The following is a 54576-nucleotide window of genomic DNA, read 5'->3' on the forward strand; positions in this document are numbered from 1 at the left end:
GCGTCGAGGTGATCGGCAGCGCGGCGCCGGAGTTCGCCGGGCTGCCCGCCAGCCGAAGATCGAGCTCACCCTGCCCCGCGGCGAGCCGCTGGCGGGCCACCGCCTTGAGCAGCTCGAGGTCAGCGTCGGTATGCGCCGACCCGACGTGCTCGATCTCGCGGGATCCCCGGTACTGGGAGTGCACGATCTGCACCGCCCGCGCACCAGACGCGGTCTTCACCGTCCGCACGTAGGGAGACACAACCCGACAGAGTAGGCCACCGCCACCACCCCGATTAGTGCGTGCCNCCCAGACCAAACCCGCAGGTCACCCGTCCGCGAACAGCGAGACGATCAGATCTTGGCCCAAGTCAGGTCAGGCGAGGCTCTTGGCCTGGGCCCAGGCCCGGACCGCCTTCGCGGCCCTGGCGTTCGCGCCCGTGTGGGTGCCGCCCGCCCAGGTGGCGACGGCGGACCACAGCGCCCTGTCCGCAGCGTCCACCGCCTGCGTCGGCGGGGTCGTCGGCGGCGGGGGCGGAGTCGTCGGAGGCGGGGGCGTCGGGCCGCCGACCGCGGTGAGCAGCTTCGTGCCGACCGGGCTGCCGAGGCCCGATGCCGGGTCCCACCCGGAGCGCGCCTGGTAGCCCTGGTTGTCGCCGGCGGTGACGTCGGTGAACGCGGCGGGATTGGCGTAGGCCACGGCGGCGAGGTCCGCGACGGGGGCGCCGGTAAGCTGCGCGAGCCGGGCGACGAGTCCGGCGAGCAGCGGCGCGACGGCGGAGGTGCCGCCGACGACCGCCGGCTGGCCGTCCACGACGATGCGGTAGCCCGTCTGCGGATCGGCGTTGCCGCTGATGTCGGGCAGGCCGCGGTAGCGGCCGACGGCGGCGGGCTGCCAGGCCGGCCGGGTGAACGTCGCCGAGTAGCCGCCGCCGGTCGCCGAGTCGGCGCCCTCGTTCCACACCACCTCGCTGGCCCGGGCGCCGGCGGCGTCGATGGTCAGCTTCGTGCCGCCGCAGGCGATCACGTTTGGCGAGCCGGCCGGAAAGTCGGCGACGAGCCGGTCGGTGGCGTCGTCGGCGCCGGCGTCCCCGGCGGCCGCGAGGACGGTGATGCCGGCGGCGCGGGCGGCGGCGAACGCCTGGTCGTAGGCGCGCATCGCCTGCGCGGTCCAGGACGACTCGGGGCCGCCCCAGCTAATGCTGATCGCCGCCGGGCGGGGGGTGGCGGCGGCGGCCGCGTTGATCGCCGCGAGGAAGCCGGCGTCGGTGTTCGGCGCGAAGTAGACCACCTGGGCGGCGCCGGGGGCGACGGCCCCGGCGACCTCGATGTCGAGCAGCACCTCGCCGTCGGCGCCGTCCGGATCGCCGCCGGGGACGTTGGCGGCGCCCTGCACGCCGACGGCGGACACCGTCGGGGTCCGCAGGCCCAGCCCGCCGAAGTAGGTGTCGAGGTCGGCCTGGCCGAACCCGCCGCCGAGCTCGATGACCGCGATGGTCTGGCCCTCGCCGGTCGCGGCGGGGAAGTCGTAGGCCCGCGCGACCTGCAGGGCGGTCAGGCCCTGCCGGGGGGAGGCCGCGGGCTGGAAGCGTGGCCGGGCGGCGGGACGCTCGTCCAGGCCGAGCACGGCCACGACCCGGTCGTCGAGCTCGTCGGGCAGGCCGAGGTCGCCCTCCCGGCCACGGATGGTCCGACCGCCGGAGTCGTAGAGGGCCAACGGGGTGTCGAAGGCCGTGCGCGCGCGGGCGGCCGGGCCCCGCAGGCGGACGGTGCGTGCGGGCTCGTCGACCTCGGCGACGTCCAGCCCGGCCCGCCCGGCGAACGCGCGCACCGCGGCGACGTCGTCCGGGGCGGCGCGGAAGTCGTCCGCGGTGGCGGGGCGCAGCACGACCGTGACGTCGATCGGCTGATCGTCGGGAACCGGCCCGACGGGCGTCCCCAACGATGGTCGGTACGAACCCTGAAGGCGGCCCATGAATCCTCCTGACCTGCGGTAATCGACCGGAGACCGACATTCGGCGCGCAGGCGTCATTCCCCTGCTTCGGCCCGTACACCGTCGTGCCGCCGATCGGGCCCCGAATGGCCCGAAGGTGCCCCCCGTCGGCCCCTTGCCGCCGCCCGGCCATCTCCGGAGGATGGGAGCGGACGCCGCTCCAGTCCGTTACGCACAGCGAGCGCGCACGCAGTCGGGAGAGACCGATGGAGAAGGTGTTCGAGATCTACATCCGCACCACGGCGTGCCGTCTCTGGGCCGCGATCACGGCGCCCGACACGAGCGTCACCCGTGACCTGGGCGCGCGGATGACCTCGGACTGGACCCCCGGTTCCGGCTTCGAGCTGCGCCACCCGGGAACCGGGGCGCGGCTCGGTTCCGGCGTCAATCTGGAGGTCGTACCGCCCCGGCGGCTGGTCCAGCGCACGGTCGCGCTGTGGAGTGACGACGTGCGCGACGCGGGCATCACCCGCGTGACCTGGGCCATCGAGACCGTGGGCGATGCCTGCCGGCTCACCGTCGTGCACGACCAGATCCGCGACGGCGCCGACCACGACCTCTACAGCGGGTGGCCCTCGACGCTGTCCAGCCTCAAGGCGCATCTGGAGACCTGCCGGTCGCGGGCCGGCCTGCCGGCGTCCGCGCGCTAGCTCTCCCGCGCGCTCGCTTCTCCCGCGCGCTAGTCCTCCCGCGCGCTGGATCTCCCGCGCTCTAGATCTCCCGCGCCCTAGATCTCCACGGCGGCCTCGGCGAACTGCGACTGGTAGAGCCGGGCGTACGCGCCGCCCGCGGCGAGCAGGCCGGTGTGATCGCCCTGTTCGACGATCGCCCCGTTCTCCATCACGAGGATCGTGTCGGCGTCGCGGATGGTCGACAGCCGGTGGGCGATGACGAAGGCGGTCCGGCCCGCCCGCAGCGTCGACATCGCCTGCTGGATGAGGACCTCCGTGCGGGTGTCCACCGAGCTCGTGGCCTCGTCGAGGACCAGGATCAGTGGTTCGACCAGGAACGCGCGGGCGATGGTGATGAGCTGCTTCTCGCCGCCGCTGACACCGGTCCCCTCGTCGTCGAGCACCGTGTCGTAACCGGCCGGCAGGGTGCGGACGAACCGGTCGACGTGGGCGGCCCGGGCCGCCGCCACGACCTGCTCACGGGTGACACCCTCGGCGCCGTAGGCGATGTTCTCGGCGATGGTGCCGCCGAACAGCCAGGTGTCCTGCAGCACCATGCCGATCTGGGCGCGCAGCTCGTCGCGGGTCATGGCCGCGATGTCGACGCCGTCGAGGGTGATCCGCCCCGCGGTCACGTCGTAGAAGCGCATCAGCAGGTTGATCAGCGTCGTCTTACCCGCTCCGGTGGGGCCCACGATCGCGATCGTGTGGCCCGGCTCGGCGATCAGGGACAGATCCTCGATCAGCGGCTTGTCCGGCTTGTAGCGGAACGCGACGTGCTCGAACGTGACCCGGCCGCGCAGCCGCTCGGGCCGTGCCGGCGCCTGCGGGTCGGGCTCCTGCTCGGCGGTGTCCAGCAGGTCGAACACCCGCTCGGCGGAGGCCACCCCGGACTGGACGAGATTCGCCATGCTGGCGGCCTGCGACAGCGGCTGGCTGAACTGGCGCGAGTACTGGATGAACGCCTGGACGCCGCCGATCGACAGCGCCCCCGAGGCCACCCGAAGCCCGCCGATCACGGCGACCAGGACATAGTTGAGGTTGCCGATGAACATCATGGCCGGCTGCATGAACCCGGAGATGGACTGGGCCCGCCAACTGGCGGTGTACAGCTGCTCGTTGTATTCCTGGAAGGTCCGCGCCGATTCCTCCTGACGGCCGAACGCGCGGACGAGGGTGTGCCCGGTGTACATCTCCTCGACGTGGGCGTTGAGCCGGCCGGTGATCTTCCACTGGGCGACGAACTGCGGCTGGGCGAGCTTGCCGACTCGCGTGGCCACCACGACCGACAGCGGCACCGTCACCAGCGCGATCAGGGCGAGCAGCCAGGAGATCCAGAACATCATCGCCAGCACGCCGAGGATGGTCAGCCCCGAGACGACGATCTGCGACACGCTCTGCTGGAGGCTCTGACCGAGGTTGTCGATGTCGTTGGTGACCCGGCTGAGCACCTCCCCGCGCGGCTGGCTGTCGAAGTAGCGGGTGGGCAGCCGCGAGATCTTCCGCTGCACGTCCTCGCGCAGCTCGCCGATCACCCGCTGGATCGCCAGGTTGGTCAGGCGGGCCTGCAGCACGCCGCAGATCCCGGCGAGGGCGTAGATGATGGCGACCCACAGCAGCACCGTGCCGATCGCGCCGAAGTCCATCCCGCGGCCGGGGGTGACGTCCAGCGAGGCGAGCAGGTCGGCCTGGGTGCCGTGCCCGGCGGCCCGCAGCGCGGCGACGTTCTGCTCCTTCGTCGTCCCGGCGGGCAGCCGCCGGCTGAAGATCCCCGCGAACACCAGGTCGGTGGCATGGCCGAGCAGCCGGGGTCCGGTCACGGTGAGCCCGACGCTCACCGTCGCCAACCCGACCGCGACCGTCAGCAGCAGCCGCTGTGGCCGCAGCAGGCGCAGCAGCCGCCGGCTCGAACCGGCGAAGTCCGCGGACTTCTCGGCGGCACCCTGACCGCCGAGGAAACGCGCCGGCCCGGCCATCGGGGCCGGGCCGCGGCGCGGTGCCGGGGTCGGAGCGGTCCCGCTCACGCCGCCTCCTGTTCGGTGAGCTGCGAGAGCACGATCTCGCGGTAGGTCGGGTTGTCGGCCATGAGCTGGTGATGGGTGCCCACCCCGACCACCTCGCCGCCTTCCAGCACGACGATCTGGTCGGCGTCGCGGATGGTGGCCACCCGCTGGGCGACGATCACGACGGTGGCGTCGGCCGTCTCCCGGGCGAGTGCCGCGCGCAGGCGGGCGTCGGTGGCGTAGTCGAGGGCCGAGAACGAGTCGTCGAACAGGTAGATCTCGGGGCGGTGGACCAGCAGCCGGGCGATGCAGAGCCGCTGGCGCTGCCCGCCGGAGACGTTCGTGCCGCCCTGCGCGATCGGGGCGTCGAGCCCGTCCGGCATCGCCTCGACGAACTCCTTCGCCTGCGCCGTCTCCAGGGCCCGCCAGAGCTCGTCGTCGGTGGCGTCGGGCTTGCCGTAGCGCAGGTTCGACGCGATGGTCCCGGAGAACAGGTAGGGCCGCTGCGGCACGACGCCGACGGTGCGCGCGAGCACGGCGGGATCGATGTCGCGCACGTCGACACCGTCGACCACCACGGCGCCCTCGGTCGCCTCGGCGAGCCGCGGGACGAGGCCGAGCAGGGTCGTCTTCCCGCTGCCCGTGCTGCCGATGACGGCGGTGGTCTGGCCGGGGCGGGCGGTGAGGCTGACGCCGCGCAGCACCGGATCCTCCGCCCCCGGGTAGTGGAAGCCCACCCCCCGCAGCTCCAGCAGCCCGTGGGCGCGCAGCTCGCGCACCGGGTTGTCCGGCGGCCGCAGCGAGGAGTCCGTCGCCAGGACCTCCTGGATGCGCTCGGCGCAGACCTCCGCGCGCGGGATCATCATGAACATGAACGTCGCCATCATGACCGACATGAGGATCTGCATGAGATAGCTGAGGAACGCGGTCAGCGCGCCGATCTGCATGTGGCCCGCGTCGATGCGGTGCGCCCCGAACCAGAGCACGGCGACGCTGGAGAAGTTCACGATCGTGAGCACGAGCGGGAACATCAGTGCCATCAGGCGGCCGAAACGCAGCGAGACGTCGGTCAGCTCGGCGTTGGCCACCCCGAACCGCTGCCGTTCGTGGTCGTCGCGGACGAAGGCCCGGATGACCCGCAGCCCCGTGATCTGCTCGCGCAGGATCCGGTTGACCGTGTCCAGACGTTCCTGCATGGCCCGTCCGAGCGGGCGCATCCGCCGCACGATCAGCGTGATGATGACCGCGAGGATCGGGACGATCACGACCAGGAGCAGGGACAGCCCGGCGTCCTGGTTCACCGCGAGGATGATCCCGCCGATGCACATGATCGGCGCGGAGACCATCAGCGTGAAGCTGAGCAGCACCAGCATCTGCACCTGCTGGACGTCGTTGGTCGCCCGGGTGATGAGCGAGGGAGCACCGAAGCGGCCGACCTCGCGGGCCGAGAACGCCTGCACCCGGTCGAACACCGCCCCCCGCAGGTCCCGCCCGATCGCCATCGCCGTGCGCGCGCCGAAGAAGACCGCCGCGGCCGCGCAGACGAGCTGCACGATGCTGACGCCGAGCATGAGTGCGCCGATGCGCAGGATGTAACCCGTGTCGCCGACCACCACCCCGTGATCGATGATGTCGGCGTTCAGGGTCGGCAGGTACAGCATGCCGATCGTCGAGACCAGTTGCAGGGTCACGAGGATCGCGATGGGCCGCCGGTAGCGGGCCAGATGCGCCCGCAGAAGTCGGATGAGCATGCGGTCCCTCTCGTGCGGCGGCGATACCCGGTAGACCATGGCGTCCCGCAGCCGTCACGGAGACGCCGAGCAGGCCTCCCACCGTCATGACGGCCACGGCGGGCGGCGACCCCCATGATCCACCGCCGGGTGCCTGGGTGACGGGACAGCGGTCGCACGCTCCGCCTGACGGCAGGTGACGCGTCATGGACGCGTGGCGACCTTACGGCCTCAACCCAACGTCAGGTCAAGGCGTTTCCGATCGAGCGCGACCGCCTCGCGATCACCGGCCGGCGGCCCGCCGGCCGACTGCCGGCCCCGCGTGCCACGCCCGGCCGCGACCAGGGCCCACCGAATTACCGCCGGCCGCCGGGCGGATTTCATTCCGGACCGGAATTCTTGGGCGGAAGGTGCTTCCCGGGGCCGCTTTGACGGCCGGCGATACCCCGAGTCCACCCAACCGCCCCGGAAGAGCGATGATGATCGCTGCCGGAGCCGGATCCTCCGCATGCCCACGGCAGGCAGGCCCGACGGTAGCGCACCGGGTCCGACGCCGGCCGCCGATACGCGACTTCGCCCCATGCCCCCCGACTCCGCCGGCAGAGTTGTCGATGCAACAGATTTCGGCGAAGTGGCTCAACGAGCCATATTATTCCGGCCCGGGAGCACCGGACCAGGACAGTTGACACCGGAGCATGGGCGCGCGTAGTCGTAGGTGCGCAACCACCGGTCCATGGCGGAAAGGAACCGATAGTGTCAGGGCGAGCTGCGCGTCGACCGATGCCCGGGGCGCCGCCCCCCGGGGGACCGGACACCGATGACCCGTAGTGACGTCGCAGGGGGAATGGAGGCCGACGCCAGTTCGCTCGCAGGCGCACCGTCACTACAATCGGATGGACTGTCGATGACTCTTTCCGGTGCTCGCCCTCGAGGACCAAGACCCGAACTCGAGAACAGCAGTCAGCTCACGCTGCTGCACCATCTTCATGAACTCAACCACCCTTACCGGGTGAGTTACGAGATGGTGGTGCGGAAAGTCTGGTCCGACAGCGAGGACATCAAGATCCGGCGCGCGCGGGCACGCGATCTCAGCCGCCAGTTCCGGGGCGAGAAGCAGATCGACTGGAACGTCATCGAGAACTACGTGGAGCTGCTGTATCCGGAGGATCAGTCGCAGCGGACGGCGCAGCTCGAGCGGTGCCGGCCGCTGCATCTTCAGGCGTTCGGGCCGCCGGGCGACTCGGACGCCGACCGGGTGTCGGACGGGGCCGTCGATCCGGCCTACGTCGCCGACCTCGAACGGCAGCTCGTCGAGGCCCGCATGCGAGCCGCCTTCGCCACCGCGCTCCTGGTGATCGTCCGTTCCGAGAACGCGGTGCTCCGCGGGAAGAACGCGCACTTCGGCTGGTTCCAGACCCGTGGGCCGGCCGAGGAGTCCGAGCGGATGCCGGGGGCGTCGACCGAGTCCGGGGATCCGGCCACGGCGCCGATCCAGCGGCGGCAGGGCCACCGCGGAGGTCATCACCACCGCCGGGACCGGCCGATCGTCGCGTTCAGCGACCTCGTCGCCGAGCAGCCGAGCCCCGCCGGCTGGAGCGCGCCGGGCCCGCTGCCCTACCCGGCGGAGAACGCCCTGCACTCGGCCCCGACCGGCCCCACCCCCGTGATCGAGGCGCGCCAGCGACGAGCCCCGGAGGCCACGCGCGCCGCCGCCGCCGCGGACAATGCCCGCGGGCGCCGGGTCGCCAAGGCGTCCGGCGCCGAGCCCGACATCCTCGCCGGGCCGGAACGCAAGCGCCGCGGCCGCGGCCGGTGACGGTGCGCCGGCTACCGGCGGCCCGGACCGGACCGGACCCGTCGGGGTTCCGGACCGGCCACGAGGTGCCGTGGAGGCATGACCGACCCGAGAACGGGCATCCCGCTCAGACCGCCCGGACGCGTCGTCCCGGCGGAGTACTTCAGACAGGGGAGGCCACAGGGCATGGATCGGGAGACCTTCGTCAAGCTGCTCAACGACGACCTCAGCTCCGAGTACCAGTCGATCGTCCAGTACATCCAGCACGGCGCGGTCATCACGGGCGCCGAGTACCTGAACGTCGCCGACGAGATCAAGCGGCACCTGCCGCAGGAGCTCAGCCACGCCCAGATCCTCGCCGAGCAGATCTCCTTCCTCGGCGGGACGCCGACCGTCGAGGTGTCCCAGGTCCACCCGTCGAGCGGGGCCCAGGAGGCGCTGCGGGACGATCTCCGGTTGGAGTCCGAGCAGCTCGACCGCTACCGCGAGCGTTTCGGCCAGGCCAACGAACTGGGGCTGGCCGACGTCGCCGAGGCGCTACGTCCCCTGCTCGAACAGACCCAGGAGCACGTCCGCGACCTGCAGGCGGCGCTGGGCCGCTGAGCGGGACGGCCGCGGCGACCGAGCCGGCGGCACCGGGCCGACGCACGCACCGGGCCGACGCACGCACCGGCCCGGTGCCCCGCCCCGCCGCCGGGCCACCGCCACGCCCCGCCGCGCCGCTCAGACGGGGACCGGGCTGTCCACGTCCACGATCTCCTTGCCCAGCGGCATCAGCGACACCGGGATCAGCTTGAAGTTCGCCAGGCCGAGTGGAATCCCGATCACGGTCAGACACAGCGCGATCCCGGTGGTGAGATGCCCGAGGGCCAGCCACCAGCCGGCGAAAATGATCCACAGAACGTTGCCCACCAGGGACGCCCCGCCGGCGTCCGGACGGTCGACGACCCGCCGACCGAACGGCCACAACGCGTAGTTGGCCATCCGCAGCGACGCGATGCCGAACGGAATGGTGATGATGAGAATGAAGCAGATCAGCGCCGCCAGGGCATAACCGATGGCCAGCCAGATACCGCAGAGCACAAGCCAGATGACGTTGAGCAGGACACGCATTCGCCCACCCGCACTCTCTCCCGGAATCGGGACCGGTCGTCGCCGAGGCCCGCGGGCGTCGGCCGCAACGCGGGCGGATGTCGCCTGGGGAACTTTACCCACGGGATGCCGACCTTTACCCCACGTGGCACGAGTTCACCAGCAGACCCCGGCGGATCCGGCGGGTGGCGGGCGGCGGCGGGTCCGACTCGCTACCGTCGACGGCAGTGGCCCGGGCACGGCAGGGTCCGGGCATCGCCCGACCGGCCCGGGCAACACACGACCGGCCCGCGCAGCACACGACCGGCCCGCGTTCCCGACCGCAGCGATAGGTGGATGACCGGTATGCAGGTGTACGACCACGTCGTCGACCTCGTCGGTGACACGCCCCTGGTCCGGTTGACGCCGGGGATCGCCGAGACCCCGGCGCCGGTGCTGGGCAAGCTCGAATATCTCAATCCGGGCGGCTCGGTGAAGGACCGGGTGGCGCTGACGATGGTCGCCGCCGCCGAGGAGGCGGGTCAGTTGCGTCCTGGCGGCACCATCATCGAACCGACCAGTGGTAACACCGGGGTCGGTCTGGCGCTGGTGGCGGCGCGGCGGGGCTACCGGTGCGTGTTCACGATGCCGGACAAGATCAGCGAGGAGAAACGGGCGGTCCTGCGCGCGTACGGCGCGGAGGTCGTCGTCTGCCCGACGGCGGTGTCTCCCGACGATCCCCGCTCCTACTACGAGGTGGCCCGTCGACTGGTCCGGGAGACCCCGGGGGGGTGGAGCCCGGACCAGTACTCCAACCCCCACAACCCGGCCGCGCACCAGGCCACCACCGGGCCGGAGATCTGGCGGGCGACCGACGGCCGCGTCACGCACTTCGTCGCCGGGATCGGCACGGGGGGCACGATCAGCGGCGTGGGGCGCTACCTCAAGGAGGTGTCCGGCGGCGCCGTGCAGATCATCGGTGCGGATCCGGAGGGGTCGGTCTACTCCGGCGGCAGCGGGCGGCCCTACCTGGTCGAGGGGGTCGGCGAGGACATCTGGCCGACGACCTACGACAAGACGGTCGTCGACCGGGTGGAGGCGGTCAGCGACCGCGACTCGTTCCTGATGACCCGGGAGCTCGCCCGGCGGTGCGGGCTGCTGGTCGGCGGGTCCTGCGGGCTGGCCGTGGTGGCGGCCCTGCGCGTCGCCGCCGGTCTCGGCCCCGACGACCTCGTCGTCGTCCTGCTCCCCGACTCGGGCCGCGGCTACCTGTCGAAGATCTTCAACGACGAGTGGATGTACGAGTACGGCTTTCTGGAGCCGCCGTCGAACGGCCCGACCGTCGCCGACGCCCTGCGGTACAAAAGCGAGCAGAGCCACCGGAGCGGGCAGGCCGGCGGCCCGCCCGACCTGGTGCACGTCCATCCGGACGAGACGGTCGGCGCGGCCATCTCCTACCTGCGCGAGTACAACGTCTCGCAGATGCCGGTGGTTCGTCACGAGCCGCCGCTGCGCGCGGCCGAGGTGGCGGGCTCGGTGATCGAGCGTCACCTGCTCGCCGCGGTCTTCGCCGACCGGTCCGCCGTCGACTCTCCCGTGAGCGATCACCTGTCCCCGCCGCTGCCGATGGTGGGGGTCGGCGAGCCGCTGTCCAGGATCGTCGCGGTCCTCGGCGACGACCCGGCGGTCCTGGTGCACGACGAGGGCAGCCCGGTCGGCATCCTCACTCGCGCCGACCTGCTCAGTTTCCTGGCCGTGGCGCCGTAGCGTGGCGTCATGAACACCGACGAGTTCGCCGACGGGTTCGCCGACGGGTTCGAGACGATCGCGATCCACGCCGGTCAGGAGCCCGATCCGGGCACCGGCGCGGTGGCCCCCCCGATCCACCTCTCCTCGACGTTCGCCCAGGACGGGGTGGGCGGCCTACGCGGCGGCTACGAGTACGCCCGCTCCGGGAACCCGACCCGCACGGCCCTGGAAACCTGCCTCGCCGCGCTGGAAGGCGGCCGCGTGGGCCTCGCCTTCTCCGCCGGCATGGCGGCGACCGACACGCTGCTACGGACGGTGTGCCGTCCCGGCGACCATGTGATCATCCCGGCCGACGCCTACGGCGGGACCTATCGGCTGATCGCCCGCGTCCTCGGCGAGTGGGGCGTCGAGCACAGCAGCGTCGACCTCACCGATCTGGAGGCGACCCGGGCCGCGGTCCGCCCGGGCGTGACCCGGCTGGTGTGGTGCGAGACGCCGACGAACCCAATGCTGACGATCGCAGACATCGCGGCGCTCGCGGCGCTCGCCCACGACGCCGGCGCACTGCTCGCCGTGGACAACACGTTCGCCTCGCCCTACCTTCAGCAGCCGCTGGCCCTCGGCGCCGACGCCGTGGTGCACTCCACCACGAAGTACCTCGGTGGCCACAGCGACGTCGTGGGCGGCGCCATCGTGGTGAGCGATCCGGAACTCGGCACGCGGCTACGTTTCCTCCAGAACGCGGCCGGCGCCGTCCCCGGACCGTTCGACTGCTGGCTCGTACTGCGCGGCATCAAGACGCTTCCCGTGCGGATGGACCGGCACTGCGCCAACGCCCGCCTTATCGCCACCCTGCTGGCGGCGCATCCGGCCGTCGCCACGGTGTACTACCCGGGCCTGCCCGGTCATATCGGGCACGGCATCGCCGCCAAACAGATGCGCGACTTCGGCGGGATGGTCTCGTTCACGCTGCGGGACGGCCAGCGGGCTGCGGTCGAGCTGTGCGGGCGGACTCGACTGTTCACACTTGCCGAGTCACTCGGCGGGGTGGAATCCCTGATCGAGCATCCGGCCAGCATGACCCATGCGTCGGTCGTGGACTCGCCGCTCGCCGTGCCGGCGGAGCTCGTGCGGCTCTCGGTCGGCATCGAATCGGCCGACGACCTCGCGGCCGATCTGCGGCAGGCCCTGGACGGACTTTCGGCCCGTTCCACTTAGCTCCACCGCGGGCAGGCGGGCGGCAAATCCGGTGCACAACAGCACCACGGTGGGGGAAAACGGCTGACGAAAGTCCCGAAGTGAGCGCCGAGCCGACATAGCGAACCTTAAACGGTTATCGTTGGCTTACTGAGTTGAGATCCTCGGGCGGAGAACATCATGGCTGCACGTGCAGGTATGCCGTACACGTGCCGGGTCCGCCAGGTCGCGACCGTCAGGAGTGCCGCATGGACGCCTCGACGGACCGCCGGACGCTCGTCACCTCGAGCGCGCTCGTCGTCGGTGCACTCATCGGTGTCGGTGCGGCCGACATGAGCTCCTCGGCGGCGGACAGCCGGGGGGCCCTGGAGCGGGTCGAGTCCACGCTGGAGACCCTCGCCCGCCGCTGGGAGACCACCCCGCCGGCGGAGCTCGTCGAACGGCTCGGCACCCTCGAGCACCACGCCCGCACCATCGGGCGCTGGCGGCTGGGCTCGGCCCTGCGCCAGGACTGGCTGCGGGCGCACGGCCGGATCCTCCTGATGACCTCGGTGGCCCAGGGCGACAGCGGACAACCGAGCCGGGCGACGATCGCGGCGCGGGCGGCGCTGGTCCTCGCGAAACACGTCGGGGACACCACCACCGCCGCCCACGCCGGAGTCGTGCTGGCCGAACTGGCGGCCTACTCCTTCGAGAGCACCTCCGACGGCCTGCGGCTCGCCCGGACTGCCCGGGCCGCGGCGCCGCACGCGCACACCGCGATCCTCGCGATCACCACTGAGGCGCACATCATGGCCGCCCGGCACATGCCGACGGACGGCATCGTGGCCGTGCTGCGCTCGGCGGACTCCATCGCCGCGAAGCTGCCTCAGGGTTCGTTGGGCTACAGCCTCGACGGCATTCATCCGGGTTATCTGCCGACATTCGGGGGTGCGGCGCTTGTCGCCGCGGGCGCTGTGGACGAGGGCCAACAGCGGCTGGGTGAGGCCGCCGATCTGTTCGGCCGCTCCCGGGCGTCCGGCGCGCTCGCCGCCGTGTGCCTCTACCAGGCGTCGGCGGCGATGCGGTCACGCGATCTGGACGAGGCGGAGATTCTGGCGACGAGGGCGCTGGCCGCCTCGGCGGTCCGGCCGAGCAGTTGGTTGTCGAACGGAATTCTTTCGCTCGCGAAGCGGGCCAGAGGCCAGGGAGCGGACTGGTCCGGACTGGTCGCGCAGGCAGCGGAATGGTCGCCGGTCTGACCGCCGACGGGCCGACCGGGCCGCCGCCGGGCCAGGCCGGTTCGCAGTCCACGGGCGACGACCAGGCCGGCCAGGACGACGACCAGAACGACCAGGAACGGAAATATGTCGGAATGAAGCATGACGTTCGACGGACCGAGGTGCACGGATTTTGATGGTGCAATGTTCGGGACGATCGGCAACGGTGGCGGGGTCGCCCGCGCGGCGACGAGATAGGGAATAGGCACGGCGGTACGTTATCGGGTGGCCGACAATGACGTGCAGGTCGGGGCACGACAAAAGTTCCGAGCGGTCCTGCGCATACTCACAAAAGGGTCCGACCGGGACAGGAGAGGGCCACGAAGAAGGCCGTACCAGCCCACACCCGGGTTACACCCCAGCTCGGGACGCCGGGCTCATCCGCGGTCTGAGTAGCCTCTACTCCCGGGGGCTTTCGCACCGACTGCACGGCATCTGCACGCCGTAGCCGGGGCCGGCCGGCTAACGTGAGCCCGGTGAGCGGGACGGGCGTGGTGGTCGTCGGCGGGTTCTGCCTCGACTGCATCGTCACCACGGACACGCTGCCGGCCTGGGGGGACGATCTTCGGGTCGACGCCGTGCGGACCCGGCCGGGCGGCAAGGGCCTGAACCAGGCGGTGGCGCTCGCCCGCCGCGGCGTGCCGGTCCGCGCCGTCGGCGTCGTCGGCGGGGACACGACCGGCCGTGAGCTGCTCGCGGCGCTGCGGGCCGAGGGGGTCGACCCGACCATGATGGCGGTCCGTCCCGCCGCGGCGACACCGGTCTGCGTGGTGCTCGCCCACCCGGACGGCCGCACCGCGTTCCTCTGCCGCTGGGCGGAGGCGGTCGAGCTCACCCCCGGCGACCTGGCCCCCGCCCGGGAGGCCATCCGCTCCGCCCGCGCGGTCATCGTGACCTTCGACCCGCCGCCCGCGACCGTGCGGGCGGCCATCGACCACGCCCTGGCGGCCGGCACGGCGCTGGTCGTCCATCCCGCGCCGCCCGAGCGGTCCGCCGCGGCTGCCCTCGTCGACCTGCCCTGGGACCGGGTGAGTGCCGTCACCCCGAACGAGCAGGAGGCCAGGCTGCTGCTGGCAGCGGCCGGCGATCCGGCGGCCACCGGCCCAGGGGCGGAGCTGGCGGCCGCGTTCGGCCGTCGGTTCGCGACGCCGCTGGTGTGCGTCACCCGGGCGGAACACGGGGTCGCCGTGTGGGACGGCACCCGGGGATGGGCCCGCCCGGCCCATCCGACGACCGTCGTCGACACCACCGCCGCCTCGGACGCGTTCACCGCCGCGCTCACCCACGTCCTGTTCGCCGGCGACGCCGCGGACACCGACGCCCGCTCCACGGACACCGACGCCGCGGACACCGACGCCGCGGACACCGACGCCGACGCAACCCAGCCCCGCGCGCCCGCCTCGGCCACCCGGCCACCCGGCCTCGTCGAGGCCGCCGTCGAGGCGGGCCTCGCCGCGGCGACCTGGACGGTCCGCCACCGGGGCGCGCTCGATGCGCTGCCCCGCCTCGCCGGTCCGCCCGGACGGGCGCCGGCCGGCCCGCTCCCCTGACCCCCGAAGGGGTATTCCGGCATAAAGCCTAACCGGACAGGTGCGTGTAGGTGGGCTGATAGCGGGTAATCCTGCGACAGTCAGGTATCACCCCCGTTGAAGGAGCAGTCATGGCCACCCGGGTTGGGACCCGAACCAGCAGCATCAGCCTCGGTACGCTTCTCTATCTCATCGTTGGAGTGGTCATCACCGCGAGCCAGGACTACTGGAACTTCACGGACTGGGACGGCCACGCGTTGAGCAGTTTCTTCACCGCCCTCGTCGCGACCCTGCTGTGGCCGCTCGCCATCTTCTACACTTTCGCCCTCCACACCCGCTGACCGCCGCGCGGCATTCGAGGGAGGCGGACGCGCTCTTCCCGCCTTCAACCAGCACCAAACCAGGCATTTCCTCACCCCCGCCACATCCGGCCCCGGCACCGATGCCCGGGCCGGATCGGCATGCCCGCCGCGCGGCCCGATCCGGCCGGTCCGCCGGGTGGCCCGAGGGCGCCACGAGTGACGCAACAAAGCGGCCATCATCGAGTAACTGTCCGGGTTGATGCAGGCCCGACTGTTGCCGTGTACCGATGAATCGCGGATAGACTGCGGCCGGCCGACACCGGGCACAGCCGCCGTCGGTTCCAGCGACTCGCGGGCAGGCCCGCAATCGGACAGGGAGGCAGCCCGATGGAACCGTGCCGGATCGTCAGCGTCGTGGGGAACCCGAAGGCGGCCTCCCGGACCAGGCAGGTCGCGGAGGCGGTGGCCGGCCGCGTCGCCACCTCGCTGGCCGCGAGCGGCTTCGAGACGTCCGCGGAGGTCATCGAGGTCGGCGAGCTGGGTGCCGGCCTGCTCGGCTGGGGCGACCCGACCGTCGGGGCGGCTCTGGCCACCATCCGGGCGGCCGACGTCCTCGTCATCGCCACGCCCACCTACAAGGCGACCTACACCGGGCTGCTCAAGCTGCTCCTCGACCAGATCGGCGGCGGTGAGCTCGCCGGCCTGCCGGCCATCCCGGTCCAGGTGGCCGCCGCGCCGCAGCATGCCCTGGCCGTGGAGGTGCATCTGCGCCCCGTGCTCGTCGAGATCGGCGCGGCCTGCCCGACCACCGGGCTGTTCGTTCTCGACTCGGCGCTCGCCGAGCTCCCCGCGCAGCTCGACGCCTGGGGCTCGGTGAACCTCCCGGCGGTGAGCGCCCTCGTCGCGGCCCGACGCGCGGTGGCGGCGCCGTCCGCCTGACCACCGGTCCCGGCCGGGCCGTCGATCAGCACCCTGCGGCGCCGATCATGACCAGCGACGCGGAAACGTCCGGGGAGCAGCCCGCACCGACTCCCGGGACCTCGGGGTCGACCCGCACCTGCGGCAGCGGCCCGATCACCTCGCCGGGCTGCGCCGACGCCCGACCGGCACCCGACGCCGCCGGACCCGCGGGCCGCGCTCCGGCACCGCTCCCGGCGGAGCCCCCGCGAGAGCCCGCTGCGCCCCGCCCATCGGGAACACCACTCCCATCGGGAACACCACTCCCATCGAGAACAGCAGGGTTGTCGAGAACAGCAGGGCTGTCGGAGACTGAGCCGGACCTCGCGGCGGATGTCGACCCGGGACCCGCGGTGGGCCGGCCCTGCCCCCGCGTGCGCGGGGTGACGCCGGCCGGATCGCTCGATGCGGTGCCCGCGCCCGCCGCCGACGCTCCCCCAGTCATGGCCGGGCCCCGAGACCCGGCGCGCGGCGCGGCTCCCTGCGCCGCGGTGCCGGCGGGGGCGCCGACACCGACCGGATAGGCCGCGGCGCCCGGATACCCGCCGGCTCCCGAATACCCGCCCGTTCCCGCGTACCCGCCCGTTCCCGAATACCCACCGACCTCCGAATACCCGCCCGTGCCGGGGTACTCGCCGTCCAGGCCCGCGGCGAAGCGCTCCCCGTCCTCGTCCTGGTCGGCGTACCCGCCCCGGCCAACGCGGGCGGGATCGCCGGCGGCCAGGCCGTTCCCGTCGGGCGCACCATCCCGAGACAAGGCGGGATACGTCGGTGCGGCCCGTCCGGAGCCGTCCGCGACGGCGGCACCGCCCGCGGTGTCGGGTGAACCGTAGATCGACGCGGGGAACGATGGCAGCGTCGGCAGGGGGGAGACCGGCGCACCGCCCGGCTGCCAGAGCGGGTTGTCGCGCTGCGGCTGGTGGCCGAGACCGAGNCGGGTGTCGGTGGCGCTGGTCGTCTGGAGCCGGACGTCGTCCCCGCCCGAACCGGCGGGGGCGGAGAAGCCGAAGGCGGTGACGGCGACCGTGAAGCCGCTGGCCGCGACGGTCAACCCGCGACGCCGGCCGGAGATGCGGGCCCAGCCCACCCGCCCGCGTAGGGTGCCGGCGATGCCGACGAGCATCACCGCGACAGCGAGCAGCGCCATGGCCATGGCGAACACCGACATCAGGCCCCCAGGTCGCATCGTCTCCACGAGAGCCCGAACCGTAACTCACCTAGAGTAGTACTACCGATACCATGAGCGTCGTGTCGGTGTGCCGGGGCACCAGCCGACGTCCTATGGACGCGANGCGGCGCGATCCGCACCCGCCAGGCCGCAGGATGCGTGGCGCGGTTCCGCGGTCAGGGAACACCTTGATCGGCGGAGCTGGAGTCGGAGCCGGGGTCGGCGGCGTGATGCGGTTCCGCGGAACACCATGATCAACAATGTCGGGCTCGGGCCGAGCATGCCGTACCTCACCGATCACGTACAGATATGAAGATCGGCCCGAGACAGGCACCGGCCAACACGGTGCTCCCGTACGCCAGTCCTTGATCACAAGTAGATACGCACCCTAACGTCGCACGATCAAGCCCGCGCGTTCGGAACCGGCGGATGCGCCGGCGGCCGTGCCGATTTCCCCGCCGGAGGAACCTCCGGTGCCTGTATCGGAGCCACCGCCAACACCACCGGACTCACCTGCGCCACCCGACCCACCTGCGCCACTTGCGCCACCTGACCAGCCGGACCCGCTTTCGCCGTCGCTCCCCGCGTCGGTCGGCGCAGGTGGGGGCGTCGGGCGGGCGGTGTAGGTGGGGCGGTTGCCGTCGCGACGGGAGGTTCCGCCCGAGGACCTCGTGGTGGACGGACCGTCGGTCTCGTCATCGAACCCGCCGGGCGGGGAGCCGTTGCTGCTCGGCGGAATCGGCTGGGGACGCGCCGAGGCGCGTGGCACTGACGAGCTGGCGGTGGGGCGACGCGTCCCGCCGGAGGATTCCGTCACGGGCTTGCCCGCCTCGGAATTGCCCGTCGCAGGCTTTGCCGTCACGGGCCGTCCTGCTGCAGGTCTCCCCGTCGTGGGCTTACTCGGTGCAGCAGGCTTGCTCGGTGCAGCAGGCTTGCTCGGTGCAGGCTTACTCCGTGCGGGCTTGCTCACGGGCTTACTCGGCGCAGGTCTGCTCACGGGCTTACTCGGCGCGGGCTTGCTCACGGGCTTACTCGGCGCAGGTCTGCTCGTTACGGGCCTTCTCGGCGTAGGTCTGCCCGGCACGGGTTTGCCGGGGCCCTCGGACTCACCCGCCCCGCCGGACCCGTCGGACCCACCCGAACCGTCGGACCCACCCGAACCGCCGGACCCGTCGGACCCACCCGAACCGCCGCCGGATCCGGAACCGCCCGAGCCACCGGACCCACCCGATCCGCCCGAACCGGAACCACCGGAACCACCGGAACCACCGCTTCCGGAGCCCCCGGAACCACCGGAACCGGAACCGCCGGATCCGGCGGTGTTGCCGTTGCCGGTCGGGGTCTGGCCGCCCCTGGGCCCGGTGGGCGTCGAGGGTGCGGTGCCCGACCCGCCGCCGCGCGGGGGCGAGCTGGTCCGGACGACCGTGCCTCCGGGGCGTGCGGGGGAGGCGGCCGGCGGCCGATCCGTCTTCGGGGGCTGGCGGGTGGTCCCTCGCGGCGGCGCGCTCGCGCCGCCGGCGCGCTGGGGCTCGGCGGGCGCGCGGGGCACGCCCGCCACCAGGCCCGGGGTTCCGGTCCGCGCCCGGCTGGACGGGGTGGTCCGCGGGTAGTTCGAGCCGCCCGGCGCGCGGCCGGTCGTCACGTCATCGGTGGGCTGGGCATAGGCCTTGTCACCCCTCATCGCGTCCGGCTGCACCTGGGCGTCCGGCTGCACCTGGGCGTTTGGCTGCACCCGGGCGTCCGGCTGGCCGCCGCGGCCGGGCGTGGCCGAGGCCGAGCCGGACCGGGGCGGGACCAGGAAGACGCTGTTCGAGGCCGGATCGTGATCGCTGCCGTCGCCGGTCCCGACGCCGTGCGTCGCGAGCAGCCCGAACGCAACGAGAGCCACCGATCCGGCGCCGGTGACAATCCCGGCCCGACGGCGATCGGGGATCCATGCCCACTCGGCCTGTCCGCGGAGCAGACCGAGAACTCCTGCAATCAGTATCAGCCCGGCAACCGCCAGGCAGAAGTACATCATGGAAACCCCCCGGGCGCAGTCGCCTACCAGGCTAGGGGCGATCCATCGCTATTCGTCGCAAGGGAATTACAAAGAGATTCCGCTATCATCCTGCCCGTGACGGATATCACCGACCGAATCGGTAGTGGTATCCACCGAAGCAATCCGGTCGAGGATACCTGCGACATCAACCCCCGACGGCAACGTGCCGAAAGCGAGACCCCCGTCACCGGCCATCCGGCTCGCACAGAACGCATCCGCAACGGCGGGCGGCGCATGCCGAACAAGCAGAGAACCCTGCATAACGAGCGCCAACCGCTCGACCACACGGCGCGCGGCGAAGGGATCGGCCGCCGCTCTCGGCAATTCCGCGCGCAGCCGGTCCCAGGCCCGATCGAGCCGGGCGTCCGCGCCGCGGGCCGCCTCGATCTGCACGGACAGCGCGTCGAGGCCGTCCGGTTCACGGTCGAACGCCCGGAGCACGTCGAGCGCATTGACGTTGCCGGAGCCCTCCCAGATCCCGTTGAGGGGCGCCTCCCGGTAGAGCCGAGGCATGCCCGACTCCTCCACGTAGCCGTTTCCGCCGAGGCATTCGAGGGCCTCCGCGGCCACGCCCGGCGCCCGCTTGCACACCCAGTACTTCGTCACGGCCGTCGCGAGGCGTTTGAACGCCTGTTCGTCGCGGTCGCCGCGAGCCGCCCGGTCGACGGCTCCCGCGACCCGCAACACCAAGGTGGTCGCCGCCTCGGATTCCAAGGCCAGATCGGCCAGCACATTGCGCATCAGCGGGGCGTCGATCAGCCGGGTTCCGAAGGCCCGCCGGTGGCGCACGTGATGCGCGGCCGCCGTGACCGCGGCCCGCATCCCGGCCGCGGACCCGAGGCTGGCGTCGAGCCGGGTCATGGCCACCATTTCGATGATGACGCGAACCCCACGCCCCTCCGCACCGACCAGCCAGGCGACGGTGTCGTCGAACTCCGGTTCGCTGCTGGCATTGCTGCGGTTGCCGAGCTTGTCCTTCAGTCGTTGAATGCGAAACGTGTTACGGCTGCCATCGGGAAGCACCCGCGGAACCCAGAAACAGGACAATCCGCCGGGCGCCTGCGCCAGGACCAGAAAGACGTCGTTCATCGGCGCGCTGGTGAACCACTTGTGGCCCCGTAGCCGGTAGGTGCCATCGACGGCCGGCGTCGCCGTCGTCGTGTTCGCCCGGACGTCGGAGCCGCCCTGCTTCTCGGTCATGCCCATGCCCGCGAGCAGCCCCGCCTTACCCTCCGGCGGACGCAGCCCCGGGTCGTAGATCCGGCTGGCGAGCAACGGCTCGTATCTGGCCGCGAGATCGGGCGCGGCCCGCAGCGCCGGGACCGCAGCGTAGGTCATCGACACGGGGCACAGGTGGCCCTGCTCGACGGTGCCCCAGACGAGGATGTTCGCCGCCCGCGCGACGTGCGCGCCCGGGCGCGGGTCCGTCCATGGCGCCCCGGTCAGCCCCTCCCGCACGGCCACCTCGAGCAACGCGTGCCAGGACGGGTGGAAGTCGACCTCGTCGACGCGGTTGCCGTAGCGGTCGTGCGTGCGCAGCTCGGGCGGGAACCGGTCGGCCTCCTCCGCCCACCGCCGAGCCTGTTCGGTGCCCGCCAGCCGGCCCAGGCGGCGCAGGGCGTCCGCGTGCCAGCCGGCGCCCTCCCGGACCAGCGCCGCCAGCAGCGCCGGATCCGCGGACGCGTCGTGGCCGACCAGCGGCGGCGGCTGGTTCGTCACCTCATGCGTCCGGCCGGGAGACGACCGCGGGGCCACGGTGGGCCGCTGCGCCTCGATCGACGAGCTCATCGCCACTCCTCATCTCGCACACCGCTGCGGGCCCCCTCGGCGGCGGGAGAGCGGCGACGGGAGACCCGGCGGCCGGCACGCCCTCCGGCGGCGGGTCTACCCGATCCCGTAAACGAGAACAACATATTGGCTGCCGCCACCCGACGGCCACCAGAGAAACCGCCCTCCCGGCGGGATATAACCGCCTTCCGGACAATTCGCGGCCCATCTTCGGAGGCCGGATCGCGCATTTACAGGACGGCCGGACCGCGATGGATCGAAGCACCGGGAACGGACGCGGGCGGGCGGGCGATCCACTCCGGCGTCGCCCGCACGGGGCGGGCGGACCAGGGCACCCGCCCGCCGGCACGGGGCCGCCTGCACGGGCCCGCCGCGGAGCGAGGGCGTCGGGCCCGAAAGGATCCTCGACGGAGGCTCAATGCACGCCGTGATCCTGTGATCATGCTGTGCGATGCTCGAACGGGCTAGACCTCCCGGGTGCTACGGAGAGTCCCAAGGAACACCGAAAGTAACAGCGACCCTGCCAGCACGATCGCGAGCGGTGGCAGCATCACGACAACAATTCGCCGCCAGCGCAATACTTTACGTCACGGTCGAACACCCAAGGTTGACGCTACCAGGACCAACTCTCGTCGTGATCGACGGAAAGTATCTGTTAGACAACTGTCCGTATCCACCATTCCGCCGGCAGAGAATCCGAACCGGCGGACCGGCATGCGCGGACACGCGTCCCATTGCTGCGCGCCGCACACGCGCGGGCCCGGCCGATACCGGATGCGCGGCGGCCGATGAAACTCGCGGCGCGGATACTCGTATGCTCACCCACAACCGGGAGGATTCGTCTCCCGGAAATCAGAATACGTTTACTCACGGTGAGATCCGTCGAGTCCGGGCAGCGTTGTCGGGCGGGGCGCGAAAGATGATCAGAGGTGGCCGGATCGGAGGGCGACGATCACTCGGCCGCGTCATGGCCGTGATCGCGGCCCGCCGCAGGCCGGCCCGCCGCAGGCCGGCCCGCCGCAGGCCGGCTCCCCGGCGGCGATTCCTCTCGCCGCTGGCCATCCTGCTGGCCATCCTGGTGCTCGGAACCCTGGCCCTCCATGTGGGCGCCAACCTGCTGCACCGGGAGGAGGCGTCGCGGCTGGCAGCTCGGGCAGGGCTCGTCGAACGCCTCGCGCAGTGGGAGTCCGACGCCGACGCCCCCACGGGGCTGTCGGCCGCGGTCGCGCGCGTCCCCTTCCGGCCGGACGACCGCGCTACCAACGCGAGTCTCCTCCCCGGCCTGCAGCTCTCACCGTCAGGCGACGTCGCCCGGCTGCTGGCCCTGCTCGACCGGGCCAGCACCGTCACCGCCGCGTACCCGTGGGGCAGCGCCGTGGCCCCCCGCGACCTCGGCCCGGCCCTGTCGTCGGCGTGGGCCGGCCGGGGCGCCGTCTCCCCCGTCTTCACGCTCGCAGGCGCGCCGGTCCGCGCCACCGTGGTGCCGATCGGATCGCCGCAGCCCTGGGCCGTCCTGGTGGCCGTCTCCACCCAGGAGATCAACCTTCGGCTCTCGAGCGGCATCGCGACCATGCTCGGAGCCGGCAGCGGCAGTGTGTCGACGATCGACCAGAACGGCGTCCCGATCGCCTCCACCGACTCGGCGCTGCCCGGCCGGCGGATCCTGTCGGCCGCGGAGCTGCGCCCCTCCCATGCCCCCGGCGGCGGTCCGCGGATCTGGCGCACATCCGGCCCCGGCGGGACGATCATCCACATCACCGCGCCGCAGCCGGCGACCGGGTATCTCACCTACTTCCAACAGCCCACCGAGTCGCTCTACGCCGACCTGCGGGCCAGAGGCGACCGGCGCAACCTGACGCTGCTGGCGGTCGCACTGACCGGCGTGCTGTGCATCGTCTTCCTCGGGCTGCTGCGCGAGGCCGCCGCCCAGCGAAGCCGGACGGGGCTGCGGGCGCTGTTCGCGGCGGCGCACGACATCGTCCTCGTCACCGACCCGGCCGGCCGGCTCACCTTCGTCAGCCCGGCCATCGTCCCCCTGCTCGGCCACCCGGACGAACCCTGGTTGGGACGGCTGGTGACCGAACTGGCCCATCCCGACGATGCCGCACGGTTGCTGCGCCTGGTCGAGAATCCGACCGCGGGATCACTGCTCGACGTCCGGCTCACCCGGGCCGCCGGCACCGACCGCTGGTTCGACGTCGCCGCGCGCCGGCTACCGCAGCGCGCCGGCGCGCCCGAGGTCCTCATCACCTGCCACGCCGTCGGCAGACGCAAGCGGCTGCTCGACCAGCTCGGCTACCAGGCCGGCCACGACGTGCTGACCGGGCTGCTCAACCGGTCGACCTTCGAGGAGGAGCTCGCCACCGCCACCGCAGGTTCTGCCACCTCTGCTCCATCTGCCACCTCTGCTCCATCTGCCACCTCTGCCGCGTCCGCCACCTCTGCCGCGTCCGCCACCTCTGCCGCGTCCGCCGCCTCTGCCGCGTCCGCCGCCTCTGCCGCGTCCGCCGCCTCTGCCGCGTCCGCCGCCTCTGCCGCGTCCGCACGCCCGGCCGGTTCGATCGCGGTCCTGTTCGTCGACCTCGACCGGTTCAAGCAGGTCAACGACACCTTCGGGCATGCCGCCGGCGACCAGGTGCTGCAGACGGTGGGCATGCGGCTACGTTCCGAGCTCGGCCCGACGGACGCCGGTGGACGCTTCGGCGGCGACGAGTTCGGCATCCTGCTACGCGACACCGACGAGTCCGCCGCCCGGGCGGTCGCCGCCCGGATCATCCGGGCGGTGGGTCAGCCGATCCTCGTCGACGGGGACGAGGTGCGGGTCGGCGCGAGCGTGGGGCTGGCCCTGGCGGGTGCCGGCCCGTGCCGACCCGAGCGGCTGCTGTGGGCTGCCGATCAGGCGATGTACCGGGCGAAGCAGGTCGGCCCTGGGCGATATGCGGTGGCGCTACCGGGCCCGCCCGGCTCGGTCGGAGAGCCCGGGGCCGTCGAAGAGCCCGGGGCCGTCGAAGAGCCCGGGGCCATCGAAGAGCCCGGGGCCATCGAAGAGCCCGGGGCCATCGAAGAGCCCGGACTGGTCGGGGCGGACGCCGCGGAGTTCGCGATCTCCGAGCCGCTCGTGGTCGAGCTCCTCGACGGCACCGCGGACGACCTCGATCCCGCGCCGGCGGGGCCGGCGTCCGCCGTGGCCCCGGTCCCGGCCGAGCCGGCCGGACCCCGCCCCGGAACCGAGCCCGGGGAGATGGCCGACGGCGCGGCGGCGGCGTCCCAGCTCGGGCCGCGGGGTCGGTTGAACCCGGGGCGGCTGTCCCGGCAGCGGCGGACCAACGTCCGCGCCCACCTTTCCCGGGCGTTCCCGCTGCTGGTCCTGGGCGCGGTGATCCTGACCACCACCATGGTCACCCTGGAGATCGAGAACGCCAACCGGCGGCGAGCCGAGGCCCAGCGGGTGGCCGACAGCGATGCCCTCTCCCTCCGCCTCGCCGGGTTCGCGGCCGACCTGAGCCGGCCCCGGCATCTCATCGACCCGGTCTCCCGGCTGCCCTGGTCGCTGACGGACCCCACGGCCGACGCCCGGACGCTGGCCGCCGTCGCCGGGCCGAGCCTGTCCATGCCGGGCACCCTGCTCGCCCTCGTCGACCTCGACGGCCACCCCCGGGCGGTCCAGCCGCCCGGGGCGGCGGTGCCGTTCCCGGCGCACAGCCGGATCTGGGCGTCCGTCCGCGACGGCGGACTGAGCTTCCCGGTCCTCGACGAGGCCGGCGGGGCCCGGATCTACAGCATCGTGCCCGTCCGGCGCGCCGGTCGCAGCGCCGCGTTCCTGGTGCTGGGCCGGACGCTGCACGGGTCGCCGGCTGCGGAGATGGCCCGCACCCTCGGGCGGGGAACAACCGCGGCGGCCGCCGGCGCGGCCGCCCTGGACCTCGGCATGACGATCAGTGTCGTCGACGAGCACGGCCGGGTGGCGATGTCGAACGACGCCGCCACGGTCGGACGGACCGTCGTCGACCCCGGCGAGCTGCGCCCGATCACGCCCGGGCACAGCCGGCGCGTGACGGTGCGGGACAGCCGCGGCGGCGGTCGCGTCGCGGTGGCCACCAGGATCCCCGCGAGTCCCATGCCGGCGTACCTCGTCGTGCGGCGCGACGGCCGAGGAGCGGCGGAGGGGCCGCGGCCCAACCATGCCCTCAGCGACCTGCTGCTCGTCGCGATCGTCGTCGTCACCGTGGCGGGGCTGATGCGCGCGATCCTGCGGGAGGACCAGGCGATTCGGCGCGACGGCGCGCGGCTGCAGACCCTGCTGCACGAGTCGCACGACATCATCATCAACCTCAACCGTGCCGGTTCCCCGACATTCATCAGCTCCGCGATCGAGAGCCTGCTGGGTTACCCGGTCCAGACCAGGATCGGGCTGCCCCTGCTCGAGCTCGTCCATCCCGAGGACCGGGACTGGATGCGGGGCTTCCTCGACGAACGGCTTCGAGGTAACCCGGCGTCGTTGCTGGACGTCCGACTGTGCACGGCCGACGGGGGGTACCGGTGGTTCGACATCGAGGCCACCGCCTGGCGGGCCGCCTCCGGGCCGGGCTACCTGGATGGCGGCCTGCTGCTGACCTGCCACGAGGTCGGGGAGCGGCGCCAGCTCCAGGAGCAACTGCGGCAACGGGCGACCCGCGACCCGTTGACGGGACTGGCGAACCGGGTAGCACTCACCGAGCTGCTCGACCACCTCACCGAGCAGCGGTCGCCCTTCGCGATCCTGCTCGTCGACCTCGACCGCTTCAAGCCCGTGAACGACACCTTCGGCCACCAGACGGGCGACGACGTGCTGCGCATCATCGCGGCCCGGCTGACCGAGGTGCTGCGGGCCCAACCGCCGGACGGCACGGTGTTCCGTCTCGGCGGCGACGAGTTCGTCATGGTGCTGCCCGACGTCGACGCCGATGCCCTGCGGCACATCGCCCAGCGGGTACGCGAGACCGTCGCGGCCCCGATCCTCTCGGCCGGCCACGCCATCGTCGTCGGGGCGACCGTGGGGCTGGCGTCCTCGCGCGCCGTCGGTGGCGGGGCCGAACCGCGCGATCCCGACCTCGTCGTCCGCCACGCCGACGCAGACATGTACGCGGCGAAGCGCGCCGCCCGGGCCCAGCGGGAGATGTTCCCTGCCACCCACTGATCGGCCGACCACTGATCGGCCGACCACGAATCGACCGACCACGAATCGGCCCCGTGCCCAGGTCTGGGCGGTACCCGGCCGTCCGGCCCCCGGCCGCGGCCCGGCTCTGCCACGATGGACAGGCCCGGCCGTCGGCGACATCCAGGCGGCACGCCGGTGACCAGGTCGCGGGAGGCGCGCGGTGGGACGGGTCGTGGTGGTCGGCTCGACCAGCATGGACGTGACGGCCCGCGCGGATCGCATCCCCGGGCCGGGCGAGACGGTGATCGGGAGCTCCGTGACGCTGTCCCCCGGCGGCANGGGCGCCAACCAGGCCGTGGCGGCCCGCCGGCTGGGCGCCGAGACGGTCATGGTGGGCGCTGTCGGCTCCGACGGTTTCGGCTCGGCGCTGCGGGAGTTCCTGCGCGGCGAGGCGGTCGACGTCACCCCGCTGGCGGTCGTCGCCGGGCCCAGCGGCACGGCCGTGACGACGGTCGACGAGACCGGCGAGAGTGTGATCGTCATCGTGCCGGGCGCCAACGCCACCGTGTCGGCGCGCGGCCTGGATGCGCTGCGGCTAGGCCCGGGTGACGTGGTGCTGTTGCAGAACGAGATCCCCGCGTCGGTGAATGCGGCCGCACTCGACCGCGCCCGCGCCGCGGGCGCCCGAACACTGCTGAACGCGGCCCCGCACCGGCCCCCCGCAGCCAACCTGGTCACCGAGGCCGACCTGGTCACCGAGGCCGACCTGGTCACCGAGGCCGACCTGGTCACCGAGGCCGACCTGGTCACCGAGGCCGACCTGCTCGCCGCCGCCGACGTGGTCCTGGTCAACGAGCACGAGTTCGCGGGCCTGGTCCCGGCCGCCGTCGGCGTCGGCTCGTTGCCCGGACCGCGGGCCCTGGTCGAGGTGCGCGGCCTGCTCGCCGACGGCGCCGGACCGAACGACAACATCGTCGTCACCCTCGGCGGCGCCGGGGTGTGCGCGCGGATCGCCGGGACGGTCGTCACCCTCGCCGCGCGGCGCGTCCCGGTCGTCGACACAGCCGGGGCCGACGACTGCTTCTGCGGGGCGTTCGGCGCCGGCCTCGCCGGTGGTCTGCCCGCCGCCACCGCCCTGTTCCACGCCAACCTCGCCGCCACCATCGCCGTGCAGCGTCCGGGCGCCGGCCCCGCGATGCCGACCTGGGCGGAGCTCGACGACCTGTTGACCGGCGGCGGCCCATAAGGACCGGCCGGTGCAGGGGTGATGCGGCTCACCCGCCGCCCGCGGCCGCGGCTACGGCGCAGCCGGCCGGCCCCACTGCCGGCGAGAGTCGGCGGGAGCCCCTGGTGCCCGACCGGTTACCGGTACCGTTGCGGCGGAGGGGACGTGTGCTGGGCGGATGCGGCGGCTGAGGCTGGTGGGGAAATGGACGCTCCGACGGCGCTCGTCGTCGATGACAACGAGATGCTGCGCGCGCTGCTGGGCCGGATCCTGTGCGCGGAGGGGTTCCGGGTGAGTGCCGCGGGCTCCGTCGAGGAGGCGTTGCTGCTCGACGCCGCCGCCCACGACGTGCTGCTCATCGATCTGCGGCTCGGTGGCCGCTCGGGCGCGGATCTCATCGACGAGCTGCGCCGGATCGACCCGGCCGTCACGGCGCGCTGCCTGGTCCTGACGGGTGCCGCCGGGCTGGATCCGGTGCCGGCTGGTCTGCCGGTGGTGACCAAACCGTTCACCGCCGACGAGCTGATCGCCGCAGTTCGCGAGGTCCTCCCAGCGGACCGGGCACACGGAGCCGACCGGGCACGCGGAGCCGACCGGGCACGCGGAGCCGACCAGGAACACGGAGCCGACGGCGGGTGACGGCACAGACCAACGGCGACGAACCGGCGACCGCGACGCAGACCGCTCCGGCGCGGACCCCGCCCTGCCCCGTCCCCCGCCCGCCGGGACCGGACGGCTCCCCGCCCGCACCGGCGCTCGACCTGCTCCACCTGATGGTCGCCCTGCAGGAGCGCGGGCACCGGGCGCTGGCCGAACGACTGCACGACGGCCCTATGCAGGAATTCACCGCCGTCCTGCTCGAACTGGCCAGCGTCCGGCGGCGGCTGGCCGGCGACCTCGCGGACCGCGTCGCCGGGATCGAGCACCATCTGCGGTCCACGACGAGCGCGTTACAGCTACCGCCGGGCGCCTTCCGCCTCGGCTACGACGCGCGCCGGTCCCTTGCGGCGGGGTTCGCCCTGCGGATCGCCGGTCTGCTCGTCCACCGCCTGGACACCGATCTCCAGGTCGACGACCACCCGCCCACCCGCGCGGAGATCTCGGTGGTGCTGGCCGCCGCGCAGTTGCTGCTGATGGCGAGCGACCCGGTGGGGACCGGCGAGCATGCCTGGCTCGCGGTGCGCTCCGCGCCGGCCGCGGTCGACCTGCGGCTGCGGGTCCGGCCGGGCGGGTACGAGCCGCCCGCGGACGCGGCGCGGGCCGCACGGCTGCGCCCGGTCGCCGACCTGCTCGGCGTCGAGCTGCGCCACGACCCCGCCAACGGCGGCTGGAGCGCCGCGCTCCGCCTCGACCGCCCCAGCACCTAGCTTCGGCACCCAGCTTCGGCACCCAGCCCCGCCTCGATCAGTTCTCGACCGGGTTGTCGAGGACGTCCCGCACCTTCGCCAGCAGCATCTGCTCGGAGAACGGTTTGCCCAGCAGCGTCAGTCCCGGATCGAGGGTCCCGTTGTGCGCCAGCACCGGGTAGGCGTACCCGGACATGAACAGCACGCGGATGCCCGGCCGGTGCCGGCGGACGAGCGTGGCCACGGTCCGGCCGAGGACCTGCGGCATGACGACGTCGGTCAGCAGCAGATGGATCTCGGTGGGGTGACTCACGGCGAGTTCGACGGCGCGGTGCCCGTCGGCGGCGGTGATGACCTGGTAGCCGTTGCGGGCCAGCAGACGCCGGGTGACCTCGCGCATCGCCCGCTCGTCCTCGACGACGAGAATGGTCTCGCCGCCGGTGAGGATGACCCCGTCGAAGATCGGTTCGGGAGTCGCGGCGATGCTGTCCACCGCCGGCAGCAGAATGCTCACCGTGGTCCCCAGGCCCACGTCGGAGAAGATCTCCGCGTGGCCGCCGGCCTGGGTGATGATGCCGTACACGGTGGCCAGGCCGAGGCCGGAGCCCTCCCCCTTGCGCTTGGTGGTGAAGAACGGTTCGAAGGCGCGGCTGACCGTCTCCGGGGCCATGCCGCTGCCGCTGNCGCTGATGCGCAGGTTGACGTGCCGGCCGGCCTTCAGGCCGGGCCGGTCGCCGGCGATGTCCTCGTGGACGAGGATGTTCGAGGTGTCGATCGTGAGCTTGCCGCCGCCGGGCATCGCGTCGCGCGCGTTGACGGCCAGGTTGACCAGCACCTGTTCGAGCTGACCGGCGTCGGCGAAGACCGGCCAGGGATCGGCGGCCGGCAGGGTGATCAGCTCGACGTGTTCACCGAGGGTGCGCCGCAGCATCTCCTCGATGTCCCACACGACGTCGTTGAGGTTGAGCACCNGCGGTTGGACGACCTCCCGGCGGCCGAAGGCGAGGAGCTGGTGGGTGAGCTGAGTGGCCCGTTCGGCGGCCCGCTGGACCTGTTCGATGTCGCGGCGGGCCGCCTCCCACTGGCCGCCGTCGCGTTCGGCCGCCGTCGCCACCACCTCGCCGACGAAGGCGGTGTAGTTGATGATCACACCAAGCAGGTTGTTGAAATCGTGCGCGACGCCGCCGGCGAGCTGGCCGAGGCTCTCCAGCCGCTGCGACTGATGGAGCTGGGCCTCGATCCGCTTGCGTTCGGCCTGCGCGCGCAGGCGTTCCCGCTCCGCCTGCGCCTCCAGCCGGTCGGTCACGTCCCGGATCGCCGCCGAGACGAGCAGGCCGTCCTCGGTCTCCAGGGCGGACAGCGAGATCTCCGCCGGGAACTCACTGCCGTCGCGGCGGCGGGCGGCGAGCTGCATCTGGGCGCCCATCGGCCGCGGCCGCGGATCGTGGAAGTAGCGTTCGCGGTGCTGCGGATGGCGACTCCGGCCGGCCTCCGGCACGAGGATCTCCACCGACTGGCCGTGCAGCTCGTCGCGGCTGTAGCCGAACAGGCGCTCGGCCTGGGCGTTGACCAGCGCGATCCGGCCGTCGGACAGGACGGCGACGATGGCGTCCGGCGCCGAGTCCAGCAGGCCGCGAAACTTGGCCTCCGTCCGTTTGCGGTCGGTGACGTCCCGGACCGCTGCCGTGATGAGGAGCCCGTCCTCGCTCTCGATGGCCGACAGGGAGATCTCCGCCGGGAACTCGCTGCCGTCGCGGCGACGGCCGGCGAGCTCCATCCCCGCGCCCATCGGCCGCGGCTGCGGGTCGTGCAGGTAGGAATCGCGGTGGTGCGGGTGGAGGCGGCGGCCGGACTCGGGGATCAGGATCTCGACGGGCTCGCCGTGCAGTTCCTCTCGGGTGTAGCCGAACAGGCGCTCGGCCTGGGCGTTGACCAGCGCGATCCGGCCATCCGCCCGGACGCCCACGATCGCGTCCGGCGCGGCGTCCAGCAGGCCGCGGGCCAGGGAACTCGTGTTCTCATCCAGGTGAACCACCCCACGGGGTGAACATCGTGCTACAGACGGACAGATCGTAGCGCCGACGCCGGATTTCATCATCACCCACGCGGGTAGACCTCGGGCCGGTTTACACCAAAGGTGCAGCTAGACCGCTTTGGTGAGGGGGAGCGGCCGAGGGCCGGCCGTCATCGTTTCCGGGCGACGGCGGCGTAGACGCCCGCGTCGGCGTCGCTGGCCTCGGTCCATCTGCTGGCGCTGTCCGCGGAGGGGTCGGGACGGGCGACGCCGAGATCGGCCAGGACGGCCTCGGCGGCGCGCCGGCCGGAGTACAGGGCGCCCTGGATCGAGCTGGTGTCCCGATGGTCGCCGCACACGTAGACGCCGGACGGGGTGCGCACCGGCCGGCGCAGCACGCGCGGGCTGGTCATGTCGGGCAGCGCCCGCGCCACCGGGTAGGTGGCCAGCAGCGTCCACCCGGCGGTGTCGGCGCCGTAGAGGGCACCGAGGTGGGCACGCACGGCCCGTTCGCTGCCGGACGGCGCCGCGGCCGGCGCGGCCGCCGCGCTCGGGTCGGTCAGGTCGAGCGGACCCGTCGCCCGCAACGGGTCGGTGAGGTCGAGTGGACCGGGCGGCACCGCGGCGGCCGGGGCGTCCTCGGGCACGCCCAGCACCGAGGCGGCGATCAGCGCGGACCCCGGCGGCGCGTACGAGGGCGCCACCTCACTGAGAACCACCGTGTTGATCACCGGTCCGGTCCGGGACGAGCGCGCCGGGCGCCGGGCGTCGACGGCCCCCTCGACGACGAGCGCGCCGCGGCGCAGCGGCGGTTCGTCCGCCCGGAAGTAGTAGGTGGTCACGCCGTGCCAGGCCGGTTCGGCGATCCCCGGCACCAGCCGGGCGGCGGTGGTGCCGTCGGTGGCGACGATCACCGCCCTGGCCCGCAGCGACTCCCCGTCGCGGGAACGCACTCCGCCGCGGGTGACGATGTCGGCGGGGCAGTTCAGCCGCACCGTACCCGGCCGCAGCCGGGCCACGAGCTGGCGGGGCAGCGCAGCCATGCCCTCGGCCGGCAGCACCGGCGCCTGGCTGGCGAAGCTGCGCCAGACGAGGTGGAAGAACCGGGCCGAGGTCGCGAGATCCTCCTCCAGGAAGATGCCGCGCAGCAGCGGCGCGAGCACCCCGTCGATCGCGTGGGCGGACAGACCGCGGGCCCGCAGATCCTCTCGGGTGCTGCGCTCGGGTCCCGCGACCAGCGTCGACGGCGGCCGCAGGCGGTCGCGCGCCGTGAGGGCCGCCAGCCGGGCCAGGTCCGCAGCCCGCAGTGCCCGGCCCGGGATCAGGCCCGCGAGCGCGTCCGCGCCGCCGATCGGATCGCCGAGCACCACCGACCGGACGCCGTCACGCAGCACCAGCCCGCGCAGGAACGGCCGCGGGCGCAGCGCCGGCAGGTCGATCTGACGCCGGACCTCGGGGTAGGAGGGCAGCAGCACCTGAAAGCCGCGGTCCAGGCGGAACCCGTCCACCTCGTCGGTGCGGACGCGCCCGCCGACATCGTCGGCCGCCTCCCAGACCACCACGCCGAGACCCTGGTCGGCGAGCAGCGTGGCGGCCGAAAGCCCGGCGAGCCCCGCTCCCACGATCGCCACATCGGCCGTCTGCATGGCCACCACCCCGTGTCCGTGCGCCCGCGATCGCGGTTGCTCCCGCCGCTCTACGTACCCCTGGCTACGGCCCTATCCCGCCGCCGGACTCCGGACGCGGTACCGGCACAGCCACCGGCACAGCCCCCGCCTCCGGCGACGATGCCGGCTGGTTCGGCGGCACGTCCGATGCCATCACGGTCGATGCCGGCACGGTCGACGCCGGCACGTCCGATCCCGGTGCCGGTGCCGGGATCCGCAGGGGTGTCTCGTGCCGGTTCAGCCCGCGCCGGGCCCACCTGCGGTTGGCCTGGTCGAGCACGACGATCGAGAGCACCACCAGCGAGGAGCCCACGATGCCGTCGAGCCAGTAGTGGTTGGCGGTGACGACCACGACCATGATGGTGAGGATCGGGTGCAGCACCATCAGCCACCGGGCGCGGTGGTGCAGGATCGTGATGACCGCCCAGGCCTCGAGCAACGACCACCCGACGTGCAGGCTTGGCATCGCCGCGTACTCGTTGGCGATCCCGCCGCTGCCCTCCCCGTAGGGAGAGGGGCCGTAGACCGCGCCGGTGTCGACGAGCGGCACGTGCAGCACCGACGGCAGGAAGCGGGGCGGCGCCAACGGGTACAACAGATGGATGATCAGCGCCAGGCCCGTGGTCATGATCAGAACGTTGCGGATGCGCGTCCAGTGCCGACGATGCCGGATGAACACCCACAGCAATAGCATGATGACCGACGGGAAGTGGACGAGGATGTAGAACCAGTCCGCGGCCCGGATCAGCAGGTGCGAGTGCAGCGCCAGCCGCTGGACGGCGACCTCGCTGGGCAGGTGCAGGAATCGTTCGAGCCGCCAGACGTCCTTCGCGGCGGCCAGCGCCGCCGGTTCCCGGCCGCTGGCCAGGTGGCGGCTGAAGCTGTATGTCCCGTAGAGCACGGCGATGAGCAGGAGCTGGCTGACGGCGTACGCCACCGCCCCGGCCACCCGGCGCGCCCGGGCGAGCGACCCCGCCGACGGGGCGGCGCCCGGGCCGATCCCGCCAAGCTGATCGGGCGGCGCGCTGGAGGTTCGCGGCAGCGGGCAGCCCAGCGTCCCCAGTCCGTGCCGGACCAGGGGCGAGCTCACCGCCGCGCGGCGGCCATCGGCCGAGTCCGTGGATGGGGCCCAGCTCATCGGTGTTCCTCCCAACGTCTCGCGGCCACCACGACGCGCCACGCCGATCGATCCGCGGTGGATGGTGGGCCCAACCCCGGCCGCACCGGTCCCGCCACCCGCACGAGACCGACAACCATCGCGAACCGCCTGGTATGCCCTGGACCTACGAGCAGACCATCAGCCGACGCGAGCCCACCGGTCACCGTGTCGATGACGACTGTGCTCCTCCGAACCGCCGTCACGCCACGCGATATGCGCTGTCAGACATCCGCCACATGAACGGTCGAGCCACGACAGAGACGGTCGCGTCACGACACCGACGCACCTGAGGGACGCATCGGAGGGAGGCACTGTGACGGCTCCACCGCGATTTGACACTGTCAGCGTCGGATGTTCAACGCTCGGCCACAGTAGTGGTAGCTCCTCTGGCCGCCGGGGGGACTACCGGACCACGACACTTCGGACATCCCCACCGCTTCGCCGGGCGGCGCGCAGGCGGCCTGGGGCCTGGAGCCTGGAGCCTGTAAGTCATTCGACAAGCACGAGGAGTGATGGTTATGTCGGAGCCGCGTACCCGCGGAGTGGCAGTCGTCACGGGTGGTGGCCGTGGGATCGGCGCGGCCTGCTCGGTCGCGCTCGCCCGGCTCGGCTGGGACGTCTGCGTGGGCTACCGGAGCGACTCCGCCGCCGCCGACCGGGTGGTGCGGGCGTGCCGGGAGCTCGGCGTCACCGCCGCGGCGGCCGCCGCCGACCTCGCGCACCCCACCGCCGTCACCGACCTGTTCGCCGCCGCGGACCGGCTCGGCCCGGTGACGGTTCTGGTCAACAACGCGGGGGTGGTCGCCCCCGCGGCCAGGATCGACGAGATGGACCACGCGCGGCTGCACATGATGTTCACCNTCAACGTCACCGCCGCCTTCCTGTGCGCGGGGGCCGCGGTGCGCCGGATGTCGACGCGCCACGGCGGGCCGGGCGGCTCGATCGTGAACGTCTCCTCNGCGGCCGCGCGACTCGGCAGCCCGGGGACGTACGTCGACTACGCGGCGAGCAAGGGAGCCCTCGACACGATGACGCTGGGGCTCGCCCAGGAGGTCGCCACGGAGGGCATCAGGGTGAACGGCGTTCGCCCGGGATACATCGACACCGAGATCCACGCCTCGGGCGGGGATCCGGATCGGGCGCGGCGGCTGGGCGCGACCGTGCCACTGGGCCGGCCGGGCCGGGCCGAGGAGGTGGCGGCCGCGGTGGCCTGGCTCTGCACGGCGCAGGCGTCCTACGTGACCGGGGCCGTGCTGGACGTGAGCGGTGGACGGTGACCGGGCCGCCGGCACCGTGGTGGGCTCAGCGGGCGCGCTCGGGGCGCAGGATCACCATCGCGTCGGGGTGGCGGCGGGTGTAACGCACGGCGGCCCGGCGGGGGGAGCCGGTGGCCCATTGGACGCTCCAGTCGACGCCGACGAGGTCGAGCAGCGAACGCAGCCGGCGTTCGAGCTCCTCGCGGGTCTCCTCCTCGGCGATCCGAGCGGCGCACATGACCGTCTCGACNCCGAAGGCGCAGTACACCCCCGCGGTCCACCTTGCCCAGCGGGACCAGCGATCCATCGTCGCGATGAGCACGAGATGGGCGTCGAGCCGCGCGGCGAGGTCAGCGGCCAGCAATACATCAGCCATATCCGACACATCCCCGAAGCGAACGCCGACCACCACATGACGTTCGGTCCGAACCCGGGGAGTGACTTCCGTTCGCTCTGCCCGTTCCACGTTTCCTCCCGCGAGGCTTTCCCCAGCGTCGTCGATCGACTGTCGGTGTGAACGGGATTGTCTCGCTTCACGGCCTGCGATGTAGGGGTAACCGACTCATCGTCAGTACCCCCTCTACCCGCAGATCATCTGTTCCGGATCGCGTTTGGGCGCGATGCCGGCAGCCCCGGCGGGGTAATACCGCCAGATGCCGGATCCGCACCGCCCGTCAGCCGCTCACCGTTCCCGGTTGATTGTGGCGGGCGAGACCGGAAAGGGGAAGACCTTGGCGGTACCGATGGGCCCTGGAGTGCTCCCACCAGTGGGCCGAACCGACCGGCCGTGACCCAGGAGACGCAGGCGATCACCTCCGGTACTCCCGGCGCGTCGATGGGCCTCACCTGCGACGCTTCCACCATGGCGAGACCGGGTCCGCCGGCGGTTCGCGGCGGGTCCGCACCGGCGGCCCACGGGTCGCGTGACGACCGCCGCCGGCACGACGGTGGCACCCTCGGCGCGAAGGAGCAGCAGATGTCGGTGTTGGACCGGTTCCGGCTGGACGGTCGGGTCGCGATCGTCACCGGGGCGTCCTCCGGTCTCGGGGTGGACTTTGCCCGCGGCCTCGCCGAGGCCGGCGCGGACGTGGTCCTCGGCGCCCGGCGGGTCGAGCGGCTCGAGGACACCGCGAAGCTGGTGGAGGCGGCCGGCCGGCGGGCCCTCGCCGTCGCCGCCGACGTGGCCGACCCGGCCAGCGCCGAGCGGATCACGGCGGCTGCGATGGAGGCCTTCGGCCGGGTGGACGTCCTGGTCAACAACGCCGGGATCGGGACGGCCGTGCCGGCCCTGAAGGAGACGCCCGAACAGTTCCGCTCCGTCCTGGACGTCAACCTCAGCGGCTGCTACTGGATGGCGCAGGCCGCCGCCCGAGTGATGCGGCCGGGCAGCAGCATCGTCAACATCTCCAGCGTGCTGGGCCTGACGACCGCCGGGCTGCCGCAGGCCGCCTACACGGCCAGCAAGGCCGGGCTGTTTGGGCTCACCCGGGATCTGGCCCAGCAGTGGACCGGCCGCCAGGGCATCCGGGTGAATGCGCTCGCCCCCGGCTTCTTCCGCAGCGAGATGACGGACGAGTACCAGCCCGGCTACGTCGAGACGCAGTTGACGCGGGTCCTGGACGGTCGCTTCGGGGAGCCGGCGGAACTGACCGCCGCGCTGCTCTTCCTGGCCTCGGACGCCGGCAGTTTTGTCACCGGGCAGACGCTCGTGGTGGACGGCGGTTTCAGCATCACGTGATGCGCCGCGGCGAGGAGCGCGTCCGTCAAACCATCCGTGTACCGCCGATCGGAGTCCGGATCGGTAACCGCCAACCGGGCCAGGAGCCGTCCGGGTTGTCCGGCAAGCCCGGATCGTCCGTAGGCAAGGTTCTCCGGGTCATCGTCATCCCGGACGGCCTCGCGTTCTTGACACGGAGTCCGTTCTCCGGACTGAGTCGCGTTTTCCGGATGGCGTCGCGGTTCCGGATGGCGTCGCGGTTCCGGATGGCGTCGCGGTTCCGGATGGCGTCGCGGTTCCGGATGGCGTCGCGGTTCCGGATGGCGTCAGTTCTCAAGTGGCATCAGTTCGGCCGCGAAGGAATCGAGGAAGCTCGGCCAGCCGTCCGGCGTCGTCATCGGGTGGACGACGAACTTGCTCACCCCGGCGGCGAGGTACTCGCCGATCAGCTCTCGCGCCGCGGCCCACCCGACCGGCATGAGCCGCGCCGGATCGACATCGGGGTAGCGCCCCCGCAGCGCCGCCAGCGAGTCGGCGGCCGGCGGCGCGAAGGCGACGCGCAGGCTCAGCCCGAAGTGGTCGTCGTCGATCCGCCGGCCGGCCGCCGCAGCGGCCGCGTTGATCTCGGCGATGCCGGCCGCCGCCTGCTCGGGGCTGACCATGCTCGCCAGCCAGCCGTCGCCGAAGCGGCCGATCCGACGCAGGGCGGCCGGGGCCGCGCCGCCGAGCCAGATGTCCAGCGGTCGGGTGGGCAGCTCCCCGATACCGACGTCGGTGAAGTCGAAGAACTCGCCGTGGAAGGTCACCCGCGGCTCGCGCAGCAGCCGGCGCAGGACATCCAGGGCCTCGTCGAACACCTCGCCTCGGCGGCCCGCCGTCGGCGCGGCCTGGGCCCCGGTCCGCCCCGGGGGAAGCGGGTAGGCGGGCCGGTCGGCCGGCCGGCCCGGGGCGAGGCCGAGCACCGGCAGCACCCGACGCGGGGCGAGCAGCGCCAGCGACGCCAGCTGCTTGGCGAGCAGCACCGGATTGCGACCCGGCAGCACCGCCACCCCGGTACCGATCTTCAGCCGGCTGGTGCGGCCCAGGGCGAAGGCCATCCCGGCGAGCGGGTCCACGGCGGGCGTGGAGAGCTGCTCGGACAGCCACAGCGAGTCGATCTCGAGCTTCTCGAGCCGGTCCACCAGGGCCGCGAACCCGGCCGGCGCGACGCTGCCGAAGCCAATGCCGATCCGGACCTTCATCGGTTCTCCATCCCGGCCCGGGATCCGTCGACGCCCGAGCCCTCGCCCCATAGTGGGCGCTGAACGAGCGACGTGGGTCACCTTTGCGGGCGCGGGTCACCGCCGCGGGCACTGCGCGGGCCCCGAGTCCGCCCGACGATGGGCGCCCGGCGGCACCGAGCGGTCACGGTCCCGCTGCCCGCACGCTTCGTGTCGGGCAGCAGGCGCTCAGCGAGCGGCGGTGTCGATGCCCGGCACGGCGGCGAGATCCGCGCGCAGACCGGCGACCACCTCGGTGATCAGGGGCTGGCGCAGGACCGCCCGGTGGTCCCCGAGGATGCGTCGGATCGATGCGGGACCGGTGAGTACCCCGCGCCAGGCCTCGATCTCGTCGTGGTCGTCGGCGAGCCAGACGACCGTGCNCCCCTCGTAGGTATGCGGGCGGTAGGCCATCGTGAGGATGCGGCCCTGGTTGTGGAAGATGTCGTAGCGGTGCGTCCCGCGGAAGCGGACGACCCCGGCGAGCGGGAGCTCGACGAGCTGCCGCAGCCGGTCGGCCACCACCCGCGGGCTCAGCGCGGGGCCGTCGTCGGCGGCGAGCGGCCCGGGGCCGGCCGAGCTCGGGATGTCGGCCTGCCGGTCCGGATGCCGGCCCTCCAACTGGCTTGTCGGGATGATCGCGCCGGTGCGGGTCAGCCGGGCGGTGCCCGGCAGGTAGGTGTCGATCAACGCCAGCAGGCCGACCTCGTGGCCCGCCCGCCGCAGCAGCCGGGCGACCTCGAGCGCGATCAGGCCGCCGAACGAGTGCCCCACCAGCAGATACGGGCCGACCGGCTGCAGCAGCCGGAGCTCGGCCACATGCCGGCGGGCCGCGGCCGCCACCGACCAGTCCGGGATGCCGCGCTGTTCGAGAGCGTGCGCCTGCAGGCCGTAAACGCGGCGTTCGGCGGCGAAGTGCCGGGCGAACGGCAGCAGGGCGATGGCGGGTGCGCCGGCCTCGGGGAAGCAGAACAGCGGGGTGCCGGGCGCGGCGGCGGTCAGTGACACCACGGTGGGATGGCGGTCCGCCTCGCCCTGCTGGGCGGCCCAGACGGCGGCGAACCCGGCCGGCGTACGGGCCGCCACGATCTCCGACACGTCCAGCGCCACCCCGAACTCGTCGCGCAGGATCGCCGCGAGCTCGCCCGCGGCCGCCTCCCCGCCCGGGGTGCCCACGACGTCCTCGTGCGGGCCGGTGGCGGCGACCCCGAGCACGCGGGCCCACAGCAGCGTCGCGGCCATCTCGTACGGGCCGTCCCCCGCCGGGTCGGCGGCCGGGACGGGGCCGGTGGACCGTGCGGACGCCGGGACGTCCCCAGAAGCCGGGACGACCTCGGAAGCCGGGACGTCCACGAGCGCCGTGCCGACATCGGCGCGGTCCGGACTCGGTGACGAGGAATCGGGCAGCCGATCGGCCGCGGACGTGCCCAGCAACGACATCACCCCACAGGACTATGCGAAGGCCACATTGAACACCAATGCCGGACTAGCCCGACACACCCGTCGGTGCCGTCCGGTGCGGCGGCGTTCCCTGCGCCGCGCCACCGTGCGCGACCGGCCTCCGCGACCCCCGCGACCAGCAGGCGACCCGGTCCCGGGCGGTCAGGCCGGCCCCCGCGCCGCGGTGCGGCGGGCCGCCCGGTCCCGAGTTGCCATTGACGCCAGCGGGCCTCGGCGTTCACCGTGGAGACGTGGGTGATGTGGGCAAACCCGAACGGATCGTCGAGGACGAGCCGATCAGCTTCCCTGATGCCGAGCCGTTGACGATCCCGGCCGTCCCGGCCGCCCCCGCGCCGGAACCAGAACCGGAGCCGGTGCCCGGGTGAGCCTGCTCGGCTGGCGCCAGTGGGCGGTGGACGGCCAGGGGCAGCTACGCCCGGCCTGGACGCCGTGGTCGCCGTTCCCTCCGGGCATGCTGCTGTGGCGGGCCGACGGCATCACGCAGGCGCGCTGTCTGCGAACGAAGCGGCTCGACTCAACCACCGCCAGCGAGCCTTGGCCGGGGCACGACCGGGTGCCGGACGAGCACCGGGTGCCGGACGAGCACTGCCTGTGCGGCCTGTACGCCTGGCGCACCCCGGAGATCCTCGCCGCGGCGCGCCGGCCTCGTTGGACCGCGCTGCCCTGCGTGGTCGGCGTGGTCCGGTTGGGCGGGCGGATCATCATCGGCGAGCGGGGTTACCGCGCGGAACGCGGCTATCCCGTCGCCGTGCTCGACCGCCACGGCGTCGTGTCCACCGGCTACGCCATCGCGAGATATCGCACTTTTTCCGCCCTCGTCGCCGAGTGGGCGCCATCCGGGCCCGAGGCGACGGGCATCGATCGAATCGCCGGATGAATCCGGCCAAATAACGCGCCACCGCGGCCGATGTGCCGCCAGCCGGTCGGGACGCTCCCAGGAACGGGTATCTCCTGCGGGACCACTCCCACCAACGCCGGTCACACTGCGCACCTAATCCAGTGCGTTTTGCTCCTAATGGAGGTAGCCGGGGCGGATATCGTCGGCAACGTCACGCATCCCGACGAGTGCGGGCAGCACGTCGGGCCGCGGGGCACGCGAGGGGGGGACCGTCGTGACCAGCTCCGAGATCAGCAGTACCGGAACCCCGCGAAGGGGAGCTCCGAAGACCAGCAGCCCGCGGACCGCGGCTGCCGGCGCGTATCCGATGGTCACGCCCGCCGGGCAGCGGCAACTCTCCACGGCGGACGCCCGCGACCGGGGGCGGCTGGTGCCGCTCGCGGTGGCGCTCGGCTACCTGATCCTGTCCGTCTGGATCTTCCGCGCGAGTTGGCGACATCTCGGGGAGGTCACCTACGGCGGCAATGACGCCTACCTGTTCTCGTGGTTCCTCGGTTGGACGCCGCATGCGTTCGGCAGCGGGCTCGACCCGTTCCTGACCCACCGCATCAACTCCCCCGCCGGCGCGAACATCCTCTGGAGCACGCCGGTGCTGCTGCTCGGCCTGCTCGCGGCGCCGATCACCCTGCTCGGCGGTCCCGTGACCACGCTGACGGTGCTGCTCACGCTCGCCCCCGTGGTCAGCGGCCTCGCCCTGTTCTGGGTGCTGCGCCGCTGGGTCCGCGACGGCCCCGCCGCCCTCGCCGGCCTGCTCTACGGTTTCGGGCCGTACCTGATCGGCAGCTCCTACGGCCACCTGCNCCTGGCGTTCGCCCCGTTCCCGCCGCTGGTGCTGCTGCTGCTTGACGACCTGGTCGTCCGCGGCCGCAGCCCGCGGCGCACGGGGATCCTGCTGGGGCTCGCGGCGGCCGCCCAGGCCCTCATCGGCGAGGAGATCCTCGCGACCTCGGCGCTGACGGCGGCGGTCGGGCTCGTGGTCCTCACCGTCCGCAACCGTGCGGTGGCCCGCGAGCGGCTGGGCCCCGTGCTGCGCGGTCTCGCGACGGCCGCGCTGGTGGCCGCCGCCCTGCTCGCCTGGCCACTGGGCGTGCAGTTCTTCGGCGGGCAGCGGGTCCATGGCTCGATCCAACCGTCCGGCATCGCCGTGACCGACCTGTGGAGCTTCGTCACGCCGACGCCGCTGCAGGAGATCGCCCCGGACCTCGCCCTGCGGCACAGCCTGCGCTTCACCGGCAACGCCGTCGAGGTGGGCGGCTACCTGGGGATTCCCCTGATCCTGCTGGCGCTGGCCGCGGCGGTCCGCGCGCGCCGCCACCCGCTCGTCGGCGTCCTCGCCCCCGTCGGTCTGGTGATGGCGGTCCTCTCGCTGGGCGATCACCTGCACGTCGATGGCCGCGCCACGGCGATCCCGCTGCCCTGGCTGGTGCTCGAACGGGTGCCCGTGCTCCACAACGCCCTGCCCTCACGGTTCGCGCTGTACGTGATGATGTGCGCGGCCGCCCTGACGGCCGTCGGCCTGGACCAGATGGCCGAGCGGGGCCGGCGCGCCACCGACGCGGCGGGTGTCCCGCCGGTGGACGGCACGTTCCCGGACCTGTACAGCCCCATCGCCGGTCGCGGTCGGCATCAGGCGGCCGGCCGGCTGGGGCAGGCCGGCGGATCGAGGCCGGCCGAGAAGGCGGGGCAGGCCGGGAGGGCGGCTGGATGGCGCGTCCGGCTCGCCCGATCGGGCACCGCCCTGGTGACCGCCGGGGCGCTGGCCACGCTCGTGCCCGCCCCGTTGCTCACCACGCCGGCCCATACTCCCGCGTTCTTCACCGGCGACGGGGTGCGGCAGATACCGGCGGACGCCACCGCCCTCGTCGTCCCCTACCCGCATCCCCAGCAGGCGCAGGCGATGCTGTGGCAGGCCGAGGCGGACTTCCGCTTCGTCATGCCCGGCTGCTACTGCACCGTGCCGGGGCCGACCGGCCGGGCCTCGTTCCACGGCCCCGGCGACGCCCTGACCTCCGCCCTCATCGACATCGACAACGGCACGACGACGGCGGCGGCCGTCTCCGGATCGCCCCAGGTCCGCGATGCGTACGAGCGGCTGTCCCCGGACGCGGTCGTGCTGGGACCGGCCCGCCAGCCGGCCGAGCTGCGTGCGCTGCTGGGCAGCCTCGTCGGCCACCCGCCACGGCACGTCGGCGGGGTCGACCTGTGGTTGCCCGCGGGGTGACCTGCCGCGGGCACCACCCGCACCGGCGCCCCGCACCGAGGCCACCCGCCACGACGCCACCCGCGCCGATGTCGACCGCGCCGATGTCGCCCAGCGGACAAGCCGAGCCGCCGGGAAGAATCGCCGCCCGGAAGGTTTTGGCGAGAAGCTGACCGAAGGACGGACAATCGCGCCGCCCGGCCGGGAACCTGCGACGACGATTCCTCTACGATTTCCGCATTCCGCGACCACGGTTGTCGGCGGCCAACAGTCCAGAGCGGAGGACGCGTGGTGTCGACGGAGCAACCGGCGGGCCATCGGCCGGAACGGCTGACCCGACGCCAACGCGGCGCCGCGGGCAGCGTCGTCGTGCTCGCCGTCGCCGTCGCCGCCGTCCTCGCCGCGACATCCGCGCGTTCCTCGGCGGTGGACAGCTGGCCGCCCGCCGGCCACTCTGCATGCAGATCCGTGCAGATCTTCACCGGCAGCGTCGGTTCCCCGTACAACCAGTTTGCCCGGGTGCTCCGTGCCCGGCTGGCGGCGGCGCCGGAACACTTCGACGTGGACGTGGTGGAGACGGCCGGTTCGACGGAAAACATCTACGACCTGGAATCCCCCGAGCCGCCCCGCTGCGGGCTGGCCATCGCCCAGCTCAACACCACCGTGGACGCCACCGAGGGGGTGAACCAGTTCGACCCGACCCGCGGCGGTCACCCGGTGGCGGGCCTGCGCACCCTGGGGCCGGTGCACCGGGACCTGCTGCACGTGATCGTCCGGGACCGCCCGCTCGGCCCCGACGACCGGCGGGTCGACCAACTGGCCGACCTGTGCCACCGGACCATCGCGGCGGGCCGGCCGGGCTCGGGCGTCCGCCAGATCGGCGACGTCCTGCTGCGGGTCGGGTTGCCCGACTGCCACCCCGACCTCGACGACTCGTCCATCGACGACGCACTGCGGCGGCTGTCGGGGGGCACGGTGGACGCGGTCATCTGGGCCGGCGGCGCGGGCACCCGACAGATCAGGACCGCCATCGCCGCCGGTGCCCGGCTGCGCCTGCTCGATCTTTCCGAGTTCCGGGCCCCGATCACGAAGGACTGGAACACGTTCTACGGCAACCGGCAGCACTTCTACGCCGGCGAGGTGTTCGGCGCCGGCAGCCTGGGCCCCACGGACTACGCGGGGATCCGCCAGATCCAGACCGTCACGATTCCCAACGGCCTGATCGCCCGCACCGACACCGACCCGGCGCTGGTCCGCCGGGCGACCGCCGAGCTGTACCGGGACCAGGGCGACTACGAGGCGGCGCTCTGGGGCACCAACCCCACGCACCGGCGTATCCCGGATGCCCTGTCCATTTACGAAGGGCCACTTTTCTGCTATATACCGCTGCATCCGGCAGCCGCGGAATACTACCTTAGGGAATTCCGGCGGGTACCGAGCTGCGGGACGACCTGACGTGACCGGAACCCGCAAAAGCATGGTGCCCGAAGGCGGGACCGCCGGAGACTGGGGCTAGAGGACACACCGTGCTGAGACCACTGACCGACACCGACCCCCGGATGATGGGGCCGTACCGCCTGCACAACCGCATCGGCGCCGGCGGCATGGGCGTCGTCTACCTCGGGTTCGCGGACGAGGATCGGCCGGTCGCGGTGAAGGTGCCGCACGAGGCGTACGCCAGCGATCCGGAGTTCCGCGCGCGGTTCCGCTCGGAGGTCACGGCCGCGCGGCACGTCCAGGCCAGCACCGTCGCCAGGGTGATCAACGCCGAGGTGGAGGGCTCGCGTCCCTGGCTGGCGACGGAGTACGTGCCGGGCCCGACGCTGCACGCCGCCGTGCTGGAGCACGGCCCGCTCGTCGACCGGCATCTCGACAACCTCACGATCGGGCTCGCTGCCGCCCTGGAGGCCATCCACGACGCCGGGGTGGTGCACCGCGACCTGAAACCGGCGAACATCGTCATGTCCTGGGCCGGACCGAAGGTCATCGACTTCGGTGTCGCCCGCTCGGCCGAGTACACCGGCTACACCCAGGCCGGCGAGCTGGTCGGCACGATCGCGTGGATGTCCCCCGAGCAGCTCGACGGGCAGACCGCGAGCCCCGCCGCGGACATCTTCGCGTGGGCCTGCTGCGTGGTGTTCGCCGCGACCGGGCGTCGCCCGTTCCGCGGCGAGACCCAGGAGATCGTCGCGCTGCGGATCGGGGCGGCCGACCCGGATCTCGACGGCACCCCCGATCGGTTGCTCGACGCGGTATCCCGCTGCCTGGCGAAGGATCCCGCGCAGCGCCCCCCGGCCGGCGAGCTCGTCCGGTTGCTCACCCGCCGGCTCTCCCGGCCCGCGACCGCCGACCACGGAACGCCGACCACTCCCTCGCCGACCACTCCCTCGCCGACCACTCCGCCGACGCCCGACCCGCCGACGCCCGATCCCCGGACGCCCGACTCGCCGACGCCCGGCCCCCCGACACCCGGCCCGCGAGGCGCCGAGGACCGCGGCGCGGATCACGACGAGACCCGGTTGGCGCAACCCGGGCCGCCGCCAACCCCACCACCCACCCCGCCGCCACCCACCCCGCCGCCACCCATCCCGTTGCCACCACCGGCCCCCTCGCCGGCCCCCGTCCGATCCCCCGCCGCCAACCAGGCGGGCGGTGATCTTCCCGTCCGGCCGGCCGCGCCCACGGTGGTCCGGCTGCCGGCCGTGCCGAGCGGGATGCTGGTCGCGCTGCTCGCCGCCGGCGGGCTCGTCGGCGCGTTCGGGATCTGGGCGGCGGGTACCGCCCGGGCGGGCCACGCGGTCTTCGGCCCCGCGGCGGCCACCGTTACCGGGGCGATCTGCGCCCAGATGCTGTTCCTGAGCAACCGGGCGATCGGTGCCGCGGTCACGGTCCTGGCCGCCGTCGCCGGGTCCGGCGGTGGGGTGCTGCTGGCCCGAGCCCTGGATGTCGACGAGCCCGGCCGGGTGCTGCTGTCCGTAGCGGTTGCCCTGGTCGTGGCTGCGGCCGGCGCGTTCGCCATGCTGCCGCCCCGGCCGGCCACCACCGGCGCCCGGCCGGGGGTGGCCGCAAACCCTGCCGCCGCGGGTCCGGCGCCCGACCCGAGGGCGTCGGGGCAGGACCCGAGGGCGTCGGGGCAGGACACCGACGACGCCGGGCGCTCCCTGCTGCGCCCGGCGCCCTGACCGGCGGCGACCGGCCGGGACGGGCGCTGGGGACGGTCGCCGCCGGCGGCGACCGCGCCGCGGGTGACCAACACCATGGCGACACGATGAAGACGCAGATCAGCATGGGCATGCCGATCGGCGCAAGGCGGCGGTCCGGCGCCGGTCGTGATATTTCGGTTCACCTGGGAAGCTGGCCTGCGACAATGAACGAAGCCAAGGGGGTGTCGTGGCTGCCGTTCCGGTAGGCAACCGCGTGGTGGCGGGCCGATACCGACTCGTCGCGCGTCTGGGTGCGGGTGCGATGGGGACAGTCTGGCGCGCCTTCGATTCCGTCCTGGAAACCGAGGCGGCGCTCAAGGAGATCGAGTTCGCTGGCGGCGTCGCGGGCGCCGAGCGGGCGGACCGGGTCGAGCGGGCGTTGCGCGAGGCGCGGCACGCCGCCAAGCTGCGCGGCCACCCCCACGTCGTCACGATCCTCGATGTCGTCCTCGAACACGGCCTGCCCTGGATCGTGATGGAGCTCGTGCCGTCCCGGTCCCTGTTCGAGGTCGTGCGCGACGACGGCCCGTTGCCCACCGCCGAGGTCGCCCGGATCGGGATCGCGATGCTCGACGCGCTCGTCGCCGCCCGCGATCACGGCATCGTCCACCGCGACGTCAAGCCGTCCAACGTGCTGATCGGGACGGACGGCCGGGTCGTGCTCACCGACTTCGGCATCGCCACCGGCGACGGCGATCCAACGCTCACGGTCACCGGCGTGCTGGGAACCCCCCTTTACATGGCCCCGGAACGGCTCGACAACCGGCCGGCGACCTTCGAGGCGGACCTGTTCAGCCTCGGGGGCACGCTGTACTACGCCGTGGAGGGGCACCCGCCGTTCGAGCGGGACAGCTTCGGCGCGATGCTGGCCGCCATCCTGCTTCACCCGCCCGCCCCGACTCGGCGGGCCGGCGCCCTCGGCCCGGTGCTCGACGGCCTGCTGGCGAAGGACCCCGCCCAGCGGCCGACTCCGGCCCGGGCCCGGGAACTGCTCGAGCAGGCCGCCCGCTCCTGGCCGCAGCCCGGGGTGAGCGGCGGGGACGCCCTGTCCTGGCACCTGCGGTATTCCGTGCCGCCCGGCGGGAACGGCGACGCGCCGGGCCGGTTCACCGGTTCGCTGCCGGAGGTCTCCGCGGCTCCCGGCTCGCTCCGCGCCGCGAACCCCACCAGCGCGGGCGGGCCGGGCGGCGGTCTCGACGACTGCGACGAGGCGACGCGGGTGGCGGGCCGCACCAGCCACCAGCCGCCCCCCGACCTGCCGCCGACGCGGTTCCCCGAGCCACCGGATGCCACCCCCGGTGCCGAGCCGGCGATGGCGGATCGCCCGGCGGCACCGGCGGAGCTCACCGCGGTGGAGCAGGACGGCGCGGTGCTGCTGCGCTGGGCGCCGTCGGTCACCCCGGGGGCGTGCTACCGGGTGTCACGGGTACTGGCGGACCCGTCCGCGCCCAACGGCCGCCGCGAACGCAGCCTGGGCATCACCACCGGCACCGAGCTGTTCGACGCCGGGGCACCCAGAGGCGTCCCGCACTGGCACGAGGTGGTCGCGATGGTCGGCGGCGCCTCGGGCCGACTGCGCTCGACGCCGGTCCGCACGCCGACCCGCACGCTGCTGCCGCCGGTCACCGCGCTGCGGGCCAGCATGACCAATGACGCGGTCGCGCTGTCCTGGCGGCCCATGCCGGAACGCGACGAGGTGATGATCGAGCGGACGTTCGCCGAGACCTCGCCGCTGTCGGGGGCGAAGCGCCGCTTCCGCGGCGCCGGCGGCTACTTCCTCGACGAGGACACCGCGCCCGGCGCGATCTACCGCTACCGGGTCTGGGCGGCCGGGCCGGACGGCTCGGATGCGCTGGCCCCCTCCGGGGTGGCTGAAGTGGTGGTCCGGGTCGTCGCCCGCCCGCGGCCGGTGCTGGACCTGGAGGCGCGCGCCACGCTCGGCGGGACCGTGCTGGGGTGGACGACCGTGCCCGGCGCCATCGTCCGGATCTACGCGACGGAGGCTCCCGAGCAGGCCGGACTGGCCGGAACCGGCCCGTTCGGACCAGCCGACCACGAGGTCGGCGTGGGCTCGCTGGAGGGCCGGGCCCGCTTGGTCGGAGAAAGCCGCCGCGGACGCCTCGTCGACCGGCAGGCGATCGGCACGGTCGTCTACACGCCGATCACGATCGCCGAGGACCGGGCCGTGATCGGCGCGGCGGTCAGTCACCGCGAGGTCTGACCGCCACCGAGGCCGACGTCAGTCAGGCGGGCGGCCGCCGGTCAGCGCCGTGAGCCGGGTCGTCGCGAACAGCAGTCGGTCGACCATGGCCGCGCGCCGGGCCGTGTCCAGGGTCTGGGCGGCAACCAGGCCGAGGGCCACGGTGACTCGACCGTCCCGGCCGAACACGGGCGCGCAGATCTCCCCCACGGGCCACGACTTCGCCTCGTCCGGGTCCAGGACCTCGTAGTCCCGCTCGGCGAGGGTCCGCAGCAGCTCGTCCCGCTCCCGGCGCGGGCCCGGGTCGGTCGGCGCGTCCGCGACCTGGTCGACCACGTCGCGCAGCCGCCAGCGCAACGCGTCGTCCGCCGTCACCGAGTAGCCCCGTTCCCGCACCACATCGATTACCCGCCGATGCCGGCACGCCGGCTCCCCCGCCCGGGTGGGGTCCACCGGCGCGACGTTCACCGGCGCGACGTTCACCGAGACGGTGTCCGTGCACGCGGCGGGGGCGCAGGTGGGGCCTGCGGCGGCGAGCCAGGCGTCGACGGCGGCAGGGGGCGCCCAGGCCAGGTGCACGGCGCCGACCGGCGGGCGTAACGGCAGCGTCTGGCCGACCCGCATGGACAGCCCGAACAGGGTGGAGCGGGGGACACGGGCCAGGACGAGCAGGTTGCCGGCGAAGGTCGTGGTCGCGAACGTCTCGAGGTCGAGGTCCGCGGTCAGTGACTCCAGCTCCGCACGGGCCAGCCGCGCCAGCCGCGCCCGGTCCCCGTCGGCGGCGGCGACTGCCAGCGCCGAGGGGCCCAGGGCGTACGTGCGGTGCCCGTCGTCGCGGTGGACGAACCCCTGCTCGACCAGGGCGAGCAGCATCGCCTGGCAGGTGCTCTTGTCCATGCCGACGGCCCGGGCCAGCTCCGAGAGCGAGTAACCGGACTCGCCGTGGCCGCCGAGGAAACTCAGCAGGCGGCCGACCCGGACGGCGGACCCGGACGGCTTCACCGCCACCGTGCCGACCTCACCACCGCGACGCCGGCAGCCACGGCCACCCCACCCGTACGCGCCCCACCCGTACGCGCCCCACCCGTACGCGCCCGACCCACAGCCACCCCGCCTACAGCCTTTCCGCCAGCCTCTCCGCCCACCGCCATCGTTCCGACCTCGACCGTTCCGACCTCGGCCGCTCCGACCTCGACCGCCACCAGCGGACCTCCCCATCGTCAGTGATGTTGCGGGATGACCGAGATCATCCCCCGACCGTGCCAGTCGGGCCAGCCACCGCGGGGCGTCCGGGCGCACGCGGGCCGCCCCGCGGCGGGGGGTCACGCCGGTGGCGGCCGCCCCGGCGGGCGCCACCGCGCGGCCGGATGCCAGCATGAACCACCGTGGGCAGTCCAGAAAACGACGCCGCGACCAGCGGCACGATCGACAGCGCAGACATGATCGACAGCGCAGACACGAACAACAGCGTGGGCACGATCGACGGCACCGGCGGCGGTGAGCAGCCACCCGCCTACGGATACCTCGACATAGATCCCGAGACAGCCCGGCGGGCCAGCCGCATCTACTGGGACGACGCGGCCGCGGACTACCAGGCCGAACACGGCGCCTTCCTCGGTGACAGCGACTTCTGCTGGAGCCCCGAGGGGCTGCGCGAGTCCGAGCTCCGGCTGCTCGGGGACGTGGCCGGCCGCACCGTCCTGGAGGTCGGTTGCGGCGGCGCCCAGTGCGCGCGGTGGCTGCGGCGCCAGGGTGCCCGGGTGGTCGGCTTCGACCTGTCCGGCGGCCAGCTCGCCCAGGCCCGCACCTACGCGGCCCGCACCGGCATCGAGGTGGCGCTGGTCCAGGCCGACGCGGTCGCGCTCCCGTTCGCGGACGAGAGCGTCGACGTGGCCTGCTCGGCGTTCGGCGCGGTCCCGTTCGTGGCCGACAGCGGGGCGGTGATGCGGGAGGTCGCCCGGGTCCTGCGACCCGGCGGGCGCTGGGTGTTCTCGACGACCCATCCGTTCGTGTGGTGCCTGCCGGACGATCCGGACGAAAACGGGCTGCGGGTATTCCACAGCTACTTCGACCGGCGCGCCTACACCGAGCACGACGAGCAGGGCCAGGCGATTTACACGGAGACGCATCGCACGATCGGCGACCGGGTCCGTGAGATCGTCGCGGCCGGGCTGATCCTGCACGACATCATCGAGCCGGAATGGCCGGCCGGCCAGGAGCGAACCTGGGGGCAGTGGGGGCCGGTGCGCGGCGGGTACGTGCCCTCGACCTCCATCTTCGTCACGAGCCGGCCGCCGGCCCGCTAGTTTTCGCCACCCGGCAGGTGTGAGGGCATCGATGCCGGGCAAACCCTCCCCAGGCGTCACCGGATAGGCCGGAAATGACACGAAGACCGGCCCGGAAACCGACGAAAGGGAGGCATCACTATGAAGATTCTGCGTCGCATGCGGCACGAGGTTCGGCACGACGTCAATCAGGCGGACCGTTCCGCCGCCCGCGGGCTGCGCCGCCTACGCCGCCGGCGCAGCCGGACCGCCTCCACCACCACGACCACCGGCACCCGCTACTGATCGGCATCCCCTGCTGATCGGCACTCTCTGCTGATCGGCACTCCCTGCCGATCGCAGTAGCGGCGACGAACCCGGGCGACCCCGGGGTTCTGGGCGGGCGCCCGCCCAGAACCCCGGGGTCGTCTGCTGTCTGAAGGTCTCCCACCGGCGAACCGCCGCAGCCGGCGAACACGAACGGCGGTCGGCTCGGATGCGGCGAGCGAGGAACGCTCCGCTCAACGCGACGCCGCTTTGTCCCACGGTGCACACAACGCCCTAGGGCGCGGGGAGGTACCCCGATCGCCCCCGTTATGGTGAGCCCCGCATTCGCCGTTGGGGGCAGACCGTGTATCACGCTCACTCCGCACCCGGAGATGCCACGTTCAGGCGCGGCATTCCGGGGGTTCGCGCGTGCACGGGGGTGGCGCTCGCGCTGGCGCTGGTCGGCCTCGCGGCCGGGTGCTCCGCCAGCGACACCGTCTCGTTCACCCCTGCGCCGCACGCGACGCGGGTCGCGCCCACCGTCGAGGCCGACCCGTTGCCGCCGCTGAGCAAGTTCATCACCCAGCCGGATGGCAGCCAGGTGACGACGGTCAGCGCCGACTACCTGTTCGACTCGAACAGCAGCGAGCTGCGGGGGGAGGCGATGACCGCGTTGCAGCAGGTCCTGCCGGCGATCCGGGAGCATCCCGGCCCCATCTCGGTGATCGGCTACAGCGACGGGCTGGGGCGGACCGAGGACAACCAGAAGCTGTCGCTGGAACGGGCGAAGTCCGTCGAGGCGTGGCTGGCGACGCAGAACATCCCCAGCTCCGTGCTGGATGTCGAGGGCAGGGGCGAACAAGGCGCGCAGGACGGCGTCGCCGACGCGAGCCGACGCCGAGTGGAGATCGTGCTTCGATGACGTGCGACGTTTCCGCCGGTCCGCCGGTGACCCCGGGCGCGGCCGGGACGGGTGAAGCCGCAGCCCGGCCCCGGGGCCGAAGCCGGCGTCTGCGCGGCCGGCTGGCCGGGCTGGTGGCGGCGGCCATGCTGGCGACGCCGATGCTCGCCGCCTGCGACGGCGGCCTGCTCGGCACGTCCAAGGCGGACGGCCCGCTCGACTGCTCCAAGTACCAGGAGTCCACGCCCGCGGCCGGCGCACCGCTGCTGCTGGTACTGCTCGACGTGACCGACAACTCGGCCGCTACCGCGCAGCGCGTCGCGACCCGGGTCCAGCCCTACCTCGACACAGCACTGAAGAACGGCGCCTACATCCGGCTCGTCGCCAGCGGCGGCACGGCTATGACGTACTCGGACTGCTTCCACGGCGATCGGATGTTCCAGATCAAACGGAACAACAACCGGCGCGAGGAGAAGGACCGGGTCGCCGCCGCCAAGGCCCTCGGCACGGAGATCGACCACGTCGTCCAGACCGAGCGGGTCAGCGCGAAGGGCAGCGCCACAGGTCTGCTCGCCGGCATCAACGACGAGCTCAACACCGTCCGATCCACACCCGACGTAAAAGTCACCGATGTGACCGTCCTCGTCTGGAGNGACCTGCTCGGCACCGGTCAGGACTCCGACTGCCTCAACGTCGACGGCAAGAAGGCGTCCGCGCCCATCGCCGAGGCGCTGGTAAAACGGTGCTTCGAAACCCAGCAGATCACCGCGGTGGGCAACGACAAGGTCCGGTTCCTCGGGGTCAACGAGGGCGCGGCGGATCGGCCGCAGCAGGATCTCGCCCGTTACCTCAAGGGCGAGCTGTGTCGACGGATCAGCAGTGACTGCAGCTAGCTCCACCATCCCGACCATCCCGACCATCCAGACTGACCCGACCATCCCGACCGACCCGCCCGTCCCAGCCGCTCGTCCGTCCGCGCCCGTCGCGGCAGCCCCCGAGCTCCCGGAGCACCCCGTCCGCAACCACCGCGGCACACACCACGCCGATCCATCCGAACCGCTGCTGGCCACGACGGCGCCGGTGGAACTCAAGCCGAGGAGACGACCGATGGGCGTTCTGCACGAGCCCGAGGACCAGCACTTCAGCCCGGCGCTGATGCGCTCGACGGTTGTGATCACCGGTTGCCTGGTCATGCTCGCGGTGCTGGAGATCTGGGTCTGGCTGACTCTGTCGTCCCCGTTCGCGAAGGTCTCCGTCACCGGATCAATGATCGTGACGGCGCTCAGCTTCTTCATCACCGGCAACACCTTCCGGCTGCGCGACATCCGGCGCCGGGTGGGCAACCGTGCTCGGGCCGGCCGGATCGCCCCGATCGACGCGCTGTCCACCCTGCCGCCGCGGGAGACGATCGCCCGCCGCTTCATGCTCGGCGCCGTCGGCGCCGTGGTCGGCGTCGGCACCCTCGTGCTGACCATGGTCTTCTCCGGTGACGAACAGCAGGGGGCGCGCGAGGCCATGGTCGCCTCGGTGCTCGGCATCGTCTGCGCCATGCTCTGCTTCGTCGGCGGCACCTTCGCTCGCCCCATTGACTGACCGCTCATCCCCATTGACTGACCGCTCATCCCCATCGACTGACCGCTCATCCCCATTGACTAAACCGCCCATCGGGACCGACATCGGAAAAGTAGGAGCCTGAAACGGTGCTGCGCAGGGGAAACCAGCCAGGGCGTCTGGCCAAGCAGCTCATCCGCCGGGTGGGAGACGCCGACATCGCGCTGGCGGGTGCGGAGACCCGCCCCAAGGTCCTCAAGAGCCTGGAGGACGCGGAGGTCCAGGAGGTCCGGGCCGCCGTCCGGGCCGACGGCCGGACCCTTGAGGAGCTGATCGCCGAGCTCCGGATGGAGATTGACTCTCGGGCCGAGCGCCGCGAGCGGCGAACCGAGCTGATCAAGAACAAGGTCGAGCAGGGCCGGTTGTGGCGCAGCGTCGGGGTGCAGGAGCGCATCCCGCAGATGGCGTTGGCGGGGCCGGCCCGCACGGTCGTCCTGACGTTGCTCGCGGCGCTGGACTTCTACGTGTTCGCACAGTCCTACGCGGTGCTCGCCGACGTCGGCGGCTACGGCCCGGAATGGTGGCTCGGCGGCCTGCTCGGCGTCGCCGTCTTCATCGCCGGGGTGGCGCTCGCGCACGGGATCAAGGCGTCCATCCTCGCCCGCGCCCAGAAGCAGATGCTCGCCGATGCCGACGCCGGCCGCTTCAAGATCGATCTGGACATCCGCGAGCAGCTCGTCGAGTCGAAGTCGTCCCCGCTGGCGCTGAGCCTGACTACGGCGATCTTCCTGCTGCTGTCGATCGCCGGGGTGCTCGTGCGCACGCAGGGCACGGCCGGCACGAGCACCGGCGGCGCGGTGATCCTGTTCCAGGCGCTGATCCCGCTGGTCGCCGTGGCGGTCGAGCTGTACCTGCACGACCCGACGGAACGCGACGAGCCGATGCCGAACATCGTCGACCGGCGGCTGGAGCGGCGCCTGGCCAAGGCCGAGCGCCGACTGCGCATCGTCGCCGCCCAGGTCGAGGCGAAGGTGTCGCAGATCGAGAAGCTCTACCGGGTCGAGGAGGCCATCCTCGACGTCGAGCAGAAGGACATGGGCCTGCGCCACACCACCGACCTGGTGCTCGGCGGCGGCCACATCCCGACCGTGCCGACGAACGGGCGGGTCGCCGAGGTGGATCGCGACCAGCTGGAGAAGACCATCAAGATGGCCCGCCGGTCCTAGCCGGCCTCACCTCCCAGGATCACGGTGACCGGGTGGCCTTCCGAGCCTTCGACCAACCGCCTGGGCGGCNGGACCGCCGGTCAGGTGACGCTGGCGAGAAGGTCNGGTGGGTGGGTGTAGGGGTTTTGGCGTGGGCGTTGCGCCGGGTCGATGCGCCAGGGTGGGATGTAGGCGGGGTGTCCGNNGTCGGTGAAGNNGATGGTCCAGCCGTNGTGGTGGACCTGGCGGTGGTGGTGGCCGCAGAGCAGGACGAGGTTGTGTAGGGCGGTGATCCCGCCGTGTGTCCAGTGGATGACGTGGTGTGCTTCGCACCAGGAGGGTGGGCGGTCGCAGCCGGGGAAGGTGCAGCCTCGGTCGCGGGCGGCGAGGGCGCGGCGTAGGTGTGGGGGGAC

At 72.9% G+C, this 54576-nt stretch carries 35 protein-coding genes and 12 pseudogenes; 30 read left to right on the plus strand and 17 right to left on the minus strand.

All coding sequences use genetic code 11. From position 1 onward, the window contains the following. A pseudogene (locus tag UK82_RS27295) lies at positions 1–220 on the minus strand (IS1634 family transposase); the annotation flags it as partial. A gap of 135 nt (positions 221–355) precedes the next feature. Continuing rightward, entirely contained in the window at positions 356–1954 is a 1599-nt protein-coding gene (locus UK82_RS27300) for a protease pro-enzyme activation domain-containing protein (protein WP_083507396.1), read from the minus strand. 225 nt (positions 1955–2179) lie between these two features. Between UK82_RS27300 and UK82_RS27305 the strand changes: the two genes are divergently transcribed. Beyond that, positions 2180–2623 (plus strand): SRPBCC domain-containing protein, encoded by a 444-nt coding sequence (locus tag UK82_RS27305; protein ID WP_052681231.1) that lies wholly within the window; start codon positions 2180–2182, stop codon positions 2621–2623. A 77-nt stretch (positions 2624–2700) separates the two neighbouring features. Here UK82_RS27305 and UK82_RS27310 read toward each other — a convergent pair whose 3' ends face one another. Both UK82_RS27310 and UK82_RS27315 read right to left on the minus strand, forming a co-directional pair. Continuing rightward, complete coding sequence (locus tag UK82_RS27310; RefSeq protein WP_044886595.1) at positions 2701–4620, minus strand: ABC transporter ATP-binding protein; 1920 nt, start codon at positions 4618–4620, stop codon at positions 2701–2703. 44 nt (positions 4621–4664) lie between these two features. Next, positions 4665–6398: an ABC transporter ATP-binding protein gene (locus UK82_RS27315; protein ID WP_044886562.1), complete on the minus strand. Its 1734-nt coding sequence runs from the start codon at positions 6396–6398 to the stop codon at positions 4665–4667. Between the two features lie 1000 nt (positions 6399–7398). Between UK82_RS27315 and UK82_RS27320 the strand changes: the two genes are divergently transcribed. Together UK82_RS27320 and UK82_RS27325 are read left to right on the plus strand one after the other, a co-directional pair. After that, positions 7399–8193: a hypothetical protein gene (locus tag UK82_RS27320; RefSeq protein WP_236706512.1), complete on the plus strand. Its 795-nt coding sequence runs from the start codon at positions 7399–7401 to the stop codon at positions 8191–8193. A 165-nt stretch (positions 8194–8358) separates the two neighbouring features. Continuing rightward, positions 8359–8775: a ferritin-like domain-containing protein gene (locus UK82_RS27325; RefSeq protein ID WP_044886564.1), complete on the plus strand. Its 417-nt coding sequence runs from the start codon at positions 8359–8361 to the stop codon at positions 8773–8775. Positions 8776–8895: 120 nt separating this feature from the next. Here UK82_RS27325 and UK82_RS27330 read toward each other — a convergent pair whose 3' ends face one another. Next, positions 8896–9285: a YccF domain-containing protein gene (locus UK82_RS27330; protein WP_044886565.1), complete on the minus strand. Its 390-nt coding sequence runs from the start codon at positions 9283–9285 to the stop codon at positions 8896–8898. A 324-nt stretch (positions 9286–9609) separates the two neighbouring features. On the opposite strand from UK82_RS27330, the gene UK82_RS27335 reads away from it, so the two are divergent. The 6 genes from UK82_RS27335 (at position 9610) to UK82_RS27360 (ending at position 16218) form a co-directional block, all read left to right on the plus strand. Next, positions 9610–11010 carry a cystathionine beta-synthase gene (locus UK82_RS27335; protein WP_044886566.1) on the plus strand — a complete coding sequence of 467 codons (1401 nt, stop codon included), beginning with the start codon at positions 9610–9612 and terminating at the stop codon, positions 11008–11010. Positions 11011–11019: 9 nt separating this feature from the next. Then, positions 11020–12210 carry a cystathionine gamma-synthase gene (locus tag UK82_RS27340; RefSeq protein WP_044886567.1) on the plus strand — a complete coding sequence of 397 codons (1191 nt, stop codon included), beginning with the start codon at positions 11020–11022 and terminating at the stop codon, positions 12208–12210. A gap of 227 nt (positions 12211–12437) precedes the next feature. Further along, the gene (locus tag UK82_RS27345; RefSeq protein ID WP_044886568.1) at positions 12438–13430 is read left to right on the plus strand and encodes a hypothetical protein; all 993 of its coding nucleotides are present in this window, start codon (positions 12438–12440) and stop codon (positions 13428–13430) included. A gap of 494 nt (positions 13431–13924) precedes the next feature. Beyond that, a complete protein-coding gene (locus tag UK82_RS27350) occupies positions 13925–14998 on the plus strand; it encodes a carbohydrate kinase family protein (protein ID WP_161849176.1) in 1074 nt (357 codons plus the stop codon). A 110-nt stretch (positions 14999–15108) separates the two neighbouring features. Further along, complete coding sequence (locus UK82_RS27355; RefSeq protein ID WP_011602017.1) at positions 15109–15318, plus strand: hypothetical protein; 210 nt, start codon at positions 15109–15111, stop codon at positions 15316–15318. A gap of 348 nt (positions 15319–15666) precedes the next feature. Further along, entirely contained in the window at positions 15667–16218 is a 552-nt protein-coding gene (locus tag UK82_RS27360; protein ID WP_063897588.1) for an NADPH-dependent FMN reductase, read from the plus strand. 25 nt (positions 16219–16243) lie between these two features. On the opposite strand, the pseudogene UK82_RS34490 reads toward UK82_RS27360, so the two are convergent. Beyond that, positions 16244–17170 (minus strand): annotated as a pseudogene (locus UK82_RS34490) (hypothetical protein); the annotation flags it as partial. A gap of 1553 nt (positions 17171–18723) precedes the next feature. On the opposite strand from UK82_RS34490, the gene UK82_RS33825 reads away from it, so the two are divergent. After that, positions 18724–19014: a hypothetical protein gene (locus UK82_RS33825; protein ID WP_055410193.1), complete on the plus strand. Its 291-nt coding sequence runs from the start codon at positions 18724–18726 to the stop codon at positions 19012–19014. Positions 19015–19490: 476 nt separating this feature from the next. Here the strand turns inward: UK82_RS33825 and UK82_RS27375 are convergent, their stop codons facing one another. Then, positions 19491–21233, minus strand: a complete 1743-nt coding sequence (locus UK82_RS27375; RefSeq protein ID WP_044886570.1) for an isovaleryl-CoA dehydrogenase — start codon at positions 21231–21233, stop codon at positions 19491–19493. Positions 21234–22200: 967 nt separating this feature from the next. Between UK82_RS27375 and UK82_RS27380 the strand changes: the two genes are divergently transcribed. From UK82_RS27380 to UK82_RS27395, 5 genes and pseudogenes are all read left to right on the plus strand, one after another. Further along, positions 22201–26409, plus strand: a complete 4209-nt coding sequence (locus UK82_RS27380) for a GGDEF domain-containing protein (protein WP_236706513.1) — start codon at positions 22201–22203, stop codon at positions 26407–26409. 196 nt (positions 26410–26605) lie between these two features. Then, positions 26606–26708 (plus strand): annotated as a pseudogene (locus UK82_RS40510) (ribokinase); the annotation flags it as partial. 1 nt (position 26709) lies between these two features. After that, positions 26710–27616: pseudogene (locus UK82_RS27385) on the plus strand (PfkB family carbohydrate kinase); the annotation flags it as partial. A 183-nt stretch (positions 27617–27799) separates the two neighbouring features. Then, a complete protein-coding gene (locus UK82_RS27390; protein WP_055410197.1) occupies positions 27800–28234 on the plus strand; it encodes a response regulator in 435 nt (144 codons plus the stop codon). Then, on the plus strand, positions 28231–28962 hold the full coding sequence (locus tag UK82_RS27395; protein ID WP_044886573.1) for a hypothetical protein: 732 nt from the start codon (positions 28231–28233) through the stop codon (positions 28960–28962). Before UK82_RS27390 ends, UK82_RS27395 begins: the two co-directional genes overlap by 4 nt. Before the next feature lie 37 nt (positions 28963–28999). Here the strand turns inward: UK82_RS27395 and UK82_RS40515 are convergent. From UK82_RS40515 to UK82_RS27410, 5 genes and pseudogenes are all read right to left on the minus strand, one after another. Then, positions 29000–29624: response regulator (locus UK82_RS40515; protein ID WP_236706514.1), on the minus strand; the 625-nt coding region annotated here is incomplete at its 5' end. A gap of 1 nt (position 29625) precedes the next feature. Further along, a pseudogene (locus UK82_RS40520) lies at positions 29626–29912 on the minus strand (hybrid sensor histidine kinase/response regulator); the annotation flags it as partial. Position 29913: 1 nt separating this feature from the next. Then, positions 29914–31036, minus strand: a pseudogene (locus UK82_RS40525) (PAS domain S-box protein); the annotation flags it as partial. A gap of 89 nt (positions 31037–31125) precedes the next feature. Next, positions 31126–32601: an NAD(P)/FAD-dependent oxidoreductase gene (locus UK82_RS27405; RefSeq protein WP_083507401.1), complete on the minus strand. Its 1476-nt coding sequence runs from the start codon at positions 32599–32601 to the stop codon at positions 31126–31128. Positions 32602–32665: 64 nt separating this feature from the next. Next, positions 32666–33760, minus strand: a complete 1095-nt coding sequence (locus UK82_RS27410) for a phosphatase PAP2 family protein (protein WP_083507400.1) — start codon at positions 33758–33760, stop codon at positions 32666–32668. Between the two features lie 539 nt (positions 33761–34299). Here UK82_RS27410 and UK82_RS40530 point away from each other — a divergent pair. The 3 genes and pseudogenes from UK82_RS40530 to UK82_RS40540 form a co-directional block, all read left to right on the plus strand. After that, positions 34300–34641 (plus strand): SDR family NAD(P)-dependent oxidoreductase (locus UK82_RS40530; protein ID WP_236706515.1); only part of this gene is annotated, 342 nt, incomplete at its 3' end. Between the two features lies 1 nt (position 34642). After that, positions 34643–34739 (plus strand): annotated as a pseudogene (locus UK82_RS40535) (oxidoreductase); the annotation flags it as partial. A 1-nt stretch (position 34740) separates the two neighbouring features. Continuing rightward, positions 34741–35058 (plus strand): annotated as a pseudogene (locus tag UK82_RS40540) (SDR family oxidoreductase); the annotation flags it as partial. Positions 35059–35083: 25 nt separating this feature from the next. On the opposite strand, the pseudogene UK82_RS40545 reads toward UK82_RS40540, so the two are convergent. After that, positions 35084–35287 (minus strand): annotated as a pseudogene (locus UK82_RS40545) (hypothetical protein); the annotation flags it as partial. A gap of 726 nt (positions 35288–36013) precedes the next feature. Between UK82_RS40545 and UK82_RS27425 the strand changes: the two are divergent. Continuing rightward, positions 36014–36775, plus strand: coding sequence for an SDR family NAD(P)-dependent oxidoreductase (locus tag UK82_RS27425; protein WP_044886602.1), 762 nt, complete (start codon positions 36014–36016; stop codon positions 36773–36775). 305 nt (positions 36776–37080) lie between these two features. On the opposite strand, the gene UK82_RS27430 is transcribed toward UK82_RS27425, so the two are convergent. Together UK82_RS27430 and UK82_RS27435 are read right to left on the minus strand one after the other, a co-directional pair. After that, positions 37081–37995, minus strand: a complete 915-nt coding sequence (locus UK82_RS27430; protein WP_044886577.1) for a TIGR03854 family LLM class F420-dependent oxidoreductase — start codon at positions 37993–37995, stop codon at positions 37081–37083. 402 nt (positions 37996–38397) lie between these two features. Beyond that, a pseudogene (locus UK82_RS27435) lies at positions 38398–39453 on the minus strand (thioesterase domain-containing protein); the annotation flags it as partial. A gap of 260 nt (positions 39454–39713) precedes the next feature. On the opposite strand from UK82_RS27435, the gene UK82_RS41725 reads away from it, so the two are divergent. The 5 genes from UK82_RS41725 to UK82_RS27460 all read left to right on the plus strand — a co-directional run bounded on the left by UK82_RS41725 (position 39714) and on the right by UK82_RS27460 (position 47996). Then, on the plus strand, positions 39714–39839 hold the full coding sequence (locus UK82_RS41725; protein ID WP_255346954.1) for a hypothetical protein: 126 nt from the start codon (positions 39714–39716) through the stop codon (positions 39837–39839). Further along, positions 39836–40351, plus strand: coding sequence for a hypothetical protein (locus UK82_RS27440; protein WP_055410205.1), 516 nt, complete (start codon positions 39836–39838; stop codon positions 40349–40351). The genes UK82_RS41725 and UK82_RS27440 overlap by 4 nt, the downstream gene beginning before the upstream one ends. A gap of 2512 nt (positions 40352–42863) precedes the next feature. Next, positions 42864–44027 carry a TAXI family TRAP transporter solute-binding subunit gene (locus UK82_RS27450; RefSeq protein ID WP_044886603.1) on the plus strand — a complete coding sequence of 388 codons (1164 nt, stop codon included), beginning with the start codon at positions 42864–42866 and terminating at the stop codon, positions 44025–44027. Between the two features lie 71 nt (positions 44028–44098). Then, positions 44099–45754, plus strand: coding sequence for a serine/threonine-protein kinase (locus tag UK82_RS27455; RefSeq protein WP_055410209.1), 1656 nt, complete (start codon positions 44099–44101; stop codon positions 45752–45754). A gap of 208 nt (positions 45755–45962) precedes the next feature. Beyond that, complete coding sequence (locus UK82_RS27460) at positions 45963–47996, plus strand: serine/threonine-protein kinase (RefSeq protein WP_055410212.1); 2034 nt, start codon at positions 45963–45965, stop codon at positions 47994–47996. An 18-nt stretch (positions 47997–48014) separates the two neighbouring features. Here the strand turns inward: UK82_RS27460 and UK82_RS27465 are convergent, their stop codons facing one another. Further along, positions 48015–48983 (minus strand): helix-turn-helix domain-containing protein, encoded by a 969-nt coding sequence (locus tag UK82_RS27465; RefSeq protein ID WP_055410214.1) that lies wholly within the window; start codon positions 48981–48983, stop codon positions 48015–48017. Positions 48984–49360: 377 nt separating this feature from the next. Here UK82_RS27465 and UK82_RS27470 point away from each other — a divergent pair, with 377 nt between their 5' ends. From UK82_RS27470 to UK82_RS27490, 6 genes and pseudogenes are all read left to right on the plus strand, one after another. Further along, on the plus strand, positions 49361–50281 hold the full coding sequence (locus tag UK82_RS27470; protein WP_044886584.1) for a class I SAM-dependent methyltransferase: 921 nt from the start codon (positions 49361–49363) through the stop codon (positions 50279–50281). Positions 50282–50401: 120 nt separating this feature from the next. Next, positions 50402–50545 (plus strand): hypothetical protein, encoded by a 144-nt coding sequence (locus UK82_RS33830; RefSeq protein WP_157734551.1) that lies wholly within the window; start codon positions 50402–50404, stop codon positions 50543–50545. A 400-nt stretch (positions 50546–50945) separates the two neighbouring features. Next, complete coding sequence (locus UK82_RS27475; RefSeq protein ID WP_236706516.1) at positions 50946–51428, plus strand: OmpA family protein; 483 nt, start codon at positions 50946–50948, stop codon at positions 51426–51428. A 632-nt stretch (positions 51429–52060) separates the two neighbouring features. After that, positions 52061–52300: pseudogene (locus UK82_RS40560) on the plus strand (hypothetical protein); the annotation flags it as partial. 214 nt (positions 52301–52514) lie between these two features. Then, positions 52515–53000 carry a hypothetical protein gene (locus UK82_RS27485; RefSeq protein ID WP_011601988.1) on the plus strand — a complete coding sequence of 162 codons (486 nt, stop codon included), beginning with the start codon at positions 52515–52517 and terminating at the stop codon, positions 52998–53000. 107 nt (positions 53001–53107) lie between these two features. Further along, a complete protein-coding gene (locus UK82_RS27490; protein WP_044886587.1) occupies positions 53108–54184 on the plus strand; it encodes a hypothetical protein in 1077 nt (358 codons plus the stop codon). Between the two features lie 212 nt (positions 54185–54396). Here UK82_RS27490 and UK82_RS41730 read toward each other — a convergent pair. After that, a pseudogene (locus UK82_RS41730) lies at positions 54397–54576 on the minus strand (HNH endonuclease signature motif containing protein); the annotation flags it as partial.

The organism is Frankia sp. ACN1ag (genome assembly GCF_001414035.1).
Classification (GTDB): domain Bacteria; phylum Actinomycetota; class Actinomycetes; order Frankiales; family Frankiaceae; genus Frankia; species Frankia torreyi.

Coding starts and splice junctions, on each gene's coding strand:
- UK82_RS27300 (WP_083507396.1), bottom strand. CDS start 1,954: ATGGGCCGCCTTCAGGGTTCGTACCGACCATCGTTGGGGACGCCCGTC.
- UK82_RS27305 (WP_052681231.1), top strand. CDS start 2,180: ATGGAGAAGGTGTTCGAGATCTACATCCGCACCACGGCGTGCCGTCTC.
- UK82_RS27310 (WP_044886595.1), bottom strand. CDS start 4,620: ATGGCCGGGCCGGCGCGTTTCCTCGGCGGTCAGGGTGCCGCCGAGAAG.
- UK82_RS27315 (WP_044886562.1), bottom strand. CDS start 6,398: ATGCTCATCCGACTTCTGCGGGCGCATCTGGCCCGCTACCGGCGGCCC.
- UK82_RS27320 (WP_236706512.1), top strand. CDS start 7,399: ATGGTGGTGCGGAAAGTCTGGTCCGACAGCGAGGACATCAAGATCCGG.
- UK82_RS27325 (WP_044886564.1), top strand. CDS start 8,359: ATGGATCGGGAGACCTTCGTCAAGCTGCTCAACGACGACCTCAGCTCC.
- UK82_RS27330 (WP_044886565.1), bottom strand. CDS start 9,285: ATGCGTGTCCTGCTCAACGTCATCTGGCTTGTGCTCTGCGGTATCTGG.
- UK82_RS27335 (WP_044886566.1), top strand. CDS start 9,610: ATGCAGGTGTACGACCACGTCGTCGACCTCGTCGGTGACACGCCCCTG.
- UK82_RS27340 (WP_044886567.1), top strand. CDS start 11,020: ATGAACACCGACGAGTTCGCCGACGGGTTCGCCGACGGGTTCGAGACG.
- UK82_RS27345 (WP_044886568.1), top strand. CDS start 12,438: ATGGACGCCTCGACGGACCGCCGGACGCTCGTCACCTCGAGCGCGCTC.
- UK82_RS27355 (WP_011602017.1), top strand. CDS start 15,109: ATGGCCACCCGGGTTGGGACCCGAACCAGCAGCATCAGCCTCGGTACG.
- UK82_RS27360 (WP_063897588.1), top strand. CDS start 15,667: ATGGAACCGTGCCGGATCGTCAGCGTCGTGGGGAACCCGAAGGCGGCC.
- UK82_RS27375 (WP_044886570.1), bottom strand. CDS start 21,233: ATGAGCTCGTCGATCGAGGCGCAGCGGCCCACCGTGGCCCCGCGGTCG.
- UK82_RS27380 (WP_236706513.1), top strand. CDS start 22,201: ATGGCCGTGATCGCGGCCCGCCGCAGGCCGGCCCGCCGCAGGCCGGCC.
- UK82_RS27390 (WP_055410197.1), top strand. CDS start 27,800: ATGGACGCTCCGACGGCGCTCGTCGTCGATGACAACGAGATGCTGCGC.
- UK82_RS27405 (WP_083507401.1), bottom strand. CDS start 32,601: ATGCAGACGGCCGATGTGGCGATCGTGGGAGCGGGGCTCGCCGGGCTT.
- UK82_RS27410 (WP_083507400.1), bottom strand. CDS start 33,760: ATGAGCTGGGCCCCATCCACGGACTCGGCCGATGGCCGCCGCGCGGCG.
- UK82_RS27425 (WP_044886602.1), top strand. CDS start 36,014: ATGTCGGTGTTGGACCGGTTCCGGCTGGACGGTCGGGTCGCGATCGTC.
- UK82_RS27430 (WP_044886577.1), bottom strand. CDS start 37,995: ATGAAGGTCCGGATCGGCATTGGCTTCGGCAGCGTCGCGCCGGCCGGG.
- UK82_RS33830 (WP_157734551.1), top strand. CDS start 50,402: ATGAAGATTCTGCGTCGCATGCGGCACGAGGTTCGGCACGACGTCAAT.
- UK82_RS27485 (WP_011601988.1), top strand. CDS start 52,515: ATGGGCGTTCTGCACGAGCCCGAGGACCAGCACTTCAGCCCGGCGCTG.